This window comes from Aquimarina sp. TRL1 (assembly GCF_013365535.1).
Lineage (GTDB): Bacteria > Bacteroidota > Bacteroidia > Flavobacteriales > Flavobacteriaceae > Aquimarina > Aquimarina hainanensis.
In genome coordinates this window covers 5,170,871-5,228,541 of sequence record NZ_CP053590.1, presented here as the reverse complement: position 1 = coordinate 5,228,541, position 57,671 = coordinate 5,170,871, and the positions used below count along the sequence as shown (strand labels likewise).

Genomic DNA, 57,671 nt, shown 5'->3' with positions numbered 1-57,671 from the left:
AAGATAGGCACACTGGAAATAACAGAAGAAGAAAAAAAACGTCTGGAAGAGGAAGCGAAAAAAGGATTGCTGGAAGGAGTACAGCCAGCTTATAGACATTTGATAGTATTTTTGGAAGATCAACAGAAGAGGGCTACCACAGAGGATGGAGTCTGGAAATTTCCTGATGGAACGGCTTTTTATAATCAAGCTTTACAACGTACAACGACGACAAAAATGACAGCAGAAGAAATCCATGCTTTAGGACTGTCTGAAGTTGCTCGTATTCATGATGAAATGAGAGCGATTATGAAGAAAGTAGGTTTTAAAGGAAATCTACAGGAGTTCTTTGTTTTTATGAAAGAAGATGCACAGTTTTACTATCCGAATTCAGCAGCAGGAAAAAAAGAATACCTGGAACAGGCAGTGGCACTAATTGACACGATGAAGTCAAAATTAGATGATTTATTTATGACCAAGCCCAAAGCAGATATTGTTGTAAAAGCTGTGGAGCCTTTTAGAGAAAAAAGTGCAGGAAAAGCATTTTATGAAAGTGGAACTCCGGATGGATCAAGACCTGGGATCTATTATGCAAATTTATACGATATGGAAGCAATGCCGAAGTATCAAATGGAGGCTCTGGCTTATCATGAGGGAATTCCGGGACATCATATGCAATTATCCATAGCCCGAGAACTGGAAAATATTCCGAAGTTTAGAAAGTTTGGAGGATACACAGCTTATATCGAAGGGTGGGGATTGTATAATGAATTCTTGCCAAAAGAAATAGGAATGTATAGCGATCCATATGCAGATTTTGGAAGATTAGCGATGGAACTATGGAGAGCATGCAGATTAGTAGTTGATACAGGGATTCATGCCAAAAAATGGACAAGAGAGGAAGGAATTACGTATTATGAAACCAATACGCCAAATGCGAAAAGTGACGCTGTAAAGATGGTTGAGAGGCATATTGTAATGGCTAGTCAGGCAACCGCTTATAAGATCGGAATGAATAAAATATTGGAGCTTAGAGAGCAAGCCAAAAAGCAGCTTGGAGCAGCATTTGATATCAGAGAGTTTCATGATGTAGTGCTCACCAATGGAGCACTTCCGCTGACAGTATTAGAAGAATTGGTGTTGGAATGGGTAAAAACAAAAGAAACAACTTCCTGATTACTTTTAAAAAGAATAGAAGAAACAAGGTGCAAAAAGAGGTCATTTTTATAAAAATGACCTCTTTTTTGTAGCTCATAAACTAGTGATTATAAGGGAATAAAAACACGAATTTTGTGGACTCTTAATGTTAATTTTACATACTTAGTTATTTATATGTCAAACTTTTATTGTATATTGAACAGGAGATCGTATGCTTTTAAACAACTAAATAGATCGTATTTAGGGGGGAAGAAAGATAAAGTATACCTAAGGGATGCATTATTTGACTAATGAATACACGTATGTGCTATATGTTGTTTTAATAATGTATAGTTTTTGTTAAGTTACTTTATATGAATCACGATGAAGCTTTATAGGTTTTTTATACGTTCCTTTCTGATTATCATTTCTTCGTCCTTGTCTGGTCAGACAACAACTAAGGAGCAGTTAAATAAAGTTAGCCAAAAAGCTTTTATGTTGATGCAGCAAGATGCATACTATGAGTCTTTTACACTTCTGGATTCTGTTATAGCAATCGCCCAAAGAAAACATTTTAAAGATATTGAAGCCAATACCTATAATCGATATGGATTAGCGTATGTGCAACTTAATCATTTTAAGAAAGCAGAAGAATTTTATCTCAAAGCGATGAAAATTAATGACTCCTTAAGTCATACAAAGATGCTATGTGATAATCTGGTTAATTTGGCACATGCCTATATGCTACAAAAGAACTATAAAAAATTAGATAGTTTTTTTCCTATAGTAAAACAAAAGGTAGCTGATCTAAAAAGACCAGAGATATTCTTTAATTACGAAACAGAGATCATGGCATCTTTTAACCGGGAACGTTTTGATCACGTTATCGAAGTAGCGAGAAAAGCACTGAAAGAAATCACTTTTCAAGAGTATCAGTCCTTCTTTACAGGAGATGATTATAAAAAAATATTGAAAAAACGATTTACTGTTACCTATCAGTTGTATTTAGGCTTTTCACTCATGGAAACCAAAAAGAATGTGCAAGAAGCATATCATTTATTGACGGCGTTGCAAAAAGAAAATCTGGAAAAAATTTTGTGGTTTAGCCCTAGAGTTTTTAAGAATAAATCACGATTGTATTATTATAAATCGAAATACTTCACTGCCAACCAGGATTCTGTAGCATATTATACCAGTAAGTCAAGAGAAAATAACCTCATAGCAATTAATATGCTGGAGGAAAAAACAAGTTCTCATAGTAAATACATTATAGAAAAAATAAAAACGGAAAAGAAAATAGAGCAGGTAAAACTATTATCTGATAAAGAAAAAAACCAGAAAGAAACAGCAAAGGTTATTTCTATTTTATCAGTATTGATAGGGATTCTCTCCGTGATATGTGCTTATTACTTTTATATATCAGGTAAGTATAGAAAGGAAAAAAATGTAGCATTGAGAGAAAAAAATAAACGTTTGATGGCACTGGATACACAACGAACTCGTTTTTTCTCTGTGGTAAGCCACGAATTGAGAACTCCAATCTATGCATTGACAGGTCTGACAGAAATGCTTAAGAATGAAAAGAATGCCACGATGGCAAAGAAGCATATTAGTGCTATAGAGTTTTCGGGGAATCAATTGTTATCCATTGCAGAAAATGTATTGCAGTATACCAAACTAAAAGTAGATTCTATTTCCTTGGAAAAAAATACAGTGGATATTGCTAGAGTGATAGAAACATTATGTCATTCTTTATCTTCAGAAGCTGCCAGAAGAAAAGTTACTATGCATACAGATTTCTCGGATATACAAGAACCGTTAGTGGTAATCGATAAGCGGGTTATTGTACAGATTATGTATAACCTGGTAACCAATGCGATTCGTTTTAGCGAAAAAGGAAATGTATGGGTGAGTGTAGAAGGGTATAAGAGTGATGAAGAAAATAAAACAATTCTTCATTTTATTATTAAAGATGATGGGGTAGGAATCCCTTATGAGAAACAAGAAGATATATTTAAGGATTACCGTACAACAGGAGGAGCAATTGACCCTAAAAAAGGAATCGGACTGGGATTGCAAATCGTAAAAAGACTCCTGAGATTGTATAATTCTGAGGTGAATCTAATCTCTGAAGAAGGTAAAGGAGCTACTTTTTCATTTTTTCTGACCTTGGAAAAAGGAAAAGAAGAAAACATAGAGAATCCAATTTCATTTTATAAAGAGCGATTGGCAAACAAAAGAATATTAAATGTTGATGATAATCAGCTTAACTTATTGATAACAAGTAAGGTGCTGAAGGATATTAAAGTCGAGTGTGATGTGGTAGATAATGGAGATGCAGCTATTAGTTTGGTGAAAAAAAATAACTATAATCTAATTCTGATGGATGTTAATATGCCGGGAAAAGACGGAAATGAGACCACCAAAGAAATTAGAAAGTTCAATAGTACTATACCGATTATTGCACTAACTGCTGTGGATCTAAAAGAAGTGCAGGAAACGGTATATTCTTCAGGAATGAATGATATTATTACGAAACCTTATAATACGGAACAGTTTTATGAGAAGATATGTGATTATATCATAAAAGCAGAAGAAGGATAACCTGTTTTTTTTGATAAGATAAGGATTGATACCCTTGGATTCTGTGTATTTATCTATTTTTGGACATAGAACACATAAACTTGTTTTTTTGATGAATGTAGGGCTTATTCTCACATATGGAAGCTTAGTTGGCAGTGTCCTTTTTGCAAGGTATCCATTGCTTGTTTTAAAGAGAGTACAACTTTGGCAATTAGTATTGGTTATCTCATTAGGAGCTGCGTTGGTATTCGGATATGCTACGAGTATAGCTATAGGGTATGGGGTTCTGTATGGAGGAATTATTTTTTGGTCTCAAAAAACAAAAAATACCTGGGTATTCATACTATCTCTGGTTGCAGCCATCCCGTTACTTTTTCATTTTTCGTTTACGGGTTTTCATAATTTTAAATACCTGGATGCTATTCGGATAACAGAAACATCCAGCCCGTATAGCCTTTATTTTAATCTGGATAAAACGCTTATTGCTGTATTTATATTAGGATTTTCAGGAAGAAAAAAAGAAATCTCCTGGAAGAGGGTTTTTAGTACAATACTTCCTGTTTTGGGATTGATGAGTACAGTGTTCATTGCTTTGGCATTAATGTTTGGATATGCTAAGTTCGAATGGAAGCTACCGTATTTTACCCCTGTGTGGATTCTGATTAATTTACTTTTTGTTTGCACAGCAGAAGAAGTACTTTTTAGAAAATGGATACAGACAAGGTTAGAAGATTCCATGCGATCAAAAAATAAGCATATTGTGGCAATTGCTATATCAGCGGTTTTATTTGGTCTTGCTCATTATACCGGGGGAGTACCCTATATTCTTTTATCCACAATAGCAGGATGTTTTTACGGATATGTATATTATAAAACAAAACGAATAGAGAGTGCTGTACTGCTTCATTTTTTGTTTAATCTATTACATTTTGTCCTGTTTTCGTATCCTTCATATACAGGCTGAAACCGAATTGGACATGCTTAAAGATCGAAGGAAGCCGAGATGTAGTTATTTATTGGTCCATTAATTTTTTAAACTGATAAAAGAATCGTTCGATAAGTCTCAGATCTTCTGTAATAATTTCAACAACACCACGCATCTCTTGTTTGAATTCAATTTCTCTGGAATAAGAAGTAACTAGTTTTTCGGGAAGTTGCACATCGATAAGGTATAAACCATCTTTATTAGGAAGCAAGGAGATATTCTTAACAGTGCCTTGAAGCATTCCAAATTCATTATCAGGATAATTTTCTAATTTGATATTGGCTTTTTGTCCTACTTTTATTTTTCCTGAATTCTGTGATGGAGCCTTTATTTTTGCCAGATAGGAAGAATGTTCTGATGGAATGATAATAAATACAAGATCACCAGAGGTTACCGTTTGATTTTCTGTCCAGAAATTGAGAAAAGAAACCCGTCCGTTGATATCGGATTTTAAGACATATTGTAATTCCCAATCTTTGATACTCTTTTTTAGCTGATCAAAAGACTGTAACACTTTTTTGAAAAGGTTGATTTCTTCTTTTCGTTTATTGATTTGCGTTCCTTTAGAAGTTTTATTGGCGTTACTGATGTTTTCTTTTATTTGCGACAGTTGTACATCGTTATTCTCATAGTTTCGCTTTGCTTGCAGGTGGTCCAACTCCTTATTTTCTAATGTTTGTGCAGAAATAACCCCTTTTTCAAATAACTTTTTTTGACGTTCTAATTCCCTGCGCTTGAAGTCCAACTCTGCTTTATTGATTCTCTTTTGCCCTTTTAAGCTCTCATACCTGCGATATAGTTCCGATAATGATACCTGGTTAGCAATTGCTTCATTGGAGAAAGGTTGTAATTCTTTGTTTAGCAAGTATTCCGAATAACTGTTTTCAAAAACAGCGAAAGTAGTTTCAATATCTCCCAAAAAGAGAACCGGTATCTTATCGATAGGGAAATTGAAATCGCTATTATTGAGTTTGATTGTATCTATAATTGATTTTAAAAGAAAGACATCTTTATAATTAGCTGTATTTCTGAGAATAGCTAATGGAGTGCCTTCAGATACGATCTGATTGTCTTTGACCAGAAGTGTTTCGATCTTCCCTGTAATTTTGGCATATTCTTTTTGTGGTGGGATTTGCGTAGTTATAATAGCTTCGGCAGGAATAACATCTGGATATTTGATTAGCCAGGATAAGAAGAAAACCAAGAGTAATAATACCAAGATAAGTGCATTTCCCCATCGGATCATCCAATGTGGGACTTTGGTAAGAATTTCCTGTACTTCTTCACTTCTCAGTTGTATGTCATCTAATTGATCCGGCATAAATTAATTTTGTATATAGCGTGATTAACTTCCTAGTTCTAACTGATTCTTAACTAGATTAAAATAACTTCCTTTCTTTTTTATAAGTGTTTGATGGTCGCCTATTTCTACAATAGCTCCATTGTCAATAACTACAATTTGATGTGCATTTTTTACGGTACTTAATCGATGAGCTATAACCATAACAGTTTTATTTTCGAAAAACTGATCTAGTTTTTTCATGATGATTTTTTCATTATTGGCATCCAATGCAGAAGTAGCCTCGTCAAAAAACAAGTATTTAGGGTTTTTGTAAACAGCGCGTGCTATGAATAATCGTTGTTTTTGTCCAGTACTAAGCCCTACACCTTCCATTCCTATTTTTGTATTGTACGATAGGGGTAGTGATTCTATAAAATCTTTAATGTTAGCTACATCAACAGCATGGGCTAATTTTTTCTTATCGATAAATTCTTCTCCAATAGCAATATTATTAGCAATAGTATCATTGAAGATATATCCTTCTTGCATCACGACTCCAAATTGATCTCTCCAGGCTTTTTGAGAGATATTAGAGAGGTCGTATGGACCGATAGAAATACGACCGTGATTTGGTTCATAGAACTTCAATAGTAGTTTCATTAAAGTTGTTTTTCCACTTCCGCTGACTCCTACAATGGCGGTGATTTTATTTGCCGGAATGGATAAGTTTAGGTTTTTTAACACCGCTTTATCTGAGCCGACGTATTTAAAATCAAGCTCCTCAATTTCAAACCCTATATCATCAGGAAGTTCATGAATTTTATCATCTCCAGGTTTTTCTTCATCTTCTTTATTGTGTATTTCCCCTAAGCGCTCCAGAGAGATTTGTGCATCCTGTAGTTCTCTCAGGAAATCAATCAATTGACTGATTGGGGCGTTGAGTTGCCCGACTATAGCTGTAATTGCGAGCATCATCCCCAGTGTAATTTCACCATCAATCACATATTTAGCAGATAGGACGGTGATAAGAATATTTTTTAACTCATTGATAAAAGATGATCCGACACTTTGATATTGTTCCAGCGCAAGCCCTTCTACCGATATTCTGAATAGTTTAGCCTGTACGAATTCCCAATTCCATCGCTTTCGCTTCTCGGCATTGTGCAATTTGATTTCCTGCATTCCATTGACTAACTCGATTACTTTGCTTTGTTCTTCACTAATTTGTGAAAAACGCTTATAATCTAACTGCTTTCGTTTCTTAAAGAAAATCAATATCCAGACAAAATATAAAATACTCCCAATAGCAAAAACACCAAAAATTGATAGACTGTAAAAAATAAGAACAATGCTAAAGACAATCAGATTGACAAGAGAGAAAAGTACGCTTAAGGACGACATGGTTAGAATTCGTTCTATACGTTTGTGATCGTTAATCCGTTGTAGTAAGTCTCCGGTCATTTTTACATCAAAATAAGAAATCGGAAGACTCATTAGTTTGATAAAAAAATCGGAAATCAGGGAGATGTTAATGCGTGTACTGAGATGCAATAAAATCCAGCTTCTCAGGATATCAATCAGTGTTCTACCTATAAATAAGGAAAGCATGGCAAAAAGCACCAGATATACAAAGTGAATATCCTGATTTTTAATTCCTACATCTACAATACTCTGAGTGAGGAAAGGAGTGACAAGCTGTAATAAACTACCTGCAATTAACCCTAAGATCAATTGAGTGATAAAAGACTTATACTTGATAAGGTATTTAGCTATAAATTTAAAACCGAAAGTTTCTTCAGATTCATCGAGTGTGTCATTATAAAACTTGGGAGAAGGTTCTAATAATAAAGCGATTCCTTCAATGGTTTCTTCTGTTGCATTTTTTCCGATCCAGAATTGAATGAATTCGTCCTGAGAATAGGTAATCAGTCCGTGGGCGGGATCCGAAATATAAAAAGAGCGTTCCCCTTTTCGGTTGACCTTAATCTTATATAAAACGACATAATGCACTTTATTCCAATGGAGGATGCAGGGGAGTGGGACTTCCTGTAATTGATGTAATGCAATTTTTACCCCCAAAGATCTGAAACCAATACTTTCTACAGCTTCACTTAAACCTAATAATGAACTTCCTTCTCGGGTGGTTTCACTTAAGTCCCGTAAACTTTGCGTGTTGATTGTTTTCCCGTAATGTTTTGCAATAATTTTGATACAAGTAGGACCGCAATCTTTTGATTCAGCTTGTTTGTAAAACGGAAATTTAGGCATTAAATGTTTTTATTAAGTTGATTTGGTGTGGGTATTCATTCTTACAAAGAAAAGTATTTTTTTTAATTTTAATACGGTTCTTGTTGATTAATACAATCCTCACTCCTTTTTAGGAAAAGATACGAAAGGAAGGGATTTGTTACCCAACTTCTTCGTGATTTTTAAAAAACAACGTTGAATCCTTGCTTTTTTTACGGCAAAAAAATACTACAGGAGTTAGTAAAACCTTATGATAACACGTAAAAAAAATGCCATAAAATGATTTTGGAAATTAATATTACTGATCTTTTCCGGTTTTCTGAATATCGTCTCTTTTTTCTGTAGTTTAGTTTCGAGAATTTAAAGCGTCTGTTTTGAAAAAAACGGTTGATAAAACCTTCCTTTTTTACAATGATAACCGGTTGATTTCTTAGGAAAAAAAAGACGGGATATAGTAGGATTACGATATGTGCAAAAAACTAAAAACACTGGTTTTATGAGGGTTGTTGTGTTTTTTGCAATGAAAAAACAGGAAATTAATAGTTTGAGAAGTGAATCCTGTTTTTTTATTGAAAAATAGTCAGTTAAATAGTTAAAAAAAAGGCAAATGCGTAATTGTTGTTGAATTTATCAACCGAAAACGTTTGAGTTTTTTTTCAGATTAGGTTATTATAATCAATAGCAATAGTTTTGGTTTCAATGACGAGAAAAGTTAAAAATATTGGAGTTTTGACCTCAGGAGGTGATGCTCCAGGAATGAATGCAGCCATACGATCCGTAGTAAGATCTTGTACGTATTACAATCTTCAATGTTTTGGTATTCATAAAGGGTATGAAGGATTGATAGAAGGTGATATACGTGAGTTAAATGCCCGATCTGTACGTAATATTATTAATAAAGGAGGTACGTTTTTAAAATCCGCCAGATCTCAGGAGTTTAGAACTCCGGAAGGGCGAAAAAAAGCGTATGATAATTTAGTGAAATACGGTATAGATGGCTTAGTCGTTATTGGCGGAGATGGAAGTTTTACCGGAGCCTTGAAACTCTCGGAGGAATATGGTTTCCCGGTGGTAGGAATACCAGGAACCATAGATAATGATATTAATGGAACGGATTATACCATTGGATATGATACGGCACTGAATACAGTAGTAGACGCCATTGATAAGATCAGAGATACAGCAAGTTCTCATAATCGTTTATTCCTTATTGAAGTAATGGGGAGAGATGCAGGAGATATTGCCCTGAATGCAGGAATAGGAGCAGGAGCAGAAGAAATTCTGATTCCCGAAGAAGATATGGGAGTTGACAGACTGATTGAATCGCTAAAAAGAAGTAAAAAATCAGGAAAGACCTCTAGTATAATTGTCGTTGCAGAAGGAGATAAATCCGGAAAAAATATTTTCGAATTAGGAGAATATGTAGAAGAACACTTAAAGGGATATGAAGTACGAGTTTCCGTACTAGGTCATATTCAGCGAGGAGGAGCTCCAAGTTGTTATGACAGGGTGCTGGCTAGTAAATTAGGTGTTGGAGCTGTAGAAGCACTGCTAGCAGGAAAAACCGAAGTGATGATTGGAGTTGTTCATAAAAATATTACAGAGGTACCCCTGCGAACAGCATTAGAGAAAAAGAAGTATAAGCACGATAAATTAATTAAGGTAGCTGATATTACTTCGATATAAAATTAACCACTATAATAAAAAAAACCACTTAAAAAACGTAAAGTATGAGTAAGTTGAAAATTGGTATTAACGGTTTTGGAAGAATAGGAAGAATTGCTTTTAGAATTGCTTCAAAACGAGAAGATGTAGAGATTGTGGCAATTAATGACTTGTTGAATGTAGAGCATTTAGCATATTTGTTACAATACGATTCTATTCATGGACGATTTGACGGAACCGTTACTGTAAAAAATGGAGATTTTTTGGTAAATGGAAAACCCATACGTGTTACTGCAGAGCGAAACCCAGAAGATATTAAGTGGGATGAAGCAGGAGTGGACGTGGTTATGGATTGTACTGGAATTTTTACAACTTTGGATAAAGCAAACGCACACTTAAAAGCTGGAGCTAAGAAGGTGGTGATTTCTGCTCCTTCTGCAGATGCGCCAATGTTTGTGATGGGAGTAAACCATCAAGATGTAAAACCAGAAGATACGATTGTATCTAATGCATCTTGTACAACAAACTGTTTGGCACCCTTAGCCAAAGTAATCGATGATAATTTTGGAATTGAAGAAGGATTAATGACGACGGTACATGCTGCTACAGCAACACAGGCGGTAGTAGATGCTCCTTCCAAGAAGGATTTTAGAGGAGGTCGTTCTGTCTTGAATAATATTATCCCTTCTTCTACAGGAGCTGCAAAGGCTGTTGGGAAGGTAATTCCTAAATTAAACGGTAAACTGACAGGAATGGCATTCAGAGTTCCTACGGGAGATGTATCTGTAGTTGACCTGACAGTAAAAACAGAGAAGTCTGTATCTTATGAAGAATTAAAGTCGGCAATCAAAAAAGCTTCTGAAAATGAATTAAAAGGAGTGCTGGCGTATACTGAAGAAGATGTAGTATCTCAGGATTTTGTTGGAGAATCTCATACATCTACATTTGATGCTAAAGCAGGAATAGCACTTAATGATAACTTTTTCAAGTTGGTAGCATGGTATGATAATGAATACGGATATTCATCAAAATTGGTTGATTTATCTGTACATGTTGGAAATATGTAATTAATAATTTGTTATATTACTCCGAGGTGTGTAGCTTCGGAGTTTATTTTTTTATAACATTAAAAAATATTGTAAATGATCTTATTGGCTGATGGTGGTTCTACAAAGTGTGATTGGATTCTTCTGGATGATGAGGGAGAAATTGTATTTAAGACTCGAACGGAAGGGTTAAATCCCGCTGTTTTTGATAAGACGGTATTGGAGGCAAGAATTAGGAATAATAAAGAACTAATGGCTCATAAGGATACCGTAAAAAATGTTCATTTTTATGGAGCTGGATGTGGAACAGAAACTGCAATAGCGTTGCTTAATGAAGTATTTCGGGATTTTTTTACAGTTGCAACGGTAGATATCAAAGAGGATATTGTGGCAGCAGTATATGCCGCTACGACAGATCCTGGAATTGTATGTATTCTGGGGACAGGTTCTAATAGTTGCTATTACGATGGAAAAGATATCCATCTGCCTATGGAATCCCTTGGGTATATCATAATGGATGAAGCAAGTGGGAATTATTTCGGGAAGCGTTTAATTCGCGATTATTATTACAACCGAATGCCTAAAGCGGTCGCAACTGCTTTTGAGAACCGTTTTGATCTATCGACTAATACGGTTAAGAACAACCTGTATAAAGAAGCAAATCCAAATGCGTATTTGGCCTCATTTGCAGAGTTTATCTTTACCAGTGAGCGCAATGATTATTTTTATACAATCGTAAAAGAAGGTATTGAAGATTTTGTACAATCTCATGTCTTGTGTTTTGATAAAGTAAAAGAAGTACCTGTACACTTTATAGGTTCTATTGCGCACTTTAGTGAAGATATTATTAAATCAGTATTGACTCCTCATGGAATAACATTGGGAAATATTGTACGACGACCTATTGATGGTATTATTGCGTACTATAAAAATCAAGTATTGAATTAATTGATTTCTGATAAGACCTTCAGAGGGAATAACATATAAAGAAATAGCTTTAAGTAATTAACTTAAAGCTATTTTTATTAGGTGTAGTCCTTTCTCAGAGAAACTGAGTTTAAGAGCAGCTTCATGTCCTTTTTCAGACATTTTATTCCATGTTTTTTGTAAGATAGAAACAACTTTTTTCTCCTCGTGTTTAGCAATAAAAGGTTCGTAATAGAACGCTAAAAATACTAAGCAAATGACATCTTCCAATAGCTGGCTTTCCGGATCTTTTTTTAATTTCTTTTTTTGTAATAAAAAAGAAACCCGGTCTATAACATCCTGAGTATATCCTACTTTTTCTAAAATACCAGCAGCTTTGGTAGCATGGAACTTTTTTAATTCTTCTCTCCATCTCAGGTATCCCACCCGATCCATTGGATAACTGTCTCTGGGGATTTCCCATCTGCATATATGCTGACACCGGCAGGCTAGCTTTACCACTTCTGAGGCATCCGGCTGGAAGGAAGAAAGTGTTTGTGTCATTCGCTGACCATAAATTAATTCTTTAGGAATTTCTTTCCCTTCAACAATTTCTTGATTAGGGTCTTTTGCATTTGCCTCATCAAATAGTTGATAGGCTGTTTCTAGAAGAGATATTGACATTAAACCGTATATAATTACTTAAAAAAACAAATGTACATTTTTACGCAAAATATTAAAAATAGGAGTTCTTGACTAAGGAACATATTCCCAGATAAAAGAAACACTAGTTCTAATATCATAGTGTAATAAACTAATTAAAGGACCAATATATAAAAGCGATTGTTTTCCCGTTTGTAATACTTCATCTACTTCTTCCTAAGTGTTTAAGGAGCTTTGGGGGAAATCAATCGATAGATGTAGTCCAGTTCGGGATCAGTTTCATCCAGGATATGTCTAAGGGTTGTTTTGATATATCTGTCTGGCGGAATTCCACTTCCTTTCGGGATGGTGGTATCACGTACATAATGATTTGTTTTTATCATATACAACACCATGCGAATCGAGGAGTTAGGAAATTGGTAAGATACCGGATATTCTCCATTATGATGATAATAAGCGCCTCCTGTTTCTTCTCCTATAGTTATAATTTTTTTGTCATTTTTAGCGAGTAAAGCAAACGAAGCAGCAGTAGCAAACGTGTTTCCGCTAGTAAGTACATACACTTTTCCCGAGAATGGATGTTGCTGCGGAACCATCATGGTTTCCATATTGTCAAAATTTAATTTCCATCCACTATATACGGGGTGATTTATGAATTTATCAGTTAGAAATTCTTTTTCTGGCAAAAATACTTTTTGCACGTATTTTTTTTCTGGAATACTCAGAGAAGTAATGTAATCATTAATCCGTTGTTTAAAATATGTTTGTGTGAGATAAGAATACAATGTAATAGCGTTTTTACGCATTCCGCCATCATTTCTTCGTATGTCAATGATAAGATGTTGTACCTTATTTTTTTTAATTTCTTTGAAAATATTCGAGATGTCTAGTTCGAATTTATTAGGATCGATCTGAAAAGAGTTAATCGTTAGAATAGCAGCGTGATATTCTTTTTTATAACGAATTACAGGGAGTTTATTTTGAATATATTTTAGTGAGTAGGCGGCTTTTTCCTCTTGATGAAAAGCTGCGAAATTCGAATTTCTTTTAAACGCTCTGTGCTTTATAGTGGCAAGTTTATCAGCTGATATAATGGCGGTTTTTTTTTCTTTTTCAGAAGGGAGGGAGTACTCAATTACAAATTCTTTCTTAAACCCAAACTCATACGACAGAAGTTGTCCAAAGTTTTGTTCTATTCCCTTCATTATTTTGGTAGTATTAATTCCATCATTAGGGATGTATTTTTTTAGTCGGGTAATAATTTCTATATCACTATTATCATGTATACGATGTATTCTGCTGCCTACAGGAATATCAAATTCTCCTGTATCTGTATATAATTGCCTATCGATGATTTTGATAAGTAATGGAAAATGTAGCTGATGATTACTAAAATGTTTGGGTGGGAATAGTAATAAATGACCATCATTGACCTTGTCAGTTATAGAGAGCATCTTTTTATATAACTCTAAATCGGTAATCGTATCTTGTATCGTACGTTTTGTTTCAGAAAATAACGCAGCAATTTCTGTCTCTGAGATATAGTCGTATAAACCAGGATGCCCCTGCCTGAGAATATTTTCGAAAATGGTCAAATCAGTAATTGCTTTTTCTGGGGTAATCTTTTTTTGAGCAAATAAAGATGTATTGAGCCCTGCAAAAAACAGGATAAGGTGGCGTAGCTTCATAATGAATAAAGAAAACGTTTCTTTTTAAAGACGGTTGAATGACCAGTGATATTACAGGTTCCCTTTTGTAAAAGTAAAAAAAATAAGAGTACAAATTATTGTACTCTTATTCGGATGGTTAATTACTCGTAAAAAAAGATTTATTTAGAGTTTCGTTAATTGAGTTTTCTCAATTGTTTTTTTATTTTTTTAATTACTGATTCTATAGGTCTTTCAGGCTCTATAACATTATAATCTCCCCAGAACTGCGGATCAGAAAAGCCAGAGGCTTCATCACTGATTACAACTGAAGATTTTAATCGTTCGCTCGCTTTTAAGAAAAGATCTTCCTGGTTTTTCTTCCAGTCTGTAATGGCTAATTCCACATTTAATTTATAATGTGAATTAAAGAGTCTCTTCTTCCAGTTAATTTTAAATGCAAGATCTATTTTTCCATATCCGTAATACCATTTTCCTGCTTTCTCTCGATAATAGATATCATAAGATACTTCTGTCGGATATACTTTGGCACTTCCTGGTTTCTTTTTTACAAACATTTTACTGGCTTTTTCTTTATCAGAAAGATTTAGGCTCAAAGTAGCCTTTGTTAACGCCATTGTTTTAGCATCTACATATAATTTCCCTCGGTATAACAAGTCTTTGATATAGGGGTGTTGTTCAAAATTTAGGACGTAGATATCCCGATCGTTAATTTTGGTGGTTTCATCAAAACTGAATCGGTAGTAATTGGTTATATCACTGGTTAGTAAGAAATCAGTGTTTTTTATAAGGTCGATATAAAGACTGGTGGAGGGACCTCCCTGTAACTTGATCGCCAATGTATCTAATTTTTTATAATCAGCACTTTTCCTTGCTCGATGAAGCTTGATCATATCTGGTTTGGTAGAAGTGTATGGATTTTTATAAATCTCTACAACTGCTTCTGAAAGTGAAACATACGTTCTCCTTTTTTTTATAGATTCTCTGTAAAAGGCTGTCATTATTGTATGATCCCCAAAGTAGTTTACTCCTTTCTTTTTGATAACAGCTCTGATAATTTCTTCAGGGGTGGAGGGAGTAAGATTAACCTGAGACAGTTCAGTTATAGAAGGAATCAGATAGATGGTATTCTTTTTTTGGTTTAGAGATGAAAGAAGAATGTTTTTATCCTTGAATCCCAGATGCGATATCAAAACTGTATTTTCAGCTATTTTTTTAGGGACTTTTAATAAAAACTCCCCTTCTTGATTACTTATAGTCGAAATATTCGTGTCTAATAATGAAATAGTAACAGAAGAGATGGGTTTTTTAGAAGAGTGATCAATAATATAGCCCTTATAAGAATCGTAATTAACTGTTTCCTGAAAAGCAGAGCTTTTTGAATATGGGAAAAATAGACATGTTATTAAAAAATATAAAAGAGGATAGGAGGTGAAGGAAACGGAAGGATTATTGTAGTTTTTCATCTGCATGTTTTTTTTAAAATAGAAATGTACTCCCTGAGTACTTATGACTATGAAGGGAAGTATTCTCTATTGTATTAGTACTATAAAAACAGCATCCTTTTGTTTTGGATAAAAAGGATTACTACAATATAATGATTTTTAGTGGTTTATCTAGTTTTTTGTCATAAAAATACTACCTGAATATTACCTTTTTTGTAAAAACAAGTAGTCAATCGGTTTTTTTATGCGATCACAGATATTTTATAGCTGATTATATCTTAATAGGTTATGATATAGTTTATTAGTAGAATTGATGATAATCAGAAAACCAGTTTTTTAATTTTATATTTAGAATCTCAGTGGTAAATGGTTTTGTAATATAGTCATCCAATCCTTTTGCGATGAAGCGTTCTGCATCTCCAGGGAGTGCATTAGAAGTTAGAGCAAAGATAGGTGGGACATTTTTGTGATTCTTTCGGATAAGTTTAGATGCTTGTATTCCATCAAGTTGTGGGAGATTGATATCCATTAAGATCAAATCATAAACCTCTTCCTTAAAGGTTTCTACAGCCTCCCTTCCTGTTTTGGCAACCTCTACGGTACATCCCAGGTATTTTAGTATTTGTTTGGTAACGAGTATGTTGGTTTCTGAATCTTCTACCAATAAAACATGTAAGTCAAACTTAGTTATGTTTTTTTGTGAGGTTGTTTTAGAAGATATTGGGGCAGTAGGTTGATGAGGTGCTGTATGAGCATTAAAAGTAAACCAAAAAGTACTGCCTCTGTCCAATTCACTTTTTACACCTATTTTACCTCCCATAAGGCTTACCAGTTTTTTGCAGATGGATAATCCTAAACCGGTTCCTTCACCACTATATATTGTCTGATCATCAAATTGGCTAAAACGACTAAATAACCTTTTTTGGTCAACTTTACTAATACCGATTCCCGAATCGATGATCTCTATTTTTACCTGTAACTGATCTTCCTTTTTAGAGAGTAGGGACGATTTAATTTGGATTGCGCCCTCTGAGGTGAACTTTATGGCGTTCCCAATTAAGTTAGAAATGATTTGAGTTAGTCTGTTACTATCGACCAATATATAGTCGGAAAGTGCTTCATCATATTCGGCATGAATGTCAATTCCTTTTGCTTTGGCAGGAGCAAGAAACAAGTTTACATTTTGATTAATCAGTACTCTGTAATTGACAGATTCTGGTGATAAAACGAATTTACCTGCTTCTATTTTAGAAAGGTCTAAAATTTGATTGAGAATGTTTAATAAGTTAAGTGAAGATTGATGAATGGTCGTGACATATTCTTTTTGAATATTACTTAATTCAGTATTCTTTAGCAATAAGTCTATCATCCCAATAACTCCTACCATAGGAGTACGGATTTCGTGACTCATATTCGCAAGGAAGTCCTGTTTGAATTTAGAGGTTTTAAGGACTTGCCTGTTCTTTTGTTGGAGTTTATCGAGGTTTCTCCCTCCAAACATAGCAAATATTCCCAGGAAAAAAGGAGCTGTATCAATAATGTATAGCAAAGAGTTATTTTTCTGAACAAAAAATATAGATGACCACGAAAAATCTAACCCAAGTTTATTGATTTCTATAATGGTAGCTAATATAGGAAATCCACAACCGAATAATATTCCATATAAGGTGTATTTGATCGTCGCAGATTTATAATATACATTTTGACTCATAAGCATCTTCCTGGTTAAGTCTGTTAAAATGATATATATCCCTGATTAGAAGAAGTTGGGGGCGAATTCTAAAGGGATTTGTTATTACAATATAATATTTTTTTTATAAGAGTTTGTCGGTGAGTTTTTTAATTATAAAAAATCCACGACTTTATGCCGTGGATTGTACACAAATAACCTTACTTTTTTGTGTTTATTAACCTTTGAAAACTATTTTTCTTAATTTATATCCTTCGATTTTAATTAAGTATGTTTTAGGATCCATATAGTTGTGGATATAGTCATCAATTTCTCCTTTATCCAATAGCCTTCCGGATAAAGTATATAGACTGTAGGTCAATCCTTGAGGAACCTCTTTTATATCTTTAAATGTTTTATTATCTGTTGTTTGCTGACAAGTAGAATCAGCTAGGAATCTATTGATAAAAGTTATTCTTCCTTGCTCGTCTCCTTCTAGTGTAATTGTTGCTGACTCATCCGTGTCGATAATCCCATTTCCTGTTAAGTCTCCTAGGATGATAAGACAAGCATTTCTAACTTTAATTCGTACGCCATTTTCTATGTGTAAGCTTTCCGTAATGAAGATTACTCCTTCATCGGTATTTTCATCTAATCCGTCAATAACAGTATCTTCTGTAACGGACATTAATTTACTTGAGATATCTATTTTTACATTCGCAAATGCTATGCTGGTAAAAAATAATAATAGTAGGGGTAAGGTTGCTTTCATAGGTTTCAATTTTTGTTAGATTTAGATTCTTTTTTTAGTAAGTTAAAACTTACATAACGATGTTTTTTATCGTCGTAAAGTTATTAATCATCGACAAGATACAAAAAAAATACGTTAAAACCGTAATTTATTGCTAAGATTTTTTTAAATAAATTGAATTTTTAAGAATTCATTCTTTCGAAAGACCAGTGTTTACTAGCTGTATGAAAGATTCTGTTTTTTTAATATTTCTTTAACAAAAAAATGAATTTTTATTCATTCTAGATAATTGGTCGTTAAATAACTGTTTTTTAGAGAGCTAAAATATAAAAGTATTTTATGCGCTTTTATTTTTTTAGCTTTATACTATAAATATCGATAAACTAGAGGAATGAAACGAACAAAGTTATTGTTGTTTTTTCAACAATTTAGCATTTGGTTTAAAATCTTGTTAGGAGAGTTGATGAATAACTTAATCAGCCTGGTGCTTATTCTTGCTGTGTATTTGACACTATGGCATTTCCCTCAGACAATTGATTTATTATTAATATTAAATCAGGCAGATGCCTTTTTTCTGGAGATTCCTTTATATTTTGTATTGCTTACAGCAGCTGCTTTTTTAATATGGAATATCCCTAAGTATTTTTACTATCATAATTATAAAGATATATCGCTAGCTAATTTAATAGGGTTTATTCCGAATCAACATTATCGATTTCAAAATCGTAGTGGTTTTGCCAGTTACTCATATATCGCAAGAGTTCATATGCGAAAAGTGGTTCCCAGAATATTAGGGACTTTATTATTAATTATATCAGCATTGAGTATTCTACATGCGATGAAATTATTCGGGCTTGAAAATATGTATACTTCTTTTTTAAGCCCTGAGGTATCATTGATGATCAGTATATTATTTTTATTATGCCTGTGTGAGCCAAGATTGTATAGGTGGTTTCAGAAAATGTTTTTGAAATTACCAAGAACAGATATTGTTGTTTTGGCAGTGTTGATAGGGTTGATTGTTTTAATGATCTCCTTAGGGAGTTTGAATACGCAAGCCGAAAAAGATTTGGGAAAGTTGTTTCTTTCGAATTCGGCTTTGGTTTTATTTTTCTTTCTATTGTCATTTAATAGTTATCGTTTTTTGAAAAAATTTCCCAATAAGAAGTTTTATGGAGCTATTTTGGCTGCAGGTTTTCTCATCCTGTTAGGGTTTATAGTACTTAATTTTATACCTGACTGGGCAAGTATGATTAATCCATTGACCGTTTTAATCTTATCACTTTTAAGCCTTTTTATGATTTCATTCATTTTGATTCTTATTGGAAAAAAAATAAAACTTCCCTTGTTGTCGATGAGTTGCTTTTTATGCTTTCTCTCCACTACTTTTTTTACCAGTTCCTCGACACATTATCAGTTAGAGTTAAAAGATACAGAGGTGAAACGAAAACCAATGGAAGCTTATTTTTATCAATGGATACAGAGTAGAGAGCACTTAATACAGGCGCATAAAGAAAAATTTCCGGTGATTATAGCTTCGGCAGAAGGGGGAGGTTCCAGAGCAGGTTTGTGGTCTTTTCTGGTACATAGTTATTTATATGAAAAGACTAAAGGAAAGTATTTTGAGGAACATTTGCTGTCTCTTACGGGAGCCTCCGGAGGAAGTGTAGGTAATGCGATGTTTTTTGCGACATCCAAAGAAGCCAGTGATGAAGAAAAGCTTGCCACCTTCAAAGCGCAAGAAAATATGTACGGACTAAAGTATAAAGCAAGTCAGGTGTATAAAAAGAATTATTTATCAGCATCTATTCTCTCTTTTTTAGGTAGAGACTTGTTTAAAATGATTACTTCCCTTTTTAAATTTCAAAACAGAGGGCAACTCTTGGAAGAGCAGTGGAAAATATCTCATAGAAATTATTTTTCGGAAGAAGGTATTGAGAATAGTCTTTTGGGACAAGAGTTTTTATCTTTCTATAAAGACATTAGCAGCACTATACCTGCCCCTCCATTATTACTAATTAATACTACGCATACTCAGTCTGGAAATTACAATGTGATTAGCCCTGTGACATACGACCACCTGCGCCCTCTAAGCGGAATGAATGATTTTCTGGGAAATTTACAATATAGCTATCCGGATAAATCCATTGCATTATCAACTGCCATGCGGATTAATGCAAGTTTCCCTTATGTGACACCTGTAGGAGAAATAAAGCGGCTGGATGAAGAAGGGAATGAAGTGTATACAGATCAATATGCAGATGCAGGATATTATGATAATATTGGAGGAAGAGTTTCCAAAGGAGTAGAAGAAGTATTTATCACAGTGTTGCAAAAATCTTTTCCTTCTTTGGTAGACAAAATTGAGATAAAACATCTGGTTATTGCTCATAATGAGAAAAGAAAAGCCATGAAGAAAGCTACCCAGTTATCGGCTCCCTTAACTACGTTGCAAAATGTGAGAATAGGCCATACAAAAGAAGTGATGAATAAATTGGGAAATTCTTATGCGGTGACCTTGACTCCTCAAGCGATTATTCCGTATATAAAAAAGAGAAGTTATGGGAGACATAATGAATCAGATGAACGAATGATTACTCCCGTATTACCAGTAGGAAGATATTTATCAACCATTGCAATACGATCAATGGAAGCCGCCTTAGAACGAGTCAAACCAAAACTGGATACAATTTTATAAAATATTTTACGACAATTGTCGTTTTATTTTGTATTTTTGTCTCAATAAAAGTATAAGGTTATGGGAGCAGTATCGCCGTTGGACATGTTTAGCTTAGAAAATAAAGGAATGTTGAGGTATCTGAATATAGATATACCACTTAGGAACATGTATGACTTTATTGAGTTATCCAGGAATGGAATAGATAAGAAAGCATTATTACATCTGGCTAAAACAATTGATTTTGATATTAAAGAATTGGCGCAGATACTTTATTTATCAGAGAGAACCATTCAGCGATATGATCTTAATAAAAAACTAAGTACAGAGGCAAGTGCCAAGGTATTACAGTTAGCTAAATTATACGCAAAGGGAGAACAGATCTTTGGAGATCTGAATAAGTTCAAAAGCTGGATGGAGCATCCCAATGTTGCATTGGCAATGAAAAAACCTAAAGAGTTATTGGATACTACTTTTGGTTTTCAGTTATTAAATGAAGAACTAATACGAATCGAGCACGGAATTTTTGCATAGCAATGCAGGTTTATAGAATAGCTAAGAATAAATATATACGAGATCTTACAGGGATAGGAGCAAAAACTGTAGGAGGAAGGTGGAACCCTAAAGGTGTTGCAGTACTGTACACGAGTACCAATGCGGCTTTATCGGCTTTAGAAGTACTAGCACATTTGCCGGCGGCATATTTTCCCAACGATATGGAAATAGCTACTATAGAACTTCCTGATGAACTTATTACCGAAATTAAAATAGAAGACTTACCTGATAACTGGAATGAAATACCTCCTCCTTTGGAGGTTCAAAACTTTACGATGAGCTGGATTACAGATAATACACATTTGGGACTAAAAATTCCTAGTATTATTATTCCTAAAGAACAAAATTTACTGATTAATCCGGAACATCCGGATTTTAAACAGGTAAAACTAATAGATGTGGCTCCTTTTTCATTTGATACCCGCTTACTACGTTAAACGTCCTGGAAAGACAATACATTAGATAAATGATAGCAGTAGTTTGAGGATTATCGAAATGCTTTTTAGCAAAGAGATTAGGGAAAAAAGCAAAAAATACGGGATATAGATGGTAACGAATTGATGAATCTTACGTCTTAGATAATAATAGGCAAACCTAAAGATAAATAACCAAAAAGTATAAAAATGAAAAGTACTTATTATTTAGCTGCTTTTTTACTGGCATTTGTTGGGTGTAAAAACGAAACAAAAAGTGAGCAAGTAAAGGAAGAAACAGCTACAGTAGCTCAAACAGAGAAAATCCCGGGGATTGTACTGGAAAACATGGATACTAGTGTAGACCCAAAAACTGATTTCTATAACTATGTGAATGGGAATTGGATGAAGAACACTGAAATTCCGGAAGATAGAACCAGGTGGGGAGGTTTTGGAGTATTACGTAAGAAAACAGATGATGATGTATTAACGATCTTAAAAGAAGCAAAATCCAGCGGAAAATATAAAGAAGGAACAGATCAGTACAAGGCATTATTGATTTTTGAATCACTAATGGATACGGAAGCTAGAGATAAAGCAGGAGTAACTCCATTAAAACCGGCGCTAGATAAAATAGCAGGAATAAAAACAATCGCTGATCTTCAGAAAGTATTAGCTACAGAAACAGCAGTTTCAGCTCCATTTCTGGGACTGGTATCTTTTCCTAACCTTAGTGATAGTAATGTAAATGCTCCATATATATCTACAGGGGGCTTAGGCTTACCAGAAAGAGATTATTATCTGGATCAAGATGAAAAGTCTAAAGAAATCAGAGGGCAATATGTAGATCACATCACAAGAATGTTGCAATTTATAGGAGATACCGAAGAAGAAGCAAAGAAAAAAGCAGCGGTAATTCTTGATATTGAAACGAAATTAGCAGCTCCGAGATTGGATAAAGTACAAAGTAGAGATACTCGTAATTTTAATAACCCAAGATCCATCGCAGAATTGACTAAAATGACTCCTTCTGTTAATTGGAACGATCTAATCAAAGACCTTGGTATCAAAAAGACATTAGATACCGTTATTGTAATGCAGCCTAAGTATATGGATGCTTTAGAAAATGTATTGAAATCTACACCAGTTGAAGATCTTAAAACGGTGATGAGATGGTCAACACTTAATAATTCAACAAATTCACTGTCTACAGAAATCAATAAAGCAAATTGGGATTTTTATAGCAAAACATTAAACGGGGCGATTAAGCAACGACCATTGGAAGAAAGAGCCTTGGCAATTGTTAATGGTACAGTAGGAGAAGCAATAGGACAATTATATGTAGATTCAAAATTCCCTCCAGAAGCCAAAGCAAAAGCAGAAAAAATGATTGCTAATGTTATCAAAGCATATCAAAAGAGAATCGAAGTGCTAGAGTGGATGAGTGATAGTACAAAAGCGAAAGCAATTGAGAAACTGGATAAGTTTACCGTAAAAATCGGATATCCAGATAAGTGGGAAGACTACTCAAATCTGGAAGTGAAAAAAGGGAACTCTGCTTTTGAAAATATGATGGCTGTTTCTAAACGATCTTTCTTAAAAAATATGAAAGAAATAGGAGAGCCGGTAGATAGAACTAAATGGGGAATGTCTCCGCAAACAGTTAATGCGTATTTTAATCCGTTGTTTAATGAGATTGTATTCCCAGCAGCGATTCTACAACCACCTTTCTATAATTATACTGCAGATGAAGCTGTTAACTATGGAGGAATAGGAGCTGTAATAGGACATGAAATATCACATGCTTTTGATGATTCGGGAGCTCGATTTGATGCAAATGGTAATTTGGCAAACTGGTGGTCCGCAGAAGATCTGAAAAAATTTACAGAGAGAGGTAATGCGTTAGCAGAGCAGTATAGTGCTATTGAAGTACTGGATAGTGTGTATATTAATGGAAAGTTTACTTTAGGAGAAAATATAGGAGATCTAGGAGGGGTTCTAGGAGCATATGATGGTCTGCAAATGCATATTAAAGAAAATGGGAGACCAGAAAAAATCGATGGGTTTACACCTGAACAACGATTCTTTATGTCATGGGCAACTGTATGGAGAACTAAAATAAGAGAAGATGCATTGAGAACTCAGATAAAAACAGATCCGCACTCTCCAGGAGAGGTGAGAGCAATACAACCACTACTTAATGTGCCGGCATTTTATAAAGCTTTTGGGATCAAAGAAGGAGATAAAATGTATTTAGCTCCTGAAAAGCGCGTAAATATTTGGTAGAATACAGTATTCTAACAATACATAATAAAAAAAGAGATGATTTTTCATCTCTTTTTTTATTTGAATTTTAACGGTTTTGGTAAATAAATCTCATGTAACAAGGAGGTATTTGTAGGTTTGTTCATGTTTTTTAGTTAAAAGGTAAGAAGTTTGTTTTTTGATGAAAAACTGAAGGTGTTTTTTTAAAGTTAAAGTTATTTCTATTAACTAAAACTTAACAAATACAGTACTACATTTGCTCAAAATACCAATGGGTATTTTTTCAATGTATCCCCACTTTATTATAGTTGTATATAGCAGTATATCTATCATGATATAAGTTTTTCCTTTATTGTGTCAATAATTGGAGAGTAACTTTATTGTGATAAAATGTTAATTATTTTATGAATAAAATTACTTCGAGTTACCTCATTTGTTGTTTCATTTTTTTTAGTTCCTTCATCACATTACAAGCGCAGAATGTATGGTGGAAAACATCAGAGGCAGGAATTAAGAGAACAAGTATAACGACTTCAGAATACGCAGCCATAGAGATTGAAGGAAGTGTATTATCAAAACAGTTAGAACAAACGCCGTATCGATTTTCAAAAACAAAAAGTAGTAAGGTTATTGTTTTTCCAAATGAGTATGGAGCACCTAAGCAATACAGTATCCAAAAAATAGCCGTATTACATCCGGCACTGGCTAAAAAATTTCCGTCTATAGAAAGCTACATAGGAAGGTCGTTAGACGGATCGAATGAAACAGTGCGTTTTGTCTATTCTCCTTATACAGGAATCAAAGGAGTGATCTCCAGATCTGGAAAGACAACGATTGGTTTTAAACCTCATAATAAACGTACACATGTCTTCTATTCTACTAAAAATGAAATAATAGATGCTGATTTTGATTGTAGTACGGAAGCTTTTGAAAAAGTAATGCCTCAGCATGGGTATAGTACGAATAGAAATGCTGATGATGGGAATTTAAGAAGGTATCGGTTGGCATTGTCAGTAAGTGGAGAGTATGCCCAGTTTTTTTTAGATGGAACAGAAATAAATGATCAAGAAAGAAAAGCGAAGGTATTAGTTGCGATGATTGCAACTATGAATAGAGTAAATGGAATTTATGAAAGGGATTTTGGAGTGACAATGCAAATGATCCCTGAAAACGATGAGTTGATATTTTTGGATCCCCGAACTGATCCTTATTCTGGTAGATTTGGTTTTAAACACGAGCTGCAAAGTACGATAGATGATCACCCGAATATTGGATCTGCTAATTATGATGTAGGGCACTTATTTCATGTAGAAGGAAGTGTATATGGAAATGCAGGGTGTATTGCTTGTGTTTGTACAGATGGTAAGAAAGCAGGAGCTTATACAGTACATAATGCTCCGGATTCAGATCATTTTAATATGATTGTGGCACATGAATTCGGACATCAATTTGGAGGATATCATGTGCAGAGTAGTTCTAATTGCCGAAGCGGTAATAACAGTGAGGTAGAACCTGGAAGTGGGAGTAGTATTATGGGGTATGCAGGAATTTGCCCAACAAATGTGCAGCAAGAACCAGATGATTATTTTAATTATGTTGATATTAGAGATGTTGCTATTTGGACAATTAATAACAGTAATTGCGCAGAAGTAATTCCAACAGGGAATACTGCCCCTGTAGCTAATGCGGGGAATGATTATACAATACCAAAATCTACCCCCTTTATATTGGAAGGGTCAGCAGTAGATGGGGATGGAACAGATCAACTGACATATTGTTGGGAGCAGAATAACCCGGAGAATCCTCTTTCATCGGCTTCACCACAACCTACCTGGGATGTAGGACCTTTATTTAGATCCAGACAACCTACCGATACTCCGGTACGTTATATGCCGCAATTAGAAGATGTAATTCAAGGAAATCTAACCCCTACCTGGGAAGTTTTGCCGGCGGTTTCAAGAACAATGGTATTCGAACTAACGGTACGAGATAACGCTATAGCAGGAGGACAAACAGCAACAGATGAAAAAATCATCACAGTAGATGAAGCTTCAGGTCCTTTTATGGTTACTTCTCAGCAAACATTTGAACGATGGAATGTAGGAGAAGAAGTAGTCATTACCTGGGATGTAGCAAATACGAATGTCTCTCCTGTAAGTGAAGCAAATGTAGATATTTTATTGTCGGTAGACGGAGGACGCACTTATCCTCACTTGCTGGTAGATAATACACTGAATGATGGAGTAGAAACCCTTACTGTGCCAGATATAGCAGGCGCAGATGCGGCAAGAGTAATGGTACGGGCATCCAATAATATATTTTATTCGATCAATACAGCAGACTTTAAGATTCAAACAACAGATTTTGAAATATCAAAAAAGACAGATAATACAGTTACCTGTGAAGGGGTTCCTGTTGATTTTACAATAGATTACCAAACATTTGTTGGCTTTCAGGAAAAAGTAACTTTCTCAGCCGTTACTCCGCCTGCTGGCTTATCAATTGTATTTGATCCTGTAACCATAGAAGGGATACAAAACAATAAGGTACCTGTAAAAGTGACGGTATCAGGAACTGAGAATCTAGGAGAAGGAACATACCCATTGACAATTAAGGGAACTTCTCTGTCTGGGATAGAAAAAACATTGATTCAAGAGCTGAAAGTCTATGAAAATAGGATTCTTCCATCTGGCTTAATAAGTCCTGCAAATGGAGAAAAAGAAGTGCTGTTACAGCCGGTCTTAGAGTGGGAAGAAAATAGTAATGTAGATTTTTATGAAATAGAAGTAGCATCGGATAGTAATTTTAATACACTTATAGAAAGTTTTAGAACAGAAAGTACAAGTTTCTCTCCTCAGCCTCTTATGAATAATACGACATATTATTGGAGAGTTCGTAGTACCAATCCTTGTGGAAGTGCTGAGGTTTCAGCAGTGTTTACTTTTATTACCAAATGTAATGATGTGACAAATTTCAGATCTACCGGAGTTGGAATTAACAGTGTAGATCTTAGCTGGGATGATATATATGCATCTGAATGGGAAATTGAGTTTGGAGAATTCGGATTTACACAAGGAACAGGAACCAAAATAACAGTGACGACTAATCCATATACCGTAGAAGGATTGCAATCTAATACCTTATACGATTTTTATATAAAACCTATTTGTACAGGAGGAGGAATTGCTACAGGGTTACGAGGAGTCGTTACTGCTGGGGACTTTTGTGGAGGAGATCATTTTTATGATTCAGGAGGAGTAGATGGAGATTATAAGAATCATGAACTAACGACGACGGTCATGGTGCCATCTTCTGTAGATGAGAGAGTACGTGTTTCTTTTCTTTCTTTTGACCTCGAAGAATGCTGTGATCATTTGAGAATATATGATGGACCTAATACAGATGCACCTTTGTTAGGACAATACTCAGGGAATTCTCCTGGAGAAATTGCATCTTCTCATGAGTCAGGCGCATTAACATTTGTTTTTGATTCGGATAGTAGTGTTACTGGAGCAGGGTGGGATGCGGTTGTTTTTTGCGAGCCAAAGCCTAATTGTACAAAACCAGAGAACATCAGAGTGTTAGAAATGAAAACAACTTCTGTCGAACTGGAATGGGATGTGACTAATGAGGTTACTTCCTATGAAATAGAGTATGGAGCTGCGGGATTTGTCAGAGGAACGGGAACTGTACTATCTAGTGTTGTTCCAACAATCCAATTAGATAATTTGATTGGAGATTCTGAGTATGATCTGTATGTTTTTGCGAATTGCTCGGTTGGGCGTACTGAAGCATCTTTCTTTTCTTTCAGAACCGGAGTAAAATTATGTGGAGAACAATATTTTTATGATTCAGGGGGAGCATCAGGAGAATATTCGAATAATGAGAATAAAACCTATGTGTTAATACCGGATCATGCAGAAGATAAAGTCAAAGTAGTATTTGAACAGTTTCTATTGGAGGGATGTTGTGATAAGCTGGTTATTTATGATGGACCTAGTAGTGCATATCCTTTGATAGGAGAGTATCGTACAACATCTCCGGGAGAAATAACATCAACGCATGAAAGCGGAACGTTAACGTTTGTATTTACATCAGATGGCAGTGTTACACGAGATGGTTGGGCAGCAAAAGTTTCATGTGTTTCACAAAATAGCTGCGAAGCGCCTTCCGATCTGGAGGTTATGTCTGTAGGAATTCAGGAAGTGACATTATCATGGAGAGGAAATCAACAGACCACTTCTTCTTGGGAAATAGAATATGGAGCCTCTGGATTTATAGCAGGAACAGGAACAAAGGTAACAAGTGAGTCTACCGAAATAATACTTAATGGCTTAGATAAAAACACATATTATGAAGCCTATGTAAGAGGAAATTGTACCCAGGGGGGAACTAGTTCTAAAGTAGGTCCGATCCGTTTCAAAACGCATCAAACTCTTTGTTCAGAAGGGCAGTTTTATGATTCAGGAGGGAGTGATGGGAATTATGGTAATAACGAAACAGAAACAACCGTACTACAACCTATGAATATAGGAGAAAAAGTAAAAGTCGACTTTACCTCTTTTGAGTTAGATGATTGTTGTGATGTGTTACATATTTATGATGGTCCGGATACGACATTTCCATTGATAGGAAGTTATTCAGCAACGAAGCCGGAAACGATTATATCTACTCATGATACAGGAGCGCTTACATTCGTTTTTGTATCAAATGAGTCTGTATCGGGAACAGGTTGGGAAGCTACAGTTTCTTGCGTGAGTTTATGTGAGCAACCTGTTTTATTGGCGCATAAAACGATAACAGCTACAACAGCAATCATCGTCATTAGGGACGAGCAATTACAAGAAGGTAGTTTCGAAATTGAATACGGGAAAAAAGGGTTTACCCGAGGAGAAGGGAATACGTATATTTCTGACACAAAAGAGATTCTTTTGGAAGCCTTAGAACCAGGAGTAGTGTATGAATATTATGTAAGAACTATTTGTGATTCCGGTTTACGACCAAAACAAATAGCAGTACAAGAATTAAAAACATTAACAGTCAGTGAGGAAGTAATGATTTATCCAAATCCAAGCAATGGAAATTTTATGATGACCTATGGAGGAGAAAGCAGGATGAAAGAAATGTTGTTATTTGATATAAAAGGAACCTTGATAGCTAAAAAGCAAGTAGGTCCTTTTAATAAAGAAAAGGAGATGAATTGGTCATACCCAAGATCAGGAGTATATTTTATAAAAGTAATTTTTGATACTCACGAAGAAGTGAGAAAGGTGATGTTTTATTAATTGTTTAAATAACGGACTTTTGCATTAATATTGATAAAGCAGAGCGCTATTTTAAAATAGTGCTCTGCTTTATTATTTTTATAAAGAATATTAATTGTCTTTTATCTCATTAATGAGTAAGAATGCCTTGTTTACATGTTCTTTTTCTAAAAACAAGGTAAAATAATTGGAGGTAGAAATCATCTCAAAAACCGGGATTCCTTCATAAGCAAGCAATTTAAAAATATAGAAGTACAAGCCAATAGTTTTAGAATTATCATTGGGTAATTCTATTGAAATTGAAGATAATTCATCCGTAACTGAGATACAAGTTTCATCTCTAAAATGCTTTTCTACAACATTTTTTAAAGAGGAAGAAACAAGAATGTTGCTTTCTTGAAAATTACTGGAATAAGTGAAATACGTTTTCGATTTTTCTTTCACATCATTCAATAAGTTAGACTGACTTGATAAAATAGTATTAGAATTTAAAAAAGCATATTCTGTAATACCGGAGCGCACTGTAATATCTCCAAGATTTCTGAGCGTTGTAGTATTTGTTATACGCTTTGGGTGATATCGGCGTAAGGCCATTACTATTGATCCTGATTTAACAGGCTTACGCATCACTTTCTCTACCTGTGGCTGCAAATCTACAGCTAGCGAACTAAAGTTAATGATGTTTCTGGATAACGCATCCTCTATAAAAGGCTGATGCCTTAAAATATCATGTACACAATCTGTAATTGTCTTCATTTTTGTTACATATTTAACAGATTGTGTAAATATAGACTTTTTTTATTAAAATATTTATTATAAGTAAAGTATTAATTAATTATGCATATAGAATAAAACAAAAGCTATTAACCAACATATATAAAATAAAAGAATGAGAATTCTAAAGTTTGGAGGGACATCTGTAGGGTCTGTTGAGAATTTGAGGATAATAAGAAATATCCTTACGAGTGATAATGAGCAAAAGATAGTAGTATGTTCAGCGATGTCTGGTGTTACAGATCAACTGGTAAAGCTGGTAGAATCTGCTAGGTTTAATGATAATGAAGCAATTACCAGAAACCTGCATGCATTAGAAAGCAAACACCATGAGGTTGTAGACCAACTAATAGAAAGACAGGAATTGAGGAATACATTAAAAGATGGTATTTCTGCTATGATAACAGCAATGTTTGAATTGGCAAGTAAGCCGTATTCTGATAACCTGAATGCTGAGATTGTAACCTATGGAGAGACACTGTTGACCTATGTGTTTTCCGGGTATCTGAATGAAGTTGGTGTTTCTAATGTCTTATTAGATGCCAAAGAGTTTATGTATGTGGAATCTGTAGAAAAACCAAATATAGAAGCTGTTTCTAAACGATTGAGAAAAGTGCTGGACCATGGACCATCTTCCTTATATATTACACAGGGATTTGTATGTAGAGATCAGTTTGAGAAAATAAGTACGCTAAAAAGAGGAGGAAGTGATTATACCGCTACCATTATTGGCGCAGCTATTGATGCAGATGAGGTTCAAATTTGGACAGACATAGATGGATTGCATAACAATGATCCTAGATATGTAGATGAAACCCATCCGATATCACATTTAACTTATAATGAAGCAGCAGAGTTAGCTTATTTTGGAGCAAAAATATTACACCCGCAAACAGTGTCACCCGTTGTTAACAAAGATATTCCTGTTTTATTAAAGAATACCTTTAATCCAGAAGCAGAAGGAACGGTTATATCTAATAGAACATACCAAACAGGGTTAAAAGCGATATCAGCAAAAGATAATATTACAGCAATAAAAATTAAGTCCAACAGGATGTTGATGGCTAGTGGGTACCTTAGAAGAATTTTTGAGGTGTTTGATAACTTTAATACCTCAATTGATATGATTACAACATCAGAGGTAGCTATTTCTTTAACCATTGATGATACATCTTATATTGATGAGATTGTAAAAGAAATAGAAAAATATGCAGAGATTACTGTTGAAGAAAACCATAGTATTATTTGTATTGTAGGAGAGTCGGTGATTAAAGATCAAAATTCATACAGACTGTTTGAGATCTTAAACTATATTCCTGTGCGAATGATTTCTTATGGGGGAAGTAATAACAATATTTCTCTTCTGGTAGATACAAAAGATAAGATATCTTCTCTACAATATTTAAATGAAAAACTGTTTCGTTCTCATCGAGAAGCAGTAGTATAAGTGTTTGTTATATGTAACGATGAGCTAAAAAGTAGGGCATAAGCTTTATAAAAATTAAAGGTTATAATAGTGTGATTATGACTATAAAGTGTACTCCCTGCTTTTATTTTTAAGATTTTAATTTTTAAACAACCTGCAATCTATGTTGAATGCAGGTTGTTTTTATATAAATAGTTTTCTTTTTTGTGTGTTAATAATGATGCGATTAATGAAAAATAACGCTTGTTTATTTTTTTGAATGTATCAGTTTTTATATTTTATTTACTGATTATCAATGTGTTTGGTGTGGTTAGGTCAGGTTTTTAGTATTTTTATTCTACATAAATCATTTTAAAGAATAGAGATGCTTGTAAAAACCTATGGAAGCTCAGTATTTGGTATTGAAGCTACAATTATCACAGTAGAAGTGAATGTAAATAAAGGAATAGGGTATCATTTAGTGGGACTACCTGATAATGCGGTAAAAGAAAGTAGCTTTCGTATTGCAGCAGCCTTGGACAACAACAAATTTAGACTTCCGGGAAAAAAAATAACCATAAATATGGCGCCGGCTGATTTAAGGAAAGAAGGGTCAGCTTATGACTTAACAATCGCTATGGGAATTCTTACGGCTAGTGGTCAGATAAAATCAAAAGAATTATCTGAATATATTATCATGGGAGAACTGTCCTTAGATGGCAGCTTACAACCAATAAAAGGAGCGTTACCAATTGCAATTAAAGCCAGAGAAGAAGGATTTAAGGGAATTATTCTCCCTAAACAAAATGCAAAAGAAGCTGCGATCGTTAACGACATAAAAGTATACGGCGTTGAGAATATAAAAGAAGTCATTGATTTTTTCGAAGAAACAAAAGAATTAACAGCCACGATAATTGATACGCGGAAAGAATTCTATAAAGAGTTAGAGAGTCCAATATATGACTTTGCAGATGTCAAAGGACAAGAAGGGATAAAACGATGTATGGAAATAGCAGCAGCCGGAGGGCATAATATAATTTTGGTAGGACCTCCTGGAAGTGGAAAAACAATGTTGAGTAAACGATTGCCAGGGATTCTACCCCCAATGACACTGCATGAAGCCTTGGAGACGACAAAAATTCACAGTGTCGTCGGAAGAGTAAAAGAAAATATAGGGTTAATGTCTCAGCGTCCTTTTAGAAGTCCTCATCACACCATATCAGATGTGGCATTAGTAGGAGGAGGAACTTATCCACAACCCGGAGAAATTTCCCTATCCCATAATGGGGTTCTTTTTTTAGATGAATTACCAGAGTTTAAAAGAAGTGTACTAGAAGTAATGAGACAACCATTAGAAGATAGAGAAGTTACCATTTCCAGAGCTAAATTTACAGTAACATACCCCAGTAGTTTTATGTTAGTAGCTAGTATGAATCCCAGCCCTGGGGGATATTTTAATGATCCAGATGCCCCAGTTACCTCTTCACCAGCAGAAATGCAGCGTTATCTAGGAAAAATATCAGGACCTTTGCTAGACCGAATAGACTTGCATATCGAAGTGACCCCAGTTCCTTTTGATAAATTAAGTGAAGAGAGAAAAGGAGAGTCCAGTGTCGAAATCCGAAAACGGGTAATAGCAGCAAGAGCACTGCAGGAAAAAAGATTTGAACATGATTCCTCTATACATTATAATGCTCAAATGGAGGTAAAGCAATTAAGAGCTTATTGCGAATTGGATCAGGAATCAAAATTATTATTAAAAAAAGCAATGGAACGATTGCAGCTTTCTGCCAGAGCTTATGACAGGATCTTAAAAGTATCCCGGACTATTGCAGATTTAGAAAATTCAGTATGTATTCAGCCATCACATATTTCAGAAGCTATCCAATATAGAAGTTTGGATCGAGAAGGTTGGTTGGGATGAAAAAGGAATGTAATAAACGATGGACCTAGAGAAATGAGAGATGTATTAATTTAGAATTAATATATATTATGTTGCTAAGGAAATGAGAAAATTAAGATAACCATTTGTTAATCTGTCACATAGCGGAAAGAAGTATATGCTTGGTTCGGAAATAAAGTTAGAGAAGCCTCTGTGCATAGAGAACTACTGTGTTAAGGAGCACATTTTTTGGTATCTTAGATACAATAAAGAAGAACTTTTTAGAGTTATTATGCGTTTATTGATTGTTTGTTTAGTTACAATATATATAATAATTAAGCATTATAATGAATAAAGAAAGTTATAGACCCAATAACTAACTTTTAAAACCGTTATCATAAAATAGATAAAGTATTCCTCATTGAGTAGTTGAGTCATATTATAAAAAAAAGATATTATAAGTTATCAACGGTTCTATTTCATTATTGTTTAATAATTGTGAAAAAATTAACTATTTAATGCTGTAATTAACACAAACATTTCACTTAAATTTAACCATTATATAAACAACTATGAGTAAAGAAGAATTATATAAAGTAATGCTTGCCTATAAAAATAAGCATGGTTTTACAGAGAGTAACCAAAGTAATTTTATTTGGGCAATAGAGAGCCTTAAAAAGCACACTGAAATTTCTAAACTAGATAAAGAAAGTCCGATATCTATTTGATATATACATATTAAAATTAATTAGACCCTAATTTTAATAGTTACAATTTTCTTCACACATTTAGTTTTTAGTGCTTTACAATGTTTTATGCATGTAATGCATTTATGTAAGTAATTAAAAATTAGCAAATTTTAACATTTTTTTAGTAGTCCTTTGGGACTACTTCTTGTTTCTAAAAGATTACTTTAGTTCTCAATCAAAAAACAAAAAGAAATCATATGAAACTCAGGGTATCTGGACTATCATATATGGTAGTCCTTATTTTGTTTGCAGGAATTATAAGCTGTAAGAAAGAGAGTGTAATTAATAAAGAATTAAAAACAGAAGAAGTGGGGAAACTATCTGTAGATTATCAAAAATATGAATTAGAAAACGGATTACAAGTAGTATTGCACCAGGATAAATCAGATCCGATCGTATCGGTCGCAATACAATATGGAGTGGGATCTAACAGGGAGAAAAAAGGACGAACTGGTTTTGCTCATTTATTCGAGCATATGTTATTTCAGGAATCCGAAAATGTACCACAAGATCAGTTTTTCAAGACAATACAAGATGTAGGAGGAACATTAAATGGAGGAACCTGGCAGGATGGTACAATTTATTATGAAGTCGTACCCAAAAATGCGATGGAAACAGTTATGTGGCTTGAATCAGATCGAATGGGATTTTTAATTAACACTGTTACAGAAAGTGCGTTTAAAAACCAACAGGAAGTTGTCCAGAATGAAAAGAGGCAGCGTGTAGATAATCGCCCATACGGACATACTAATTGGGTGATAAACAAGCATATTTTTCCAGAGGGACATCCATATAATTGGCAGGTGATAGGAGAACTTGAAGACCTTCAAAATGCAACAGTAGAAGATGTAAAAGAATTCTATGATAAGTATTATGGACCTAATAATGCTACTTTGGTACTGGCGGGAGATTTTGAGATAGAAGAGGCTAAGACGATGATAGAAAAGTACTTTGGGGAAATAAAAAGAAGACAAGAAGTAGAAAAGTTAAAAGTACAGAATGTTACCTTGTCAGCATCAAAAAGATTATATCACGAAGATAATTTTGCGACAACTGCACAATTAAGTATGGTATGGCCTACTGTAGAACAATATACGAAAGATGCCTATGCTTTAAATTTCTTGGGAGAGTTGTTATCAGAAGGAAAAAAAGCACCACTTTATAAAATTCTGGTAAAAGATAAGGAACTTACGTCAGCAACCGATGCATGGAATGGATCAATGGAAATTGCTGGAAGATTCTTAATCCGAATTACAGCAAATGAAGGAAAAAGTCTGGCAGATGTAGAAGATGGAATTAAAGAAGCGTTCAGGTTGTTTGAAGAAAAAGGAATTACTGATACAGATATAGAGCGTATAAAAGCAGGCTTAGAAACTGAATTTTACAATGGGATAAGCAGTGTTCTTGGAAAGTCATTTCAATTAGCAAGATACAATGTGTTTGCAGGAGACCCTTCTTTTATTACACAGGATATAGATAATATCAAAGCCGTAACTAAAGAAGATGTTATACGTGTATATAATACTTATATCAAAAATAAACCATATGTATTAACAAGCTTTGTCCCAAAAGGGAAATTAGACCTGATAGCAGAGAACTCTGAAAAAGCAGCAGTTGTAGAGGAAGAAATAAAAGATAATAAAGAAACAACGGTAGCAGAAAAGAAAGAGGAAGTAAAGAAAACACCTTCTACTTTTGATCGCTCAGTAGCTCCTGTTATAACAAATACGCCTAAACTAACTGTGCCTTCTTCCTGGAATACTACTTTACAAAATGGATTAAAAGTGTATGGAATTGAGCAAAAAGAATTGCCTTTGGTGAGCTTTAATCTTGTTATTGATGGAGGACATTTACTAGATGGTTTTGATAAAGTCGGGGTAGCAAACCTAATGACAGATATTCTTATGGAGGGGACACAAAATAAAACTCCTGAAGAATTAGAAGAAGAAATAGAGTTGTTAGGAGCTACAATAGATATGTATACGACTCGAGAATCTATTGTTATTAATGGAAATACGCTTTCAAGAAATTTTGATAAGACCATGCAGTTAGTCGAAGAAATCCTTCTGCAGCCGCGATGGGATGAGGAAGAGTTTGGAAGAATAAAAACAAAGACAATTAATAAAATAAAAAGATCAGAAGCTAATCCTGAAGCTGTTGCCCGCAATGTATACAATAAATTATTATACGGAGAAAAACATATGTTTGCGCATCCTACTTCAGGTACCGTTGCCTCTGTTACAGGAATAACAATAGATGACCTGAAACAGTTCTACGCAGCGAACTTCTCTCCTAAGATTAGTCGATTTAATATCGTAGGAGATATCAATAAAGAGAAAACAATAAAAACATTAAGGGCTATTGAAGAAAAATGGGAAGGAAAAGAAGTAAGAATCCCTACCTATAAAATAGAGAATAAAAGAGATAAAGCTTCATTGTATTTTGTGGATATCCCTAATGCCAAACAATCGGTGATTAATATAGGGTACCTCTCTATGTCTAGGAAAGATCCGGATTACTTTCCTGCAACTGTAATGAATTATAAATTGGGAGGATCTTTTTCGGGAACCGTGAACTTAATTCTGAGAGAAGAAAAAGGGTATACTTATGGTGCGAGATCCAGGTTTAGTGGAACCAATATCCCAGGTACATTTACAGCTTCCTCTAGTGTAAGGACTAACACTACATTAGAATCGGTCCGTATTTTCAAAGATGAAATCCAGAAATACACAAAAGGAATATCAGAAGAAGATCTGACGTTTACTAAAAATGCATTAATCAAATCGAATGCGAGAAGATTTGAAACACAAAGAGCACTTTTAGGAATGTTACACGATATGTCTAAGTATGAATTATCTTCTGATTATATAGCAAAAGAAGAGACTGTTATTAATGAAATGACCCTGGAAAAACATAAAGAATTAGCAAATAAATATCTGGATGTTAGTAAAATGGTTTATTTAGTAATAGGAGATGCAGCTACTCAATTCGAACAATTTAAAAAAGAAGGGTTTGATGAAGTAAAGTTATTAGATAAAGAAGGGAAAGAAGTGGCATTAACAGATGTAAAAATGTAATCGAACCACATTTCGGTAATTTAGTATAAGAAAAGGAGTATCTGAAGATACTCCTTTTTTAGTATTCTTTCCTTTATAAAGGAAAAGAATACAATTGAACTATAGATAACTGTAAGGAATAATAACAGAATTCCTTTTTTCTTCAGGTTTGGTGAGCCTATGATTTTTTTAACGTTTAATACCTCTATAATAAATATTACTTTGTTGTAGAGGGAGTTAGGATTAACTTTATGAATAGCGAATTATTTAGTTGAGCAATCCTTTTTCTTTTAGAAAAGTAAAAATTTTTTGATCCACAGCCGAAATAATATTCATATCCTGATACGAAAGCCAACGAATTTCGTCTATTTCACTAGCCGCTTTTAGCTCTCCGGAATAGGTGGCACTATAACAAGTCATTTTTACAATAACTCCTTTTGCAGCACCATCTGATTGTGCTTTAAATGTTCCAATATAATTAAGAGAATCCGGATGAATTGTGACACTCAACTCTTCAGAAATTTCTCTGATAAGTGTTTGTTGATCTGTTTCTCCCGTTTCTCTTTTTCCTCCAGGGATGTAGAATGTATTTTTTCCTTTAGAACGCGTACTCAGAATCTGCCCGTCTTTTATTTCGATAAATGCTATTTTATCAACTTCTTTCATAATAAATAAAATACTAGTTTACTATAGGTAATTATGATCGTTTCATAATGCACAAAAGTATTGAATATTACTTAGCCGTAAGCACATTTATATTATTCAATCCATACAGGAATCTCTACATAGCTATGAGTGTACCACTTTATTTTTAGAGGAGAGGTTGCGTCTGTAATTGTTTCTGTAGTAACCTCTTTCCCGGTTCCGTAATTTAATTCAGAAAATGGATTTTTATTAATGTTTAGATGAATTAATAATCGACTTCCTTTTTGTAATTGTTTACTAACGAGGTGAGTATTAGTGAAAGGGATTTCTTCAATTTTATTCGGTGTCAATAGCTTTCTTTGGGTTATATCATTAGCATAGCTGGCTCTTCCGACAATATAGGATAAATGAAAATAAGTCCCATTGGGCATTACTTCATAAAGGGTTACGCCAAAATCAAAATCTTTTTTATTACTACTAGCGTATAGTTTCCCAATAAACGAACCATTAACTAATAGTGGTTTTTCCAGAGGGGCACTAATGAAATTAAATCCATTACTAGAATCAATTTCATCACTTATAATTGGATCAGGATAATAGTTGTTATTCGATGTTTCCCTATCAGCAAAGTCAACCTCTTGATATAGAAAGTTATTTGTCACAGGTTTACTTTTCTTTAAACTATAAAATGTCCCGAGAGGACTAGCAGTAAGATATAATTTTAGGTGATCGTTATTCATTTTATTGATAGAAGAAGCACTTCGCCATTGATTAGCTCCCATTACCTGATAGTTGATTTTATCTTTTAATATTGTTGGTTTTTTACCCTTTTTGAAAATATAATCAAACCATTGATAGGTAATTTTATTTGTATCGATGAGGGCATCTTTATCTACACTATAGCCATTGATTTCTTTAGCACCATTTCGTTGTGCTCCAAAATGTCCATAAGGACCAATGATCAAATAGTGTTCTGCATTGGGGTTGTATTTATAGTGTTCTCTTATGTAATATAATCCTGAATTTTGTGAATCATTATAATAACCATCAATTGATAATACTGGAATTGTAATTTTTGAAAAATCTTCTTTGTAAGGAGCCATATTTTGCCAATATTCATCAAAAGAAGGGTGCTGGATCCATCTTTGAAATAAAGGATTAGGTGTGCCGTCGATACTATCCAGTTTATTATAGGCGACTCCTGTTTCCCACCAGCGATTTTGCATATTTCTAAACCGCTGTCTATCATTTCCTACAATTGTATCCAGGTATTTATTATTACCTACATAAAAAGACCATTCATAGTTAGGATTTATAAAAACATTATTTTCCATAGGCAGTCCCAAACCAGGTCTGTTTGCTACATATGGTACGATGGTTTTTAAGGCAGGATGTAGCTTTTTAGTAGCTGCCCATTGTGTAAAACCATTATAACTACCACCGTACATCCCAATTCGCCCATCACACCATTGTTGTTTACTGATCCAGTCAATTACAGTATAAGAATCAGTTGCATCATGTTCATACGGTAATATTTTACCCGGACTAAATCTTTTTCCTCTGGTATATGCAATAACAGCATTATAACCATGATCTACAGCCTGTTTTAGTGTTTTTAGATCCCTTCCCGTATCTCGTACATAGATGGTGTATTGTAAAATGGTAGGTCTAGGAGTCATATCTCCTTTTTTTCGCGCTAGTATTCCCGAAATTATTCCTCCATCTTCGGTTTTGATCAGAATATCTTCAATAGTGTATTCATTAACATTTGTTGTTTTGGTAGAAGAATTACACCCTCCAATAAGAAAGATAAGAAGCCATGCGATTAATTTCATTTTATACGTTTTTTATGTGAAGGTTATATTGAAATAATAGTTTTTAGTAACAGCAAACTTATAAAGTGCATAATTGGTAGGAGAATTGTTCTTACCTGTATCAGTTTCTCCGGAATGTTCAACATATCCTCTTTTTCGATTAACTGTAGAAATCGATTTAATATAAAGCCATTTATTCAGAAGAAGCGTATTCACATTTTGATTTGCAATGGAGGCGATCGCTTTTTTATGCTGTTGAGCATAACAATGCAAAACTTCAAAAGAGAGAGTAACTAAGATGAAAAGAATTGATGTGAACTTCATTGTATTTTGTTCAAGATCACCATATAGGGTGCTACTATAAGTAGCATTAACAAAGTTTATGTTACGCATAGGAAAGTATTTTAACAATTTAAAACGTTTTCCAGGGGTATTATTTGAGTGAAATTTGAAGATATTTTTTTGATGTTTGCATGGCAGGGGTAACAAAAAACAACCTAGTGTATATAAAGTCGAAGATCTGAATTTTTGTATGTGTTACTAAATAGTTTAAAAAATTATTTTTTTTTAAGCACAAGGGTAATGAATCGAAAATATAAGGTCTTAAGAATGATAAGGAATCACATAAGCCTTATTGTGCTATTTAATAACAGCTAAACAATGCAAGTATGAAGAAAAAACGACTTTTTACATTATTGATGACACTATCTGTGTTTTGCAGTGCTTTTTCCTGGGAAGGTTTGAAAAGTTCAGAAACAACGCAAGAGGAAAATACGCGTATCGATGGAATGCCCAAATTTGATACGACCTACAATATCTTATTTTTTGAAGATATTGAACAGTATCGCAGTTTTTATCAATACCTGGAAAAATGGGCAGATCAAAGAGATATTGATGAAGGGTTAGATAAAATAGAAGCGATGTTTCCAGGGTATATTTCATATAGAACCTGGTTTAATACTACTTACAATTGGTTGGATGGAGCTTTCACAGAAAAAGAATTGGAAGCAATCTATGCCAAGGATATTCATGGAGATGATATTGCTAAGACACTATATAATCAATACAGTGAGATTGGGATAGGGGAGTATGTCTATACAAAATTGTCTGAAAATATGACAATCAAAACCCCTAAAACAAAACTACATCTATTAGAAACACTAAGGAAAGAAGAACGGGGAGGAGATAAGCTTCCGGAAAAGGTATTAAAGCAAGAAGGGACTAAATTATTGTCCAAGAAGTTTACATTTCAGAAAAGTACAGTATATGTAGGAGAAGATACATATTACGAATCTTCAGCATCAGTAAGTTCAGGCGTATGCGAAGTGTATAGAAAAGGATTACGGGTTGCATTAGATAAGTTTGTTCACAGCGATGATGAGGATTGCGCTCCTTATTGCTGGTCACAGTCATTGTATACTGCGGATGAAATCAAAGTTGATTGGGGAGATGGTTCTCCCATAGAGACACATACCAGTGTTTCTAATATTAATTTGAGTCATACATATACGACCTTAGGAACCAAAACGATCACTACTACAATTACATTTACAGATCATGATGGTACAGAAAGAGTATTATCGGATACGACAACAGTAAGTGTTAATGATATTGTTTGTGGAGCTCCGGTAGAATTTTCAGTAACAGGGGATTCCTCTTCAGGAGATTATCTGTTAGCTTGTAAAATGTGGTTTGTAGAGCATATAGAATTTGCATACCAGGCGATTAAAAGTTATTCACATTCCTGGAAACGGCAACCTAGCGGATTATGGAAACGCAAGCGAGCAGAAATCTATGTAAAAATAGACAATAGTATTTTTAGAGATGAGGCGTGTAATTATTTACAAACAGTAACAGGAGATAAACATCGCAACTGGCGGAAAAAAGTGCAAAAAACCAAGGAAATTACAGAAGCGGGATATTATATAAATGTCAGAGCATCAAATGGAGAAGTGAAGACATATCATTATTTGAAAAAAGATGGAGTTCATCTAACCAAATACTTGGCGTATTACCCTTGCGAAGAAGAAGAGCCTTGCGAGGAAGTGGTAGAAGCTGTTAATTATCTTCCAATGTCTGATGTGTTAGGAGATGGAGCGGGAGTACATACCTACCCGACTCTTACAGGAGATGCGAATGGAGATGGAAAACAAGACCTTATTTTCGTAGGTCAAAATTGGAGTGGCGCAGGATTGAATGTCCGTACCAAACTATCTAATGGAGACGGTACCTGGACCGCAACATCTGACGTACTGGGGGATGGCATTGGTGTGCATACGTATCCTACGCATGTGGGAGATGTTAATGGAGATGGGAAAGCTGATTTGGTATTTGTAGGTCAGAACTGGAGTGGTGCAGGATTGAATGTCCGTACCAAACTATCCAATGGAGATGGGACCTGGACAGCAGTATCAGACATACTAGGGGATGGAATTGGGGTACATACCTATCCATCACATATAGGAGATGTTAATGGAGATGGGAAAGCTGATTTGGTGTTTGTAGGTCAGAACTGGAGTGGTGCAGGTTTAAATATCCGTACAAAATTGTCTAATGGAGACGGTACCTGGACAGCAATATCAAATGTACAGGGAGATGGTGTTAGTGTGCATACCCATCCATCACATATGGGAGATGTGAATGGAGATGGGAAAGCTGATTTAGTATTTGTAGGCCAAAACTGGAGTGGTACAGGATTAAATGTTCGTACCAAACTATCCAATGGAGATGGAACCTGGACGCATACTTCTGCCATATTAGGAGATGGAGCAGGCGTACATACCTATCCATCACATATGGGAGATGTGAATGGAGATGGGAAGGATGATTTGGTGTTTATTGGTCAAAATTGGAGTGGTGCAGGTTTAAATATCCGTACGAAACTGTCTAATGGTGATGGGACCTGGACTCATAAATCGGATATACAGGGAGATGGAATAGGAGTGCATAGTTACCCGACACTAACAGGAGATTTTAATGGTGATTGCTTAATGGATATTGCTTTTGTAGGAAGAAATTGGGGTTGTGCAGATGCATTGTTTATTCGCACAAAACTGTCCAATGGTAATGGTAGCTGGACACATTATCATGAGTTGCAGGGAGATGGAGCAGGAGTGTTAGAGTATCCGGTAATAGCAGCTGATGTAGCAGACAGCAGCAATACGGATTTAGTGTTTGTAGGTCAAAACTGGAATGGTTCCGGGTTACATATAAGAACCAAAGCAGCTCAATTTACCAGTGAAGGGTGTTGCCTGGGAGGTCCTTTTGCAGAAGCAGATTTTATAGGAGGATATGGAATTAATCAATTTCCTTCATATTATGGAGAAACAGCAGTACATGGATATTGTCCAGGAGATAAAATTATAGTAAATGGAGCTGCCAGCTCTTGTGAAAATCGTTATTTCTTAGAAATTGCTGAATTTGATCTGACATCCTGGACTTTGGTAGGGACTCCTCTGTTTTCTGATTGGATTTGTACAGATTGTACTGTGCCAGATGGGATTGCTATTAATGATTTGGTGACTCCCGGAAGCCTGGAACAAGGTAAAATTTACAAGTTCAAGCTTGCAGTAGGAACCCCTTGGGTAGAAACAAATCAATTCTTCACATATGGATATTGCAAAAATGGAGCAGTAATTTCTACAGAAGGAATACATATTGGAGAAAAACCTCAGGTAGAAATATTCCCGAATCCGGCAACAAATAATATCCGGATTGATACAAGACAAATATCAAATGCGTATTCTATAAAAATATATGACCTCACTGGAAATCTGGTGCGGGGACAAAAACTAGAAAAGCAACAACAGATACAACAAATGAGCCTGACCAAAATGCCTCCGGGACTCTATATGGTTTCTGTATACGATAAGCATGGAGTATTACTCGTTACCAATAAATTAGTTAAAAAATGATCAGATAATCATTTGGATAAAAGACATATTTTGCTGTTTTTGTAGATAAAAACAGGGCTAATTTTCCCGTGAAAGGTCAGATGATTTCATCTGACCTTTGTTGTGAACGGAATTGGTTTTAAGCTGTTGTTAATCAGGTTTTTAATTTTTGTTTTTTTGAATAAGGTGTAGGTGTTTATTTATAAAAAGGTGTAGGTGTTTATTTATAAATAAACATAAGCTCTTGTTTTAATAAAAAGAAAAGCACTATATATTTGATGTCTAGTGTCGGTCTTATAAAATAGATTCGATAACAACTTAAGTAACCCCAAAAAAATAGATTAACATCTCTTGAGATTCTGAAAAGAAAGAATAAAAATACACAAAAGAAATCTTTAATTATAAATATTATGAAGCACCCAATTCTAACAAGAACAGCTAATATTATATGTTTTGTAACAGTAGTTTTGATCTCTAGTACTTCTTGTTCTTCAGATGATGGAACTACAAACATGAAAGAAGAAGAAAAAGAAACTATAATAGGTTATACGGATGTAGAATTTGCATTAGAAGGCAATACAGAAGGAGGAAGATGGTTCGCGTCAGTATCCGGGAAAGTATATAAAGAAGCAGAATTGACGCAAGTTACAGGAGCAACTGTTGATTTAGTATCGGTCAGTAATTCGGCTTTTATTGCTTTTTCTAGCCCGGATGATTCTAATAATTCGGTAACTGTTCCTGGAGCAACCAGAACTAAAACACAACATGAGAATGTGACCATGACAGCAACAGCTTTTGATGCTATTAAAGATGATAGCGCATTAAAGAATATTACAATAACACACGATACGGAGAGTATTGGAATATCTGGATTTGAAGGGAAAATAATTCTTTTTGAAAATGCAAAAGGAAAAAAAGGAGCAATCCGATTAAAAGCAATAAACGCTAAGCGACTATTAGTCGATATTAAAGTCATGAAATAAAAAACAATGGCATAAAAGTATAGAAGTAAAAACAGCATCAAATTAATTTTGATGCTGTTTTTTTATAACCTGGTTTGTAGTTAATTTATAATTAACGTTTGATAATTAGTTTTTTAGAAACCACATTGCCGTTGTTCAGGGTAATATTGATAAAATAAACTCCTTCTTTATGCTTAGATAGATCAAGAACTCCATGCTTACTTTTTGTAGAGTCTAGTACCTTTAATAAGGCTCCAGAAGGAAGACTAAATACTTCGATTTGTTGTATAGGTGTATTCATTGTACTGGTGATAGAAAAAATACCATCACTGGGATTGGGAGCGATCCGGATAGATTCTTCTTCCTGTGCACTTGGCAAATTCTTCTCCTTCAATGCATCTGGAAAATTAAGAACTTTATCAGCTTTTCTTTTTGATGATTGTACTTCAGATGGCAATGTTGTTCTGGGAGGGCGTTCAGACCATTTCCCAATACAAAAATCAAAACATTTTTGACATTTGGTCCCATCTCTCAGAATTACTGTCATACATATTGTATAGTTGGCAGGAGTAGCAATATAACTAATAGGCAATCCACTGTATACCAAACTTCCATTTTTATAAATCTGTAATTGGGTAGAAGCTCCTGCAGGAACCGTCTGTGGTAAAATACTAATTGCAGTATTACCAGATCCCATTTCATTGAGCTCTAATTTGAAATTCGCCTTGCAAGGAGGCGGAGTGATATCGCAAATAATTAGTTTATGAAGACTAAGCTCTACTACCGGTAAGGAAGGAGAAAAAGGATAGAACCAAAGATTATCAAAATTATCAGTAGCAGTAAAAGTATATGTGTATACAGTTGTACTGGGAGGACTGGTAGCATTCCAGTTCTCATTGGCAATAAGTTGATTAGGGCTAGGAGTAGCAGGAATAGGACCTCCGCCACTACCCGTTACGGCTCCTATGACATCTCCTTGCGTAGCAACAACTTTAAAAAATGCATCAGGATGAGCTAATCCTCCTCCCCGAACTACCGTTTTGGCAGTAAAAGTAATACAGTATTGTCGTCCTTTAACAAAATTATACGAGTGATAGTTAATCCCTTCTCCGCGGGAGTTGTACGACCACATCCAGGCGGTTCCTGGATTAACAGAAGGCGAGCCGTGAGAGGCTTGCCAATCTGCATTGTTGATAAAGCTGGAATCAGGTTCAAAATTCATATCAGCTTCAATACAATCCCCATTGGGGCATTGTGCATTGATAAGCTGACATAGTAAAAATAATAAAGTGAAAAACGTTGGTACTTTTTTCATTTGATTGTGTGTTGTGATTTTATAGTTTGAAAAGTATAAAATCTAGGTTTTCCTTACTCTGTTATGTTGGTTTTTCAGGTGCCACCAGTAAGATCGATCTACCCATAAGTACACAAACAGAAAAAGTATTACCCAATTGATCCACAAAAAAATAGAAATTAAAGGAATGAAGTATTGGTCCGAAAACAAAAATAAGCCAATATATACCATATACAGTAACGATAAAAGAATAGCGCAAAGAACAGAAAAGCACCAGAAATAGCTCATTTTAGGATTTAAATAAATGTTAATGCTGTAAGGTTTAATTACTAAAAAAATAATAATATCACGTGTAAGGTATTGATTATAAAACAGATGTGTTAAGTGCTTTTTTTGTCTTTTTTTAAGGGAGCGTTAATTGCGAGTTAATTGATTGATATGTTGAGGCTTATGAATGATAATGATCTCATATTTGCAACGGCGAAAAACAAAAATATGAATCGGAATAATAAGGGATTATTCACAGGACTACTATGCAGTATTTTTATAGTTGTATCTTGTGAAAAAGAAGCCCCTTCAGTAGAAAACTCACAAGAAGAATCGATAGCTATTGGACTCCAAAGCAATAATTATGCTTTGTTTCTAAAAGATAATACCATTAAAACACCTGCTATTACTCCTAAAATAGTACAGATTTTGGAAAAATATGAATTGTCAGAAGAACATATTGTTTCCATTTATTCTGGGGAGTTTAAAGGAGCTCTTTTGCATCAGATACCAAACAATAAAAAAAATAAAATAGCAAGGGATCCCGAAGTCAAATATATGGTATTGGAAAGTACATTGGATTTTGATAGAGAAACAACAGAGATCTATTCAAATCGCAATTGATTTTTTAAATTACAAATACATACTACAATCACCCCTTTTATAACTATATAACAGTACTTCTACCTATCATTATATTATTTATTTTGTTTTTGGATTGTTTCTAATACCCTTCTTTCAATAATGGTGGGGGAATGCTGTTATCATAGTTTTTTTAGCTCAATAGTCGAGATTACACACTTAGAACTTGTTACTAACGTAAGATTCATTTCTTTCCTTATATAATATCTTACATCCTGTGATCAGGGAAGACTATAATTTTTTTCTAAAAAATACCTCCAGAATTTCATTGAGCTTTCTGAGATAAGTCCCTCAAAACAATATAATTTTTCGATAGTAAAACCATTAACGGTTTATTGTTGGGTAATGAATTTCTACAAGCTGCACTAGTAAGTACTATATGTGATTCTTAATTGAGATAGGTAACAAAAATTAAGAGACATGTATATAGTGGTGTATGACCCAATTATGGAGTACATCATAACAAAGCTTGAGGTAGCCGAAAATCATATAGAGTAGGCACAAATTATATAACAAACGATTATGAAAAAAGTATTTGTTTTATCTGGGGGATTAGAAAAGTTTTCTGCTCAAGAAGTAAAAAACATGGAAAACATTGTTGGTGGTGCTATCTACGAAGAAGAAGTGATTTACTACCCAACAAGTGGAGGAAGACATTGCCCGCAAGGGATGATTTGGTCTAATGCATTACAAAAGTGTGTCCCTGCAAGAGCAGAGGCAACTCCCGAGCGGCTTTCTATGTAGGGTCGTATTTTTTGATTAGATCGCAGAAGCTGTGAAAACAGCTTCTGTTTTTATAAACACGAAAGAGTTATAGAATGGAATTTGATGCATTAGTGGTAAAAGTAGCAAGTAGGTGTAATCTGAATTGTTCATATTGTTTTATGTACAATATGGGAGATACAACATATAAGAAACAACCAAAATATATGGACGCAGATTGTGTTGATGCGATTTTGGAAAAAACAATTGCCTATCTAAAAAAGTACCCGAGAAAAAAATTCACCTTTATATTTCATGGAGGGGAACCGTTGCTTATTGATAAAGCATTTTATAGGGAATTTGTCTATAAGGCAGAAAAAGCAAGAGAACAGCTGTTAACAACTAGTTTTGAGTATGATATGCAAACCAATGGAGTACTGATTGATAAGGAGTGGTGTTCTCTTTTTAAAGAGTTAGCTATTTTTCCGAGTATCAGTGTTGACGGAACAGAAAAAGCGCATGATATGTATCGGGTAGATCATAAAGGCAGGGGAAGCTATCAGGCTGTTCGAAAAGGGGTACAGTTATTAAAGCGTGAAACTGGACTGGCTACAATTGCCTGTGTCATTAATACAGAGGAAGATCCTATAGTTATATATAATAGTTTTAAAGAGATGGGAGCTCATTCGGTGAATTATTTAATTCCGGATTATACCTATGATAATGTTCCTTTTGACCCTAATACAGACGAGACTTCTATGGCGGATTGGCTGATACAATTGTTTGATCATTGGATAGCAGATCCAGATAAGTACATTATTCCGATATTCAAGGGACTGATCAATTCCTTGTTGGGGATAACAGATCACGAGCATAATGAATCGAAGGTATTGGTAATAGAAACTAATGGAGAAATCGAAGCGATAGATTCATTAAAAGCATGTGGTCAGGGATTCACTAAGTCAAAAATGAAGATACAAACACATAGTTTTACAGATATCCTGACATCTCCTTTAGGAAGGTTATATTTTGAGAATAGTACCCATATGTTGTGTTCGCAGTGCAAAGCATGTCCAATACTGGAAATTTGTAAAGGCGGGAGGTTGGTTCACCGATTTAAAAAAGAAAATGGGTTTAATAACCCTTCGATATATTGCAGGAATTTGATACAGTTAATAGCGCATGTACAACATCGTTTAATGGATATATTTCCCAGTATCTATGAAGATTCGAATATTAGTATGATAGACACTTCAGAAATTATCGAATACCTTCATACGGTTGATCTCACTACAGAAATAAATGAGCATACCAAGGAGTTGATCAGTTTTGCACAATAATAACCGTAAGAAAAATAAAAGAGAAGGGCTAAGAAAATAATTTTTTTCGAATACGACTTAAGCTTTCCGGTTGTATTCCCAAATACGAAGCAATAATAGTTTGAGGAATTCTCTGGTCGATATCAGGAAATTCTTTTAAAAAATTTAGATATCTTTTTTCGGCACTAAGCAATAATAAGTCTCGCTCACGCTTTTCTTTGGTTATAAACCCTTTTTCTACAAAGCCAAGCAATAACTGAGTCCAGAATAAGTCATTTTTTACTAAGTCAATCCATTTTTGATACGGAACGACTAATAATTCAGCGTCTTCCAGAGCTTCTATATAAAAATGAGAAGGGGTTTGAGCAATCATCGCTGAATAAGAACAAATAAACTGATGTTTTGTAATAAGACTTTTTGTGTATTCATACCCTTTTTCATGGATATATACATACCTGAATAAGCCGGTATGGATAAAAGCAATTTTTTTTGGAACCTCTCCTTCATGAACAAAATATTCATTCGCTTGAATAGATACTACCTTACTTATAGAGAGTAGGATATCTATTTTGTCATCAGGGAGTATTTTCTGTAAAGCTGCTCTCATGGTTTTGTACTGATAGCTTACTTCCCAATACAGAAATTAGCAAAGATATTACCCAATAAATCATCGTTAGAAATTTCTCCGGTGATTTCCCCAAAGTGATACAGTGCCTGTCTGATGTCGATAGCCATCAAATCCCCTGATAGACCACTGTCCAGACCATACTGTACTTTTTGTATTTCTTCTAATGCTTTTAATAAGGCATCGTAATGTCTGGTATTGGTTACAATGGTATCATCGTTTCGTAAGGCACCTGTATTAACAAAATTTAATAAAGAGTCCTGTAGTGTATCTACTCCTATATTATTTTTAGCAGAAAGTAAATGAACTCCTTCAATTGTATTGCTTAGAGTGGTAGCAGCTTCAGAAGAAAGTTTATCAACCTTATTAGCGACAATGAGCAAAGGTTTTTGAGGATATTTATTTTTAATTTTTCCTATTTCTGTTTGTAATTCGGTAATACGATCAGCAGTTAGGTCAGAACTGTCGACCAGATAAATTACTACCTGTGCTTGTTCGATTTTTTCAAAGGTTTTCTGAATACCAATACTTTCTACCACATCTTTAGTATCTCTGATTCCCGCTGTATCGATAAAACGAAAGCCAATACCACCGATAATGATTTCGTCTTCAATAGTATCTCGTGTGGTACCTGCTATATCAGATACAATAGCTCGTTCTTCATTTAAAAGTGCGTTCAGCAAAGTGGATTTTCCTACATTAGGCTCTCCAACGATAGCAACAGGGATCCCATTTTTTATAACATTTCCGACAGCAAAAGAATCGATAAGTCTTTTTAATACCTTCGTAATTCGCTCAATTAATGCTCGGAATTGAGAACGATCAGCAAATTCTACATCTTCTTCTGCAAAATCTAATTCCAATTCTATTAATGAGGCAAAGTTTAATAACTCTTCTCTTAAGGCTTTAATTTCATTACTAAATCCACCTCTCATCTGTTGCATAGCAATTCTGTGAGAAGCTTCAGAATCAGAAGCAATTAAATCGGCAACAGCTTCTGCTTGCGATAAATCAAGTTTAGCATTAATAAAGGCTCGAAGTGTAAACTCTCCAGGATTTGCAGCACGACAGCCTTTACGAAGCAATAATTGAATAATTTCTTGTTGGATATAAGTAGAGCCATGACAGGAAATTTCTACAGTAGGCTCTCCTGTATAAGAGTTACTTCCTTTAAATAAAGAGATCAGTACTTCATCTAATACCCTGTTTTTATCTATGATATGCCCCAAATGAATAGTATGACTCTTTTGATCTAATAGGTTTTTTCCCTTTTTGGATCTAAATAGAGGAGCACAAATATGAAGAGCATCTTGTCCGGAAACTCTGATAACAGCAATGGCACCTGCGCCACTCGGAGTCGCCAATGCAACAATGGTATCTTTGGAGATCATAGATTAATAATTACAACTGCAAAAGTAATTATTATGTTTCGGGTATGTTATAATAGTTGCTCTTTTTTATACTGAATACACTGCCGGGAAAAAGAAAAAGTAGCTAGATGCCCACCAAATAAAAATCTATAAAAAATGTGAAACTTATAATTATAATCTTAAAGAATAACGAAAAGTGATGCAAATTATCCGATTTATGGTGCTTTTTTAGCCGGATTTTCTGGGAAACTGACCTATTTATCTATATATTGGTAAAGTTAATGGTTTTAAAGTAGTTTGAGTATGGTAAAAACAGAAAGTATAAATGGATGCTTTTTTTGGGGAATGTTGCTTTTTGTTACAACCGTTTTTAGTCAAAAAAAGACAATAGATGTAGAAATCAGAGATACAGTTGATAGAGTCGTGTATCGACTGGTAAAGAATGACAGTATTGTAGAAGCCAGAATGTATCTGGACAAGTTGTTGGAAAAAGGAAAAGACAACCCGCGAATACAAGCTTCCTATTATTATAATTATGGAGTTATTTTTCTTTCCTCAGGGAGGTATAATAAAAGCCTCAACTATTTTAAAAAAGCGCGTCGGGTTTCTCAGAACATCCCCGAACGACCTTTCGAATTAGAAATCCCTTCTTTGATGCTTCGGGTATACAGAGAGGCGAAGCAATTTGATAAGGTTGATAGTCTGTATGCGATTAATATTTCTAAAAGCCTTAAAGAGAAAAACCTGAATAAGTTTTACAACTACAATGATCTGATCATCAGTTATATGGATCGGAGAGATTATAAGAATGTAGTATTGAGCTCAGAAAAAGCGCTAAAAGAGCTGGATGAATTTGATTTTAAAAATGAAGATTCCATTCGCATGCATATTGTAGATGATATTATTCGCAATGAATATAAGCTTCATCTGGCAATGGGGTTGATAGAAGAGAAAAAAGAATATAGTTATTCTTATAGGTTGTTAAACGAAGTAGAAAAAGATTCTTTGTTATTTGTAAAGAGAGAACGAGATGCCTATTTGAAATGTATAGCACATTATAAATCCAGGTATTTTTATGAATACAGTCCTAATATAGATTCAGTATACTACTATCAATCTCTGGCATATCGGTATCAAAAAATATTTAGAGAGAAATTAAAAGAGAGAGCCTCCAATGCCGATGAATTTATTTATGAAATTTTACGTCAGGAAAATGATATAGCAAAACTCTCTATTATCAATAAAAAGAATAAAGAACTGAGCACAAACTTTTTCTATATTAGTTTTTTGATCAGTTTTTTATTAGCCCTTGCTCTGTTATTTAGTATTTATGTCTACCGGTCTAATAAGATGAAAAACGATATAAATGAAGAGCTAAAAGAAAAAAATAAGCGATTATTGGCTTTGAATGAAGAACGATCTCGTTTTTTTTCGGTAATCAATCATGAGTTGAGAACACCGATATATACCATTAAAGGATTAACGGAAATTATTGAACAAAATGAAGATGCTACTCAACGTCAAAACTATATCAAGAAGCTGCGTTTTTTTAACAATCATTTATTAGGATTGGTAAACAATACATTGGAGTACACCAAATTTCATTTAGGAAATGTTCGATTAAATAAAGAAGGATTTTCCCTAAAAAAAATGATGGTGGAAATAACCAGCTCTTTTTCTCATCAGGTCGCAGAAAATAACACAGAATTACATTTATCGATCCAGAAAGATATGAGTAGTAATGTCGTAGGAGATCGGGTAAAAATCTCTCAGGTATTAATTAATCTCATATTCAACGCGATTAAGTTCACTCCCGATGGGAATATATGGTTATCCGTAAGAAAAGTAAAAGAAAATGAAGAGAGTATCACTGTTTATTTCGAGGTGAAGGATGATGGAATTGGTATAGCAAAAGAAAAGTTACCTCGTATCTTTAATGGGTTTAATGGAACTCAGCATATCGATGAGTATAAAGGAGGTTCTGGTTTAGGGTTATATATCGTAAAAAGAATTGTAGAAGACTTATTTCAGTCTTCCATTGAAGTATCCTCAGAAGAAGGCAAAGGAACTTCTTTTGGTTTTGAGGTTGTTCTGGAAAAGTGTAAAAAAGAGAAATATTATAAAGAAAGTATTAATTATGGAGCTCTTTTAAGTGAGCATAAGATACTGGTTGTAGATGATAATAAAATTAACCTGATGATCACTAAAAAGACAATAGAACGATCAGGAGCGCAATGTGATATAGCAGATAATGGCGAGCAAGCAATACAAATGGTCAAGGATACAACATATGATGTTGTTTTTATGGATATTCATATGCCGGGAAAAGATGGATTGGAAACAACCAGAGAAATCAGAGAGTTTGATAAGGAAGTTGTAATTATAGCCTTAACCGCAGTAGATCTGGAAAATATGGATAATAAGATCAAAGACTCAGGAATGGATGATATTGTGATAAAACCCTTCAAAAAACGAGATCTTTTTCAAAAAATATTGGCTTTTTCCAAGGAACGAAAATAGCGAATATTATAAAAGAGATATTAGTTTATAAAAAAGAGGGGCGAACTGTTTTGATAGTATAAAGGCGATAAATCACAAACATAATTTCTAATGCTTCACCTCTTAGTATCATTTGTATATATAGTTGCCCCTCTTAGGGTATTGCTTCATAAGGAAGTTAGTGTTGGTTAATTCTAAAATCAGGGTATGCATCCATACCGTGCTCATGAAAATCGAGCCCTTCTATTTCTTCTTGTTCTGAAACCCTTATTCCGGAAAGTTTTTTAATAGAAAATAGAATAAAGAAAGAAGTTAGAAGGCAGAAAACCCCTATGATAACAATACCTATAAGTTGTACAAAGAATTGATGTAGTCCTGCCATTTTTCCAAAAATACCGACAGCAAGTGTTCCCCAGATACCACAGATCAAATGGACCGCAATAGCTCCAACAGGATCGTCTAAGGTAAGTCTGTCGATAAGAGATATTCCGAAAACAATCAATGTTCCGGCAATGGCACCTACCATAATAGCATCCATAGGAGACATTTGATCTGCTCCCGCGGTGATGGCGACTAATCCACCTAAAATCCCATTTAGGAACATGGTTAAGTCGTAGTTTTTATAGATAGCGGTGGAAACCAGAAAAGAAGATAAACCACCCGTTGCAGCGGCGATACATGTGGTAACCAATGTCAGAGAAGTGGTTGCAGGGTCAGCAGACAATACAGAACCTCCATTAAAACCAAACCACCCCAACCAGAGGATCAAAACCCCCGCAGCAGCCAGTGTAATGCTATGACCAGGGATGACCATAGGTTTACCCTCGGATGTGAATTTTCCAATTCGGGGACCTAGAAGGTAAACGGCTACCAGTGCTGCCCATCCACCAACAGAGTGAACAAGGCTAGAACCCGCAAAGTCATAAAATCCCATAGAATCCAAAAAACCACCTCCCCATTTCCAGGAACCAACAATAGGATATATTAACCCTACATATATAATAGTGAAAATCATAAAACTACCAAGCTTGACACGTTCTGCAACGGCTCCGGAAACAATGGTTGCAGCCGTTGCTGCAAACATGCCTTGAAATAGAAAATCTGTCCAATAGGTATATCCGGTATTATAAGAAAGGTCTAAAGAGCCTGTCTCAGTTATGGGAGAGTTAAGACCAAAACCAGAAAACCCCAATATTCCCAAGGCCTCTTTGTCAAACCCAGGATACATAAGGTTAAAACCAAAAAGAGAGTATAAGATAAGTCCAATGCAAATGATAAACATGTTTTTGAATAGAATGTTAATGGTGTTTTTTTGTCGGGTTAACCCTATTTCCAGAAAAGAGAACCCCAGATGCATAAAAAAAACAAGGGCAGTACATATCATCATCCAGACATTGTTAGTAGTAAATAGTTCCATAGTGATATAATAAATGTAGTAGTCGTTTATAAATTTGTTTAGAATAATATTATATGGTAGCGTTTCCTTGTTCGGATGTTCTGATACGATAGGCTTCTTTGATATCTGAAACAAAAATTTTCCCGTCACCAACCTCTCCTGTTTTGGCTGCTGTAAGAATAGCATTAATGGCAATCTGTTCATACTCGTCATTAACAACTATAGAAAGGTATCTACGTTGTATATCAGAAGTACTATAGGATACCCCTCTGTAGACACTCCCTTTTTGTTCATTGCCTACACCTGTGACATCCCAATAAGAAAAAAAAGAAATTCCCTGTTGATGTAAAGCCTCTTTTACGATACGATATTTAGACCGTCTGATAATAGCTTCAATTTTTTTCATGATATTTTGATTTTTAATGTTAAAATCATGGTAAATGTATAAAATATTAATATTAAGTATGTTTAAAATAGGGTATTGGTGTTTATTTTTATGTATTTATTAATTTTAACTCTATTATTTTTAGGGGTGTCCTTTATTTTTCGTCAAAAATGATAAAAATGCAATGTATAGCTGCTATTTGTGCTGTTTTTTCGAAATCGTTTTCGTTGTAATAAGTTGATAATAAGAAATATGTGGTGGCTCTGGAGAATTATCTTATTTAGAATTATTCTAAGAAAAACCCATTATGGAATTCGTAATAAGAAGACTTTATTTTGGGATTATTTTATTCTAAATATGTTTTTTTTACGGAGCTCAGAAAAGTGATCCCGATTGGTTTCATTTTCTTTTTCCTTCATTAAGGTTTTGTTAATTTCATCGACCTGAAACCATTTTTAACGGAAAATTATGAAGAAACAAGGAATGTATTTGCCAGAATTCGAACACGACGCTTGTGGTGCCGGATTCATATGTAGTTTAGAAGGTAAAAAATCGAATGATATCATTCATAAAGCTCTGGAAATTCTCGAAAAGTTAGAACATAGAGGTGCTGTAAGTGCTGATGGGAAAACAGGAGATGGAGCTGGGATATTGATCGACATTCCCCATGATTTCTTTGTAAAACATTGTACTTTCAACTTGCCTGCTTCAGGAGAATATGCCGTTAGTAATGTGTTTTTACCAAAAAAAGAGAATCAACGACAGTTTTGTATTGATACTTTAGAAAAAAACATAAAAGAGCAAGGGCTGACCTTATTAGGGTGGAGAGATGTTCCGGTAGGAGCTGAGCACCTGGGAGAGATTGCCGAGAAAACAGAGCCTTTTATTAGTCAGATATTTATAGGAAAAGAAACCGAAGACCAAAGCTATTTTGATTTTAACCTGAAACTCTTTATCGCTAGAAAAGTTTCAGAACATACCATCTTTAATTCTAGACTGTCGGAAAGTAAGTTCTTTTATATCCCTAGTATGTCTACAAAAACGATGATATTTAAAGGACTGTTAATGCCGGAAGATATTAAGTTATATTATAAGGACTTGTTAGATCCAATGGTAGTAACTCGTCTGGCATTGGTACATCAACGATTTTCTACGAATACATTTCCTACCTGGGATTTGGCACAACCCTTTCGTTACATGTGCCATAATGGAGAGATTAATACCTTAAGAGGAAACGTCTCCAGGATGAGATCGAGAGAAGAGTTATTGCAGTCAGAATGGTTTGGTGATGAAATAAAGAATATTTTGCCTGTGGTACTTCCTGGGAAATCAGATTCTGCTTCGATGGATATGGTGGTAGAACTTCTGGTAATGACAGGAAGATCCCTTCCAGAGGTAATGATGATGATGGTCCCGGAAGCCTGGGAGAAAAATGAAGAAATGTCCGATACCAAAAAAGCTTTTTATGAATATAACTCCTGTACGATGGAACCATGGGATGGTCCTGCATCTATTCCATTTACAGATGGAAATTATATAGGAGCTGTATTGGATAGAAATGGTTTGAGACCTTCTAGATATACAGTGACCAAAGATGGGTATGTAATTATGTCATCAGAAACAGGAGTTGTAGAGGTACAACCATCAAATATAGCATACCACGGGCGATTAGAACCCGGAAAGATGTTTTTGGTGAATATGGATGAAGGAAGAATTGTAAATGATGAAGAAGTCAAAGAAGAAATAGCTGCCAGACATCCTTATAGAGAATGGATTGCTACTAATATGGTACATCTCAAAGATATTCCTTATAATGACTGTCCATTGTTTTTAGGAGAAGAATCCGTCGCTAAAAGAAAAGAATTATTCGGGTATACACAAGAAGATATCGATACGATTATCATCCCGATGGGACAATTAGCTAAGGAACCGATCGGTTCTATGGGATCGGATACACCTATTGCAATTTTATCCGAAAAACCACAACTGATTTATAACTATTTCAAGCAGTTGTTCGCACAGGTAACTAACCCGCCATTAGATGGGATTAGAGAAGAAATGATTACAGATATCAGTCTTTCTTTAGGGGCAAGTCATAATATCTTTGATGTAGTCGAAAGACATTGTAATAAATTAAAAATACAAAACCCGGTAATTTCCAAAGAAGATCTGGATAAAATTAAAACCTATTCAGATAAAGGATTCAAAGCCACTTCAGTTCCAATGTTATATAATATAAACAGAGGATTGAATGGATTAGAGGATGCTCTGGAAGCGATGCTTCAAAAGGCATCAGAAGCAATAGATGAAGGAACAAATATTATTATTCTTTCAGATAGAAATGTCAGTAAGCATCGGGCGCCAATTCCAGCATTGTTAGCCTGTTCTTTTATCAATAGCGGGCTGCAACGATTAAAAAAGAGTTCTAAGGCAAGTATTATTATCGAATCAGCAGAGCCTAGAGAAGTACACCATTTTGCATTGTTGTTTGGATATGGAGCAAGTGCAATTAATCCATATATGGTTAATGAGATCATAAAAGAACAAATAGAAGAACACAATATATCAGAACTTTCTTTCGAACAGGCAGTATACAATTATAACAAAGCTGTTGGGAAAGGAGTACTTAAAGTCATGAATAAAATAGGGATTTCTACCTTGAATTCTTATAGAGGGTCTCAATTATTCGAGTGTATAGGAATTAGTTCCAAGGTCGTTAATACATATTTCCCGAATACCGTAACCAGGATAGAAGGAGTGGGCTTATATGAATTAGAAAAAGAAATTTCAAAA

At 34.5% G+C, this 57,671-nt stretch carries 38 protein-coding genes (2 of these 38 running past the window's edge); 22 read left to right on the top strand and 16 right to left on the bottom strand.

The window, feature by feature from the left end; all coding sequences use genetic code 11:
* The 3 genes from HN014_RS21510 to HN014_RS21500 form a co-directional block, all read left to right on the top strand.
* Positions 1-1,155, top strand: the 3' portion of a protein-coding gene (locus tag HN014_RS21510; RefSeq protein WP_176030887.1) for a DUF885 family protein. The gene continues 696 nt to the left of window position 1, outside the view; the window shows 1,155 of its 1,851 coding nt (coding positions 697-1,851); its start codon lies off the left edge, out of view; the stop codon is at positions 1,153-1,155.
* 345 nt (positions 1,156-1,500) lie between these two features.
* Positions 1,501-3,720, top strand: a complete 2,220-nt coding sequence (locus HN014_RS21505; RefSeq protein WP_176030886.1) for a response regulator — start codon at positions 1,501-1,503, stop codon at positions 3,718-3,720.
* 91 nt (positions 3,721-3,811) lie between these two features.
* On the top strand, positions 3,812-4,663 hold the full coding sequence (locus tag HN014_RS21500; protein WP_176030885.1) for a CPBP family intramembrane glutamic endopeptidase: 852 nt from the start codon (positions 3,812-3,814) through the stop codon (positions 4,661-4,663).
* A 49-nt stretch (positions 4,664-4,712) separates the two neighbouring features.
* On the opposite strand, the gene HN014_RS21495 is transcribed toward HN014_RS21500, so the two are convergent.
* Together HN014_RS21495 and HN014_RS21490 are read right to left on the bottom strand one after the other, a co-directional pair.
* Positions 4,713-6,005 (bottom strand): HlyD family secretion protein, encoded by a 1,293-nt coding sequence (locus HN014_RS21495; RefSeq protein WP_176030884.1) that lies wholly within the window; start codon positions 6,003-6,005, stop codon positions 4,713-4,715.
* A 24-nt stretch (positions 6,006-6,029) separates the two neighbouring features.
* Positions 6,030-8,234, bottom strand: a complete 2,205-nt coding sequence (locus HN014_RS21490) for a peptidase domain-containing ABC transporter (RefSeq protein WP_176030883.1) — start codon at positions 8,232-8,234, stop codon at positions 6,030-6,032.
* 678 nt (positions 8,235-8,912) lie between these two features.
* On the opposite strand from HN014_RS21490, the gene pfkA reads away from it, so the two are divergent.
* The 3 genes from pfkA to HN014_RS21475 all read left to right on the top strand — a co-directional run bounded on the left by pfkA (position 8,913) and on the right by HN014_RS21475 (position 11,872).
* Positions 8,913-9,899 (top strand): 6-phosphofructokinase, encoded by a 987-nt coding sequence (gene pfkA / locus HN014_RS21485; protein ID WP_176030882.1) that lies wholly within the window; start codon positions 8,913-8,915, stop codon positions 9,897-9,899.
* A gap of 44 nt (positions 9,900-9,943) precedes the next feature.
* Positions 9,944-10,945: a type I glyceraldehyde-3-phosphate dehydrogenase gene (gap, locus tag HN014_RS21480; RefSeq protein WP_176030881.1), complete on the top strand. Its 1,002-nt coding sequence runs from the start codon at positions 9,944-9,946 to the stop codon at positions 10,943-10,945.
* Positions 10,946-11,020: 75 nt separating this feature from the next.
* The gene (locus HN014_RS21475; RefSeq protein ID WP_176030880.1) at positions 11,021-11,872 is read left to right on the top strand and encodes a BadF/BadG/BcrA/BcrD ATPase family protein; all 852 of its coding nucleotides are present in this window, start codon (positions 11,021-11,023) and stop codon (positions 11,870-11,872) included.
* 57 nt (positions 11,873-11,929) lie between these two features.
* On the opposite strand, the gene HN014_RS21470 is transcribed toward HN014_RS21475, so the two are convergent.
* From HN014_RS21470 to HN014_RS21450, 5 genes are all read right to left on the bottom strand, one after another.
* On the bottom strand, positions 11,930-12,514 hold the full coding sequence (locus tag HN014_RS21470) for a DUF4202 domain-containing protein (RefSeq protein ID WP_176030879.1): 585 nt from the start codon (positions 12,512-12,514) through the stop codon (positions 11,930-11,932).
* Positions 12,515-12,717: 203 nt separating this feature from the next.
* Positions 12,718-14,181 (bottom strand): S41 family peptidase, encoded by a 1,464-nt coding sequence (locus HN014_RS21465; protein ID WP_176030878.1) that lies wholly within the window; start codon positions 14,179-14,181, stop codon positions 12,718-12,720.
* Positions 14,182-14,336: 155 nt separating this feature from the next.
* Complete coding sequence (locus HN014_RS21460) at positions 14,337-15,626, bottom strand: carboxypeptidase-like regulatory domain-containing protein (RefSeq protein ID WP_176030877.1); 1,290 nt, start codon at positions 15,624-15,626, stop codon at positions 14,337-14,339.
* 280 nt (positions 15,627-15,906) lie between these two features.
* The gene (locus HN014_RS21455; protein WP_176030876.1) at positions 15,907-17,316 is read right to left on the bottom strand and encodes an ATP-binding protein; all 1,410 of its coding nucleotides are present in this window, start codon (positions 17,314-17,316) and stop codon (positions 15,907-15,909) included.
* A gap of 196 nt (positions 17,317-17,512) precedes the next feature.
* Positions 17,513-18,046 (bottom strand): hypothetical protein, encoded by a 534-nt coding sequence (locus HN014_RS21450; protein WP_176030875.1) that lies wholly within the window; start codon positions 18,044-18,046, stop codon positions 17,513-17,515.
* 370 nt (positions 18,047-18,416) lie between these two features.
* Between HN014_RS21450 and HN014_RS21445 the strand changes: the two genes are divergently transcribed.
* From HN014_RS21445 to HN014_RS21425, 5 genes are all read left to right on the top strand, one after another.
* Positions 18,417-20,723 carry a hypothetical protein gene (locus HN014_RS21445; RefSeq protein WP_176030874.1) on the top strand — a complete coding sequence of 769 codons (2,307 nt, stop codon included), beginning with the start codon at positions 18,417-18,419 and terminating at the stop codon, positions 20,721-20,723.
* A gap of 60 nt (positions 20,724-20,783) precedes the next feature.
* On the top strand, positions 20,784-21,236 hold the full coding sequence (locus tag HN014_RS21440; protein WP_176030873.1) for an antitoxin Xre-like helix-turn-helix domain-containing protein: 453 nt from the start codon (positions 20,784-20,786) through the stop codon (positions 21,234-21,236).
* A gap of 2 nt (positions 21,237-21,238) precedes the next feature.
* On the top strand, positions 21,239-21,694 hold the full coding sequence (locus HN014_RS21435; protein WP_176030872.1) for an RES family NAD+ phosphorylase: 456 nt from the start codon (positions 21,239-21,241) through the stop codon (positions 21,692-21,694).
* 186 nt (positions 21,695-21,880) lie between these two features.
* Complete coding sequence (locus HN014_RS21430) at positions 21,881-23,956, top strand: M13 family metallopeptidase (RefSeq protein ID WP_176030871.1); 2,076 nt, start codon at positions 21,881-21,883, stop codon at positions 23,954-23,956.
* Positions 23,957-24,339: 383 nt separating this feature from the next.
* Entirely contained in the window at positions 24,340-29,220 is a 4,881-nt protein-coding gene (locus tag HN014_RS21425) for a reprolysin-like metallopeptidase (RefSeq protein WP_176030870.1), read from the top strand.
* Between the two features lie 90 nt (positions 29,221-29,310).
* Here the strand turns inward: HN014_RS21425 and HN014_RS21420 are convergent, their stop codons facing one another.
* Positions 29,311-29,955, bottom strand: a complete 645-nt coding sequence (locus HN014_RS21420; RefSeq protein ID WP_176030869.1) for a hypothetical protein — start codon at positions 29,953-29,955, stop codon at positions 29,311-29,313.
* Positions 29,956-30,088: 133 nt separating this feature from the next.
* Between HN014_RS21420 and HN014_RS21415 the strand changes: the two genes are divergently transcribed.
* From HN014_RS21415 to HN014_RS21400, 4 genes are all read left to right on the top strand, one after another.
* Positions 30,089-31,420 (top strand): aspartate kinase, encoded by a 1,332-nt coding sequence (locus HN014_RS21415; protein WP_176030868.1) that lies wholly within the window; start codon positions 30,089-30,091, stop codon positions 31,418-31,420.
* Between the two features lie 343 nt (positions 31,421-31,763).
* A complete protein-coding gene (locus HN014_RS21410; RefSeq protein WP_176030867.1) occupies positions 31,764-33,302 on the top strand; it encodes a YifB family Mg chelatase-like AAA ATPase in 1,539 nt (512 codons plus the stop codon).
* 530 nt (positions 33,303-33,832) lie between these two features.
* Positions 33,833-33,988 carry a hypothetical protein gene (locus HN014_RS21405; protein WP_176030866.1) on the top strand — a complete coding sequence of 52 codons (156 nt, stop codon included), beginning with the start codon at positions 33,833-33,835 and terminating at the stop codon, positions 33,986-33,988.
* A gap of 218 nt (positions 33,989-34,206) precedes the next feature.
* Positions 34,207-37,086, top strand: coding sequence for a pitrilysin family protein (locus HN014_RS21400; protein ID WP_254884057.1), 2,880 nt, complete (start codon positions 34,207-34,209; stop codon positions 37,084-37,086).
* Positions 37,087-37,332: 246 nt separating this feature from the next.
* On the opposite strand, the gene HN014_RS21395 is transcribed toward HN014_RS21400, so the two are convergent.
* The 3 genes from HN014_RS21395 to HN014_RS21385 form a co-directional block, all read right to left on the bottom strand.
* The gene (locus HN014_RS21395; protein WP_176030865.1) at positions 37,333-37,731 is read right to left on the bottom strand and encodes an NUDIX domain-containing protein; all 399 of its coding nucleotides are present in this window, start codon (positions 37,729-37,731) and stop codon (positions 37,333-37,335) included.
* Between the two features lie 92 nt (positions 37,732-37,823).
* A complete protein-coding gene (locus HN014_RS21390; RefSeq protein WP_176030864.1) occupies positions 37,824-39,545 on the bottom strand; it encodes a CocE/NonD family hydrolase in 1,722 nt (573 codons plus the stop codon).
* Positions 39,546-39,557: 12 nt separating this feature from the next.
* Positions 39,558-39,917, bottom strand: a complete 360-nt coding sequence (locus HN014_RS21385; protein ID WP_176030863.1) for a hypothetical protein — start codon at positions 39,915-39,917, stop codon at positions 39,558-39,560.
* A 275-nt stretch (positions 39,918-40,192) separates the two neighbouring features.
* On the opposite strand from HN014_RS21385, the gene HN014_RS21380 reads away from it, so the two are divergent.
* Positions 40,193-43,438: a T9SS type A sorting domain-containing protein gene (locus HN014_RS21380; protein ID WP_176030862.1), complete on the top strand. Its 3,246-nt coding sequence runs from the start codon at positions 40,193-40,195 to the stop codon at positions 43,436-43,438.
* Between the two features lie 389 nt (positions 43,439-43,827).
* Positions 43,828-44,400, top strand: coding sequence for a hypothetical protein (locus HN014_RS21375; protein ID WP_176030861.1), 573 nt, complete (start codon positions 43,828-43,830; stop codon positions 44,398-44,400).
* Between the two features lie 91 nt (positions 44,401-44,491).
* On the opposite strand, the gene HN014_RS21370 is transcribed toward HN014_RS21375, so the two are convergent.
* On the bottom strand, positions 44,492-45,694 hold the full coding sequence (locus tag HN014_RS21370; protein WP_176030860.1) for a T9SS type A sorting domain-containing protein: 1,203 nt from the start codon (positions 45,692-45,694) through the stop codon (positions 44,492-44,494).
* A gap of 474 nt (positions 45,695-46,168) precedes the next feature.
* Here HN014_RS21370 and HN014_RS21365 point away from each other — a divergent pair, with 474 nt between their 5' ends.
* The 3 genes from HN014_RS21365 to HN014_RS21355 all read left to right on the top strand — a co-directional run bounded on the left by HN014_RS21365 (position 46,169) and on the right by HN014_RS21355 (position 48,624).
* The gene (locus HN014_RS21365; protein WP_176030859.1) at positions 46,169-46,564 is read left to right on the top strand and encodes a hypothetical protein; all 396 of its coding nucleotides are present in this window, start codon (positions 46,169-46,171) and stop codon (positions 46,562-46,564) included.
* A gap of 540 nt (positions 46,565-47,104) precedes the next feature.
* Entirely contained in the window at positions 47,105-47,326 is a 222-nt protein-coding gene (locus HN014_RS21360) for a hypothetical protein (RefSeq protein ID WP_176030858.1), read from the top strand.
* 74 nt (positions 47,327-47,400) lie between these two features.
* On the top strand, positions 47,401-48,624 hold the full coding sequence (locus HN014_RS21355; protein WP_176030857.1) for a radical SAM protein: 1,224 nt from the start codon (positions 47,401-47,403) through the stop codon (positions 48,622-48,624).
* Positions 48,625-48,652: 28 nt separating this feature from the next.
* Here the strand turns inward: HN014_RS21355 and HN014_RS21350 are convergent, their stop codons facing one another.
* Both HN014_RS21350 and mnmE read right to left on the bottom strand, forming a co-directional pair.
* Positions 48,653-49,210, bottom strand: coding sequence for a Crp/Fnr family transcriptional regulator (locus HN014_RS21350; RefSeq protein WP_176030856.1), 558 nt, complete (start codon positions 49,208-49,210; stop codon positions 48,653-48,655).
* A 17-nt stretch (positions 49,211-49,227) separates the two neighbouring features.
* The gene (gene mnmE / locus HN014_RS21345; protein WP_176030855.1) at positions 49,228-50,619 is read right to left on the bottom strand and encodes a tRNA uridine-5-carboxymethylaminomethyl(34) synthesis GTPase MnmE; all 1,392 of its coding nucleotides are present in this window, start codon (positions 50,617-50,619) and stop codon (positions 49,228-49,230) included.
* A 282-nt stretch (positions 50,620-50,901) separates the two neighbouring features.
* On the opposite strand from mnmE, the gene HN014_RS21340 reads away from it, so the two are divergent.
* On the top strand, positions 50,902-53,118 hold the full coding sequence (locus HN014_RS21340) for a response regulator (protein WP_176030854.1): 2,217 nt from the start codon (positions 50,902-50,904) through the stop codon (positions 53,116-53,118).
* A gap of 157 nt (positions 53,119-53,275) precedes the next feature.
* Here HN014_RS21340 and HN014_RS21335 read toward each other — a convergent pair whose 3' ends face one another.
* Positions 53,276-54,514, bottom strand: coding sequence for an ammonium transporter (locus HN014_RS21335; protein ID WP_176030853.1), 1,239 nt, complete (start codon positions 54,512-54,514; stop codon positions 53,276-53,278).
* A 49-nt stretch (positions 54,515-54,563) separates the two neighbouring features.
* Positions 54,564-54,899, bottom strand: coding sequence for a P-II family nitrogen regulator (locus HN014_RS21330; RefSeq protein WP_176030852.1), 336 nt, complete (start codon positions 54,897-54,899; stop codon positions 54,564-54,566).
* Between the two features lie 447 nt (positions 54,900-55,346).
* Here HN014_RS21330 and gltB point away from each other — a divergent pair, with 447 nt between their 5' ends.
* Positions 55,347-57,671: the 5' portion of a glutamate synthase large subunit gene (gene gltB / locus HN014_RS21325; protein WP_176030851.1), read on the top strand. It continues 2,181 nt past the right edge of the window; the window shows 2,325 of its 4,506 coding nt (coding positions 1-2,325); the start codon lies at positions 55,347-55,349; its stop codon lies beyond the right edge, outside the window.

Excerpts from the sequence above, each read along its gene's own strand:
- HN014_RS21360 (WP_176030858.1), top strand. The coding sequence starts at position 47,105 with ATGAAAAAAGTATTTGTTTTATCTGGGGGATTAGAAAAGTTTTCTGCT.
- HN014_RS21450 (WP_176030875.1), bottom strand. The coding sequence starts at position 18,046 with ATGAAAGCAACCTTACCCCTACTATTATTATTTTTTACCAGCATAGCA.
- HN014_RS21470 (WP_176030879.1), bottom strand. The coding sequence starts at position 12,514 with ATGTCAATATCTCTTCTAGAAACAGCCTATCAACTATTTGATGAGGCA.
- HN014_RS21375 (WP_176030861.1), top strand. The coding sequence starts at position 43,828 with ATGAAGCACCCAATTCTAACAAGAACAGCTAATATTATATGTTTTGTA.
- HN014_RS21465 (WP_176030878.1), bottom strand. The coding sequence starts at position 14,181 with ATGAAGCTACGCCACCTTATCCTGTTTTTTGCAGGGCTCAATACATCT.
- HN014_RS21350 (WP_176030856.1), bottom strand. The coding sequence starts at position 49,210 with ATGAGAGCAGCTTTACAGAAAATACTCCCTGATGACAAAATAGATATC.
- HN014_RS21400 (WP_254884057.1), top strand. The coding sequence starts at position 34,207 with ATGAAACTCAGGGTATCTGGACTATCATATATGGTAGTCCTTATTTTG.
- HN014_RS21330 (WP_176030852.1), bottom strand. The coding sequence starts at position 54,899 with ATGAAAAAAATTGAAGCTATTATCAGACGGTCTAAATATCGTATCGTA.
- HN014_RS21420 (WP_176030869.1), bottom strand. The coding sequence starts at position 29,955 with ATGAAGACAATTACAGATTGTGTACATGATATTTTAAGGCATCAGCCT.
- HN014_RS21385 (WP_176030863.1), bottom strand. The coding sequence starts at position 39,917 with ATGCGTAACATAAACTTTGTTAATGCTACTTATAGTAGCACCCTATAT.
- HN014_RS21505 (WP_176030886.1), top strand. The coding sequence starts at position 1,501 with ATGAAGCTTTATAGGTTTTTTATACGTTCCTTTCTGATTATCATTTCT.
- HN014_RS21445 (WP_176030874.1), top strand. The coding sequence starts at position 18,417 with ATGAAACGAACAAAGTTATTGTTGTTTTTTCAACAATTTAGCATTTGG.
- HN014_RS21370 (WP_176030860.1), bottom strand. The coding sequence starts at position 45,694 with ATGAAAAAAGTACCAACGTTTTTCACTTTATTATTTTTACTATGTCAG.
- HN014_RS21405 (WP_176030866.1), top strand. The coding sequence starts at position 33,833 with ATGAGTAAAGAAGAATTATATAAAGTAATGCTTGCCTATAAAAATAAG.
- gap (WP_176030881.1), top strand. The coding sequence starts at position 9,944 with ATGAGTAAGTTGAAAATTGGTATTAACGGTTTTGGAAGAATAGGAAGA.
- HN014_RS21415 (WP_176030868.1), top strand. The coding sequence starts at position 30,089 with ATGAGAATTCTAAAGTTTGGAGGGACATCTGTAGGGTCTGTTGAGAAT.
- HN014_RS21500 (WP_176030885.1), top strand. The coding sequence starts at position 3,812 with ATGAATGTAGGGCTTATTCTCACATATGGAAGCTTAGTTGGCAGTGTC.
- mnmE (WP_176030855.1), bottom strand. The coding sequence starts at position 50,619 with ATGATCTCCAAAGATACCATTGTTGCATTGGCGACTCCGAGTGGCGCA.
- HN014_RS21380 (WP_176030862.1), top strand. The coding sequence starts at position 40,193 with ATGAAGAAAAAACGACTTTTTACATTATTGATGACACTATCTGTGTTT.
- HN014_RS21365 (WP_176030859.1), top strand. The coding sequence starts at position 46,169 with ATGAATCGGAATAATAAGGGATTATTCACAGGACTACTATGCAGTATT.
- HN014_RS21430 (WP_176030871.1), top strand. The coding sequence starts at position 21,881 with ATGAAAAGTACTTATTATTTAGCTGCTTTTTTACTGGCATTTGTTGGG.
- HN014_RS21490 (WP_176030883.1), bottom strand. The coding sequence starts at position 8,234 with ATGCCTAAATTTCCGTTTTACAAACAAGCTGAATCAAAAGATTGCGGT.
- pfkA (WP_176030882.1), top strand. The coding sequence starts at position 8,913 with ATGACGAGAAAAGTTAAAAATATTGGAGTTTTGACCTCAGGAGGTGAT.
- HN014_RS21475 (WP_176030880.1), top strand. The coding sequence starts at position 11,021 with ATGATCTTATTGGCTGATGGTGGTTCTACAAAGTGTGATTGGATTCTT.
- HN014_RS21395 (WP_176030865.1), bottom strand. The coding sequence starts at position 37,731 with ATGAAAGAAGTTGATAAAATAGCATTTATCGAAATAAAAGACGGGCAG.
- HN014_RS21355 (WP_176030857.1), top strand. The coding sequence starts at position 47,401 with ATGGAATTTGATGCATTAGTGGTAAAAGTAGCAAGTAGGTGTAATCTG.
- HN014_RS21410 (WP_176030867.1), top strand. The coding sequence starts at position 31,764 with ATGCTTGTAAAAACCTATGGAAGCTCAGTATTTGGTATTGAAGCTACA.
- HN014_RS21435 (WP_176030872.1), top strand. The coding sequence starts at position 21,239 with ATGCAGGTTTATAGAATAGCTAAGAATAAATATATACGAGATCTTACA.
- HN014_RS21340 (WP_176030854.1), top strand. The coding sequence starts at position 50,902 with ATGGTAAAAACAGAAAGTATAAATGGATGCTTTTTTTGGGGAATGTTG.
- HN014_RS21440 (WP_176030873.1), top strand. The coding sequence starts at position 20,784 with ATGGGAGCAGTATCGCCGTTGGACATGTTTAGCTTAGAAAATAAAGGA.
- HN014_RS21390 (WP_176030864.1), bottom strand. The coding sequence starts at position 39,545 with ATGAAATTAATCGCATGGCTTCTTATCTTTCTTATTGGAGGGTGTAAT.
- HN014_RS21425 (WP_176030870.1), top strand. The coding sequence starts at position 24,340 with ATGAATAAAATTACTTCGAGTTACCTCATTTGTTGTTTCATTTTTTTT.
- HN014_RS21455 (WP_176030876.1), bottom strand. The coding sequence starts at position 17,316 with ATGAGTCAAAATGTATATTATAAATCTGCGACGATCAAATACACCTTA.
- HN014_RS21495 (WP_176030884.1), bottom strand. The coding sequence starts at position 6,005 with ATGCCGGATCAATTAGATGACATACAACTGAGAAGTGAAGAAGTACAG.
- HN014_RS21460 (WP_176030877.1), bottom strand. The coding sequence starts at position 15,626 with ATGAAAAACTACAATAATCCTTCCGTTTCCTTCACCTCCTATCCTCTT.
- HN014_RS21335 (WP_176030853.1), bottom strand. The coding sequence starts at position 54,514 with ATGGAACTATTTACTACTAACAATGTCTGGATGATGATATGTACTGCC.